Consider the following 56,441-nt stretch of genomic DNA (forward strand, 5'->3'; position numbering starts at 1 on the left):
AGGTAAAGCAGTTCCTTGAGCAGATGGCGCGGCGCCTCGTAGGCCGGGCCGATCAGCAATTGCTTGAGCTCGCGGTCGATGCGCGAGAACAGTTGCTTGCGCGACTTGCGCGGCAACAGTTGGCCATCGACGATCGACTCGATCGCCGCGGCGCCGATCCAGCACAGCCGCGAACGGGCCACCCCGCCGTGCAGGCTGTCGAGGCGCGCCAGCGCGCGGCCCATCAGCTTGAGGCTGGGATAGAGGTTCTGTTCGCGGATCAGGCCGAGCAGGCCGATCTGGTACATGTGGCGCATCCGCCGGCTTTCCTCGCCCAGTTCGGCTTCGGAAGGCAGGTGGTCGATGGCAGTGCTCGGCGGCCGCGGGATATCCAGGCGGGCGCTGAAGAAGAAGCTTTCCGGCAGCGCCGGCTGCCCTGCGGCACAGCGCACTTCGTTGATCGCCGGCAAGAGCAGCTCGGGGATCTCCTGGCGATTGGCCTCGACGTTCTCCAGGTAGCGGCGCAGCACGTACAGGGCGTTGCCCAGGGCTGCCAGCTGGCCGTCGCGCTCCTCGCTGACGCCGGTGGGAATGTCGGTCGCCAGCTGCAGGGCTTCCTGGGCCAGCAGCTCGGCGCCGGCCAGCTCGATCAGGTTGAGGGTGCCGCGGATCTGTTGCAGGCATTCGACGGCGTGCTGCAGCAGGCTGCCGTTCTGCCGCTCGGCAATGAACTGCTCAAGACCCTGTTCGGCCTGTTCCATGGTGGCGAACAACTCGTCGCGCACCAGACTGAGGGACGTGGCTCCTGTGACCATCGGTCTAGTGCGCCTCCCGCGCAAGAATATACAACGGCATCAATCAGCGAATTCCGGCTTCTGCTTGGCCATATGCGCGGCCATCGCCACCCGCAGGTCGGCGGACTGGAGCATGGCGGCGTTCCAGGTAGCGACGTACTCGAGGCCGTCGTCGACCCGGTGGTCGCGCATATAGCGGATCATTTCCTTGGTACCACGGATGGCGATCGGCGACTTCGCGGCGATCTGCCGCGCCAGTTCGAAGACCCCATCCATCAATGCGGCCTGGTCCGCGTAGGTACGATTGACCAGGCCGATGCTCCGTGCCTCTTCGCCGTCGACCATGCGCCCGGTGTAGGCCAGCTCGCGCATCATGCCATCGCCGATGATCCGCGGCAGGCGCTGCAGGGTGCCGACGTCGGCGGCCATGCCGATGTCGATCTCCTTGATCGAGAACTGCGCGTCGGCGGTCGAGTAGCGCATGTCGCAGGCCGAGACCAGGTCGATGGCGCCGCCCAGGCAGTAGCCCTGGATCGCCGCGAGCACCGGCTTGCGGCAGTTGTCGACCGCGTTGAACGAGGCCTGCAGCTCGAGAATCTTGCGACGCAGGGCGTCGGCGTTGCGGCCGACGTCCTTGCCCAGTTGGCTGCCGACCTGGGCCAGCAGCATCAGGTCGATCCCCGAGGAAAAATGCTTGCCCGCCCCGGACAGCACGACCACCCGCACTTCGTCGGTATCGTCGACCCAGCGGAAGATCTCGATGATCTCGCGCCAGAAGTCCTGGTTCATGGCATTGATCTTGTCCGGACGGTTGATCTGGACGTGGGCGATCTTGTCTGCCAGCTCCACACGGAATGCGTTGTACTCGGTCACGGCGATAGTCCTCGGCAGAGCAACTGCGCTGTCAGAACGCAGAGATTTTTGTTGTGCGGAAAATCCCGCAACTATAACAAGGGCGAGCCAAATGTCGATGCTGCACTATGTGATGCACGGCACGCCCATTGATACCGCAATCTCTTCGATGATTGCGCTAAACGCTTGATCCAACGAAAGTCCTGCTGGCATTTTCAGTCTTTTCCTTGCCGTGGAGTCCATCGTGAGCAGTCCCCTGAGCCAGGCTTTCGCACAGAACTTCCTCGGGCATTCGCCGCGCTGGTACAAGCTGACGGTGCTCGCCTTCCTCTTGCTCAACCCCCTGCTGCTATGGCTGGCCGGGCCGGTGACAAGCGCCTGGGTGCTGGTCGGCGAGTTCATCTTCACCCTGGCCATGGCGCTGAAATGCTATCCGCTACAGCCGGGTGGCCTGTTGGTGCTGGAGGCGCTGCTGCTTGGCCTGGCTACCCCCGAGGCGCTCTATGCGGAATTGCAGCACAACTTCCCGGTGCTCCTGCTGCTGATGTTCATGGTCGCCGGCATCTACTTCATGAAGGACCTGCTGCTCCTGCTGTTTTCCCGCCTGCTGCTCGGCGTGCGCTCGAAGACCCTGCTATCGCTCCTGTTCTGCCTGCTGGCCGCCCTCCTCTCGGCCTTCCTCGACGCCCTCACCGTGACCGCCGTGGTGATCAGCGTGGCGGTGGCATTCTTCGCCGTGTATCACCGGGTCGCTTCGGGGCAGCGCGCCAGCGAGGACTACGATCCCGCCACCGACCGCCAGGTCCCCGAGCTGCACCGGGCCCATCTCGAGGAATTCCGCGCCTTCCTCCGCAGCCTGCTCATGCACGCGGCGGTCGGCACCGCGCTGGGCGGCGTCTGCACCCTGGTGGGAGAGCCGCAGAACCTGCTGATCGGCCACGAGGCCGGCTGGCATTTCGTCGAGTTCTTCCGCCAGGTCGCGCCGGTATCCATGCCGGTACTGGCGGCCGGCCTGCTGACCTGCGTGCTGCTGGAGAAGAGCCGCCGCTTCGGCTATGGCGCCCAGTTGCCGGCGGCGGTGCGCCAGGTGCTCGCCGAGTACGCCGCCAGCGAAAGCCGCAAACGCGGAGCGCAGCAGAAGGCCGCGCTGCTGGTGCAGGCCCTGGCGGCGCTGGTACTGATCGTCGGGCTGGCCCTGCATGTCGCCGAGGTCGGCCTGATCGGCCTGTTGGTGATCGTGCTGATCACTGCCTTCACCGGCGTCACCGACGAACACCAGATCGGCCGCGCCTTCCAGGAGGCCCTGCCGTTCACTGCGCTGCTGGTGGTGTTCTTCGCGGTGGTCGCGGTGATCCACCAGCAGCACCTGTTCACCCCGATCATCCAGGCGGTGCTGGCGCTGCCGGCGGAACGCCAGCCGGGCATGCTGTTCATCGCCAACGGCCTGCTCTCGGCGATCAGCGACAACGTATTCGTCGCCACCATCTACATCACCGAGGTGAAACAGGCGCTGGATGCCGGCCACATGAGCCGCGAGCATTTCGATACCCTGGCGGTGGCGATCAATACCGGCACCAACCTGCCCAGCGTAGCGACGCCCAACGGCCAGGCGGCGTTCCTCTTCCTGCTGACCTCCTCCATCGCCCCGCTGGTGCGCCTGTCGTACGGCCGCATGGTCTGGATGGCGCTACCCTACACCCTGGTGATGGGCGGCCTGGGCTGGTGGGCGGTCAGTCATTGGCTTTGAGCGTCGGCACTCCGTTGACCTGGTTGCGCCATTGCCGCCAGGTGTACATTGGGATACCGGCCATCAGCACCAGGAAGCCCCAGAAGATCGCCTGCTGGCCGGTGCCATACAGCGCCCATAGCGAGTAGGCGAAGCCCAGCGAGCCGATCACCAGCAATTGCCGGCGTGAACGCGGCGAGAACTCGTCCGGTCGCACCGCCAGCAGTTGCAACAGCGCGGCGGTGCAGAACGCGTAGGGGACCACCCCGGTCATGGTGCCGAGCAGGATGATCACGTTGAACACATCGACCAGGTCGCCATGCCCGTCGACCATCACCAGCGCCGTCACCAGCAGCCCCGAGGCCAGCAGGCCGTGGGCCGGCGCGCCGTTCTTGTTGAGCTGGCCGAGCGACTCCGGGAACAGCCCGTCGCGCGCCGGAGCCACCGGGATCTGGCCCTGCAACAGGACCCAGCCATTGAGCGCGCCCAGGCAGGCGATGACCGCCCCGGCAGCCACCAGGTAGTAGCCCCAGTCGCCCATCAGGATCCGCGCCGCGTCGGCGAACGGCGAGGTGGAGCGGGCCAGCACCTCCGGCGGCATCAGGCCCTGCACCGCAGTGATCGAGAGGATGTAGAGGGCCGCCGCGGCCAGCGTGCCGAACAGGGTCGCACGGGGAATGGTGCGGCGCGGATCCTCGACGTCGTCGGCCGGCACGGTGGCCGACTCCAGGCCGATGAACGACCACAGGGTCAGCGCCGCGGTGGTGGCGATCGCCTGGGCATAGCCCATGTTCGGCAGCTCGCTGCGCGCCGGGATCGCCAGGTGCTCGGGATTGAAGTGGAACCAGCCGAGGATACCGACCAGCAACAACGGCAGCAGCTTGAGGATGGTCAGCAGGTTCTGCACCACGCTGAAGGTGCCGATGCCTCGCAGGTTGATCAGGGTGCACAGCCAGATCGCGGCGATGGCCACGCTGACCATCAGCAGCGGATCCGCCAGCGCCGGGATGAATACCCGCAGGTAGCCGACCAGGGTCACGGCGATCGCCGCGTTGCCGATCCAGGCGGCTTTCCAGTAGGTCCAGGCGCACAGGTAGCCGGCGAAGCTGCCGAAACCGTCGCGGGTATAGGCGTAGGGGCCGCCGGCGCCGGGGTTGACCCGCGCCAGGCGGGCGAAGGTCAGCGCCAGCAGCACCGCGCCGGTGCTCGACACCAGCCAGCCGAACAGGCTGAGCCCGCCGAACGCCGCCAGGCTGGAGGGAAGCAGGAAGACTCCCGAACCGACCATGTTGCCGATCACCAGCGCGCTGCAGGTCCAGAACCCCATGCCGCGCTTGCCGGCCTTCTCTCCCCCCGCCATCGACACCCCTTAGCCTGTCGGCTTCATTCCTTTATGCATTCAACGGTATAGCAGCGCCCGGACGGTCCGTCCTGATGCTGCAGGCCATGCACATCGGAGTCGAAACCAGGGAAGGCGCGCTCGAAGGTCCGCGCGAACTCGAGATAGTCGAGGATCGAGCGGGTCGCCTCGGTGAAGCGCTCACCCGGCATGATCAGCGGGATACCCGGCGGATAGGGTACCAGCATGACGGCCGCGATGCGCCCTTCCAACCGAGCGATCGGTACCGCCTCGACCTCGCCGCGCACCAGCTTGTCGTAGGCCTCGGACGGCCGCATCGCGACCTCCGGCAGCACCGTGTACATGCGCTTCATGGCCTTCGCCGTGGCGTTGTCGCGGTAGCTGGCGTGCATGGCGTCGCTGAGGTCGCGCAGGCCCACTCCGTTGTAGCGCTTGCCGCCGGCCTGGGCCACGGAGGGCAAGACGTCGAGCAGCGGCAGGTTGGCGTCGTAACAGCGCTTGAATTCGAGCAGTTCGGTGACCAGGGTGCTCCACTTGCCCTTGGTGATGCCCATCGAGAACAGCACCAGGAAGGAGTAGAGACCGGTTTTCTCCACCACCAGCCCGCGCTCCCAGAGGAAGCGGCTGACGATGGCAGCCGGAATCCCCTGCTCGCTGAGCTTGCCGCCGGCGCTCAAGCCCGGGGTGGTCAGGGTGACCTTGATCGGATCGAGCAGCACGTAGTCTTCGGCGATATCGCCGAAGCCGTGCCAGTCGGCGCTCGGCTCCAGCACCCAATCATGGGTGCCGACCTGATCGGTGCCCTCCACCTGCTCCGGCTGCCAGACGCCGAACCACCAGTCGTTCCGGTCCAGGTTCTGCCGTACGTTGGCCAGGGCCCGGCGGAAGCTGAGGGCCTCGTCGAAGGTCTCCTGGATCAGCGAACGCCCGGCGGGCCCTTCCATCATCGCCGAAGCCACGTCCAGCGAAGCGATGATGCCGTACTGCGGCGAGGTCGAGATGTGCATCATGAAGGCTTCGTTGAAGCGCGCCACGTCCAGCTTCCGGGTCCCGCCATCCTGCACGTGGATCATCGAGGCCTGGCTGAAGGCGGCGAGCATCTTGTGCGTGGAGTGGGTGGCGAACACCAGGGGTCCCTCCTCGCTGCGCGAGGTGCCCATGCCATAGCGTCCGTCGTAGAACTCGTGGAACGCGGCATAGGCGTACCAAGCCTCGTCGAAGTGCAACACCTCGACGCTGTCGCCGAGGGTCTGCTTGATCAGCTCGGCGTTGTAGCACAGGCCGTCGTAGGTGGAGTTGGTCACCACCGCCAGCTTCACCTTCGGCTCGCGGCCGCGCGCCAGTGGGCTGGCGGCGATCTTCGCGGCGATCGACTCCTTGCTGAATTCGCTCAGAGGGATCGGCCCGATGATCCCCAGTTCGTTGCGTTCCGGAGTCAGGTAGAGCGGTATCGCCCCGGTCATGATGATCGAGTGGAGGATCGACTTGTGGCAGTTGCGGTCCACCAGCACCAGGTCTTCGCGACCGACCATGGAGTGCCAGACGATCTTGTTCGCGGTGGAAGTGCCATTGATCACGAAGAAGGTATGGTCGGCGCCGAAATTGCGCGCGGCACGGTCCTCGGCCTCGGCCAGGGGGCCGGTATGGTCGAGCAGCGATCCCAGCTCGGGGACCGAGACCGACAGGTCGGAACGCAGCGTGTTCTCCCCGAAGAACTGGTGGAACGCCTGTCCCACCGGACTCTTGCGATAGGCGACACCGCCGCCGTGGCCCGGCGTATGCCAGGAATAGTTGGACTGCGCGGTGTGCTCGACCAGCGCACGGAAGAATGGCGGCAGCAGCCCGGCCAGGTAGTTGCGCGCCGCCCGGGCGACCTGGCGGGCGAGGAACGGCACGGTGTCTTCGAACAGGTAGAGGATGCCGCGCAACTGGTGCAGGTCGGCCATGGACTCGGCCGGCGCGTTCTCGATGGTCACCTGCTCGCCGAGGGCGAAGATCGGCAATTGCGGCGCCCGCACGCGGGCCACGCGGATCAGTTCGACCACATCCTGCAGCAGGCGCTGGTTTTCCCCGGCACCTTCGGCGGCGACCAGAATGCAGGCCAGGCCGTGGTGGGTGGAAGCGACGATGCGCCCCTCGGCGGAGCTGGCGGTGGAGAGAATGCTGAAGCCGTCCTGCTCCAGTTCGTGGGCGATGCCCCGCACGCGTTCGCCGGCAACGGTGTCGGCCTTGATGTCGCGATGGACGATGAGGACGGGAAATTTGAGGTCTTTATACATTGTTGATCCCGAGCAGCAGGCGGGCGAACCCCGCCGGTCGGCTCAGGGTAGAGACTTGCCGGCACGCGCGTAACCCCCGGCGGCTTGCCCTTGTAAGAAAAGGTCGCGGCAACACAAGTCGGCGCGCCGCGCTTGCCTCCTCTCCCGCCAGCGAGGAGCATGGACCTCTCTGCCCTGCTACGGAGCGACAACGATGCGCAGCGCTTATCGGATCGTCAGCGATCACTATGCGGCCTCTAGCCGTGGGGACCTCGCCGGAATGCTGGCGGACATGGACGAACGCACCGAATGGACGGAAATGGCCGGTTTCCCGCTGGCCGGCACCTATGTCGGCGCGGCCGCCATCGGCGCCGGTGTGTTCCAGGCCTTGCAGCGGGACTGGGAGGGCTTCAGGGTCGAGATCGAGCGCCTGATCGACGGCGGCGACAGCGTGGTCGCCGTCGGTCGATATGCAGCGACCCACCGTCGCAGCGGCAAGTCGTTCGAAGCGCGCGTGGCACACGTATGGACGGTGGAGGACGGCAGGATCCGCCGTTTCGAGCAGTTCTGCGACACCTTGCTGGTGGAGCGGGCGACGCGCTGAACGCGGCGCCCGTGGTGCATGGGCAGGCTATTCGCCGACCGGCGCTTCCAGTTGCGCCCAGAGCGACGGACCACCTGCCGACTTCTCGATCACCGCCAGCCGCGCCGCATGCGCAGCCAGCTCTTCGGCGTTGGCGCGCAGCACCGGGGTGGCGACCCGCGCCGGATCGAGCCGACGGATCGGGCTGACCATCGGCCGGCCGCTGCCGTCGCCTTCCGCGCCGCTGCCGGCCAGCGACAGGCTGGTCTGGCCGCCGGTCATCGCCAGGTAGACGTCGGCGAGGATCTCGGCGTCGAGCAACGCGCCGTGCAGGTCGCGGCCGGAGTTGTCCACGCCGTAGCGCTTGCACAACGCATCGAGGTTGTTGCGCTGGCCCGGATGGCGCTCGCGGGCCATCAGCAGGGTATCCAGCACCGAGCAGTACTCGGTCACGTCCGAGCGGTCCTGCTGGCCCAGCAGGGCGAACTCGTTGTTGATGAAGCCGATATCGAACGCCGCGTTGTGGATGATCAGCTGGGCGCCGCGGATGAATTCGAAGAAATCGTTGGCGACCTCGCGGAAGCGCGGCTTGTCCTTCAGGTATTCGTTGGTGATGCCGTGGACGGCGATCGCCCCTTCGTCAACCTCGCGATCGGGTTGCAGGTAGACGTGGAAGTGGCGACCGGTCAGGCGGCGCCCCTCCAGCTCGACACAGCCGATCTCGATGATCCGGTGACCATCGGTCACCGGCATGCCGGTGGTTTCGGTATCCAGTACGACGCTACGCATCTATAGAGCCTTTCTCTGTTTCGCTGCAGCCGCGGCTGCTGAACGCTTGTTTCGGTGTGGCCGCTCAGCGCGGCAATTCGGCGACGCCACGGTTGGCCAACTGGTCGGCCCGCTCGTTGCCGGGATCGCCGGTATGCCCGCGGACCCACTGCCACTCCACCTGGTGCCGGGCGACCTGCTCATCCAGGGCCTGCCAGAGGTCGGCATTCTTGACCGGCTGCTTGCTGGCGGTCTTCCAGCCGCGCTTCTTCCAGTTCGGCAACCATTCGGTGATGCCGCGCATCACGTATTCCGAGTCGGTGATCAGACGGATCGGACAGGAACGCTTGAGTGCCGCCAGCGCCTGGATCGCCGCCATCAGTTCCATGCGGTTGTTGGTGGTGTCCGGCTCGCCGCCCCAAAGCTCTCGCTCGGCGCCCTTGTAGAGGAGCAACGCCCCCCAGCCGCCGCGCCCAGGGTTGCCCTTGCAGGCGCCGTCGGTATAGATCACTACCTGTTCTTTATCTGTCATGCCTAAATTTCGGAATCTCGCCGGCTGACTTTCGCCACCGGCATGGGCACCAGCTGACCGCGCGGTTCGCGCTTGCTCTGGCGCAACGGGCGCAACCCCACGACCAGCTTGCGTGCCACCAATAGATAGAAGCCGGCGCCCGAAGACTGCCAGGCGTCGCCCCAGCGCTCCAGGCGAGCCAGGCGCGATTGCCAGGCTGCCGACGCAAGCGGCGGACGATAGCACCCGAAGCGCCGTTTCTCCAGCGCGAAGCCCAGCAGGTTGAGCCAGTCGCAGGCCCGCGACGGAGGAATGCAGCGGGCCTGGCGCAAGGCATCCCCGGCGAAATAATGACGGATGCCCCACAGGCTCCATGGGTTGATGCCGATCAGCAGCAGGTGGCCGCCCGGACGAACGGTACGCGCGGCTTCGCGCAGGAGACGGTGAGGCGACAGGCAGAAATCCAGGCCGTGTTGCAGCAGGACCACGTCCGCGGCATGTTCGCTGAGCGGCCAGGCGCCCTCTTCGCAGGCGATGTCCACGCCCGGCAGCGGCGGCCCCAGGCGCACGCCGCGCTGAATCTGTCCGGTGCTCGGCGGCAGTTCGGCATGCGGCCCGTAGTGCACCAGGTAGCCACCGAAGTAACGGGTCAGCTCGTCGCACAACAGGCGTCGCTCCTCGGCCAGCATCAGGCTGCCCAGCGGCCCCTGGAACCAGTCGCGCGCCCGGTTGATCGATGCCAGCCACTCGGCATCGGTCTGGGCGAAGGCTTGCGGTTCGTTCATGCGTACCTCCAGCGTCTTCCCCTTCGCGGCGACGGACGCCGGCACGACGGGAAAATAAGCAATACTATGCGCCAATGACTTCTGCTTAGCGACATCGACCCATGATACAGATCGACGCCCTGCCCGCCTTCAACGACAACTACATCTGGCTGTTGCAAGATGCGACAAGCCGTCGCTGCGCGGTGGTCGACCCCGGCGACGCCAAGCCGGTGGAAGCCTGGCTGGCCACCCATCCCGACTGGCGGTTGAGCGATATCCTGGTGACCCACCACCATCACGACCACGTCGGCGGCGTCGCGGCCCTGAAGGAACTGACCGGCGCGCGGGTTCTCGGCCCGGCCAACGAGAAGATCCCGGCCCGCGACCTGGCGCTGGAAGACGGCGAACGGGTCGAGGTGCTCGGCCTGGTCTTCGAGATCTTCCACGTGCCCGGCCATACCCTCGGCCATATCGCCTACTACCACCCGGCGGAGACGCCGCTGCTGTTCTGCGGCGACACCCTGTTCGCCGCCGGCTGCGGCCGTCTCTTCGAAGGCACCCCGGCGCAGATGCATCATTCCCTGGCGCGACTGGCCGCGCTGCCGGCCAACACCCGGGTCTACTGCACCCACGAGTACACGCTGAGCAACCTGCGCTTCGCGCTGGCGGTGGAGCCCGACAACGCAGCGCTGCGGGAACGCTTCGAGGAAGCGACCCGGCTGCGCGAACGGGACCGCATCACCCTGCCGTCGGAAATCTCGCTGGAATTGTCGACCAATCCATTTCTTCGCGTTTCGGAAAAATCTGTTAAGAAAAAAGCCGACCAGCGGAGCGGCCAGCAAAACCGCACCCCGGAGGAGGTTTTCGCCGTCCTGAGGGCCTGGAAGGACCAGTTCTGAAGGTTGGCGAAATCTTGACCACTCTTGAGGTCATTTCTAGAATCGGCTGAATTTTTGCCCGGAACAGCACTCAGCCGATGCCGCCACAGACACGTAAAACCCCCGATCTAGACGCCCTGGCTCGCGCCGTTCGGGTGTCCATCCTGCTCATCGCCGGTGCGCTCGTCGGCTGCCAGGGCAGCGGCCAGATCAAGGGGGAGGCCCAGGCCAAAGCAGCACGTCCCGGCGCCCGAGCCGTCGACGTCCAGTTCAACCCCTCCTGGCTGCATACCCAGCCCGGCCAGAACGCCGCCTACAACGACATCTGGGACCGCATGCGCGACGGTTTCCAGCTCCAGGATGCGATCAGCACCAACCCGCGCATCGAACGCCAGCGCCTCTGGTTCCTCAGCAACCAGTCGTTCCTCGAACAATCGAGCGCGCGCGGCAGCCTCTACATGCACTACGTGGTCGAGCGCCTGGAAGAACGCAACATGCCGCTCGAACTGGCGCTGCTGCCGGTCATCGAAAGCGCCTATAACCCCTTCGCCCTGTCGCGCAGCAACGCCGCCGGCCTCTGGCAGTTCATTCCCGCCACCGGCCAGCATTTCAACCTGCGCCAGACCAATTTCTACGACGGTCGCCGCGACATCACCGCCTCGACCAATGCCGCCCTGACCTATCTCGAGCGCCTGCACGACATGTTCAACGGCGACTGGATGCTCGCCCTGGCGGCCTACAACGCCGGCGAAGGCACTGTCAGCCGCGCCATCGAACGCAACGAGAAACTGGGCCTGCCGACCGACTACTGGAACCTGCCGCTGCCGCAGGAAACCCAGGACTACGTACCCAAGCTGCTCGCCCTCTCACAGATCGTCATGGCGCCGGATTCCTACGGCATCAGCCTGAACCCGATCAACAACGAGCCCTACTTCCAGGCCGTCCGGGTCAAGCGCGGGATCGACCTGTCCAGCGTCGCCGCGCTGGCGAACCTGGACGAGGACGAGCTGTACCAGCTGAACCCGGCCTACAAGCGCCGCGTGACCATGGACGGCCCCCAGCAACTGTTGGTGCCGATGGAGAAAGCGGCGTTCCTGACCGCCTCGCTGGACACCCTCAAGCCGAAGGAAGTCACCGCCTGGCAGCAATACCGGGTGCGTAGCGGCGACAGCCTGCACAGCATCGCCAACCGCTATCGGATCACCGTAGCGGAGCTCAAGAGCGCCAACCGCCTGTCCAGCAACCACCTGCGCAAGGGCCAGCAACTGAGCATCCCCGGGCAGATCGCCGGCGGCGCCGTCAAGCCGGTCTACCAGCAACTCGCCCGACAGGCTTCCACCCCGGCCAGGACCCGCTCCTATAAGGTCAAGAACGGCGACAGCCTGTGGCAGATCGCCCGCAACAACGGCGTCGACGTCAACGACCTGAAGCGCTGGAACGGCCTGGACAAGCACGCCCTGAAGGTCGGCCAGACCCTCAAGCTGCAAGGCGGCACCCAGGCCCTGGCGGCCCGCAAGGGAAACGCCGCCGGCAAGCGCGACAGCGCCACCTACTACAAGGTCAAGCAAGGCGACTCGATGTACCTGATCGCCAAGCGCTTCAATGTCGAAATGAAGCACCTGCAGCGCTGGAACCCGCGCAGCAAGCAGGCGCTCAAGCCCGGCCAGACCCTGACCCTGTACCTGGACACCGCGAGCCGCTGACAGCCCATTGCAGGCCGTCCCGAAACGCCACGCCCGCTCCTGCCGGCGTGGCGTTTTCGCAAGCGCGGCCAGAACCCCGGACCCTAGGCCGGACAGGCCCGCGCTCCCTCTTTTTTCCTGTGCGGGCAAGGTGTTACTGTTGTCTGACGATTCGTTGTCAAAAATAGCCAAGGACCCGGACACACGCCTGATGCGTCGCCTCTCCTTCCTGATCCTCGGCCTGGCCGTGAGCCTGCCCAGCTTCGCCGCGATTACCCAGAGCCATGGTTATGCCCAATTCGGCACGCTCAAGTATCCGGCCAATTTCCAGCACTTCGACTGGACCAATCCCGACGCCCCCAAAGGCGGCACCTTGCGCCTGATGGCCTCGGGCAGCTTCGACACGCTCAACCCCTACACCCTGAAAGGCACCAGCCCGATCGGCACCGGCGATTTCCTCCAGTACGGAGTCAACGAGCTGAACGAACCATTGATGGTGGGCACCGGCCTGTACGACCCGTCCGGCGACGAACCAGCCTCCAGCTATGGCCTGATCGCGAAGAGCGTGGAATACGCGGAAAACCGCAGCTGGGTGGTATTCAACCTGCGGCCGGAAGCGCGCTTCCACGACGGCAGGCCGATCACCGCCAGCGACGTGGCCTTTTCCTATCGCACCCTGGTCAAGCAGGGGCACCCGATGTACCGCACCTACCTGCAGGAGGTGAAGCGGGTCGATATCCTCACCCCCCACCGGGTGCGTTTCGTCCTGCGGCGCTCCGGCAACCCGCTGCTGATCCTGCGCCTGGGCGAGCTTCCGGTGCTGCCGCAGCATTACTGGAAGGATCGCGACTTCCGCGCCACCACCTTCACCGCGCCGCTGGGCAGCGGTCCCTATCGCATCGTCGAGGTCGATCCCGGGCGCCGCCTGGTGTTCGAACGCGTGAAGGGCTGGTGGGGCGAAAAACTGCCGGTGAACCGCGGCAAATACAATTTCGACCGGGTCGTGGTGGACTTCTACCGGGACAACGGCGTCGCCTTCGAAGCCTTCAAGGCCGGCGAGTTCGACTTCTACATCGAGCACCAGGCGAAGAACTGGCTGAACAACTATCGCTTCCCCGCGGTTCTGCGCGGCGATGTGATCCGCACGGAAATCCCGCACCAGATCCCCAGCCAGACCCAGGCGTTGTTCATGAACACCCGTCGCGCCGTGTTCAAGGAGCGCGCGCTACGCCAGGCGCTGGGCGAGATGTTCGACTTCGAATGGACCAATCGCGCCCTCTTCAGCAATTCCTACCTGCGCTCGCGCAGCTACTACCCGAACAGCGAATTCGCCGCCAGCGGCGTCCCGGAGGGCCAGGAATGGCTGTACCTGTCGCCGTACCGCAAGCAATTGCCGGCGCAGTTGTTCAAACAGCCGTTCAGCCTGCCGACCACCGAGGGGCGCGGCATTCCCCGTGAAACCCTCAGGCATGCGCTCGGTCTACTGGCCGATGCCGGCTGGAAGCTGTCCGGCGACCGACTGCTGAATAAAAAGGGCGAACCGCTGCGCTTCGAAATCCTGCTGGTCAATCCGAGCCTGGAGCGTATTCTCCAGCCCTATCGCGAAAACCTCGCCAGCATCGGCATCGACGCGCGCCTGCGCACCGTCGACCGCGCCCAATACAAGCAGCGCCTGGACCAGTTCGACTACGACATGATCCTCATGACCCTGCCGCAGACCCTCAGTCCCGGCCTGGAACAGTGGCAGTACTTCCACTCCAGCCAGGTGAAGGTCAAGGGCAGCAAGAATTACGCGGGCATCGCCAACCCGGTGGTCGACGCCATGCTCAACCGCCTGCTAGGCGCCCACAGCCGCGACGAACAGGTCGCCGCCGCGCGCGCCCTGGACCGGACCTTGCTCTGGCAGTACTACAGCATTCCCAACTGGTACCTCAATTCGCACCGTCTGGCGTACCGCAACCGCTTCGCCTTCGTCGCCACCCCGCCCTACACCCTGGGCCTGCGCGCGTGGTGGCAGAAAAACCTGGAGACGTCCCGATGATCCGTCCCCGCTTCACCCCTCTGCTGGCAGCCCTGCTGCTCGGCTGCTGCGGCCCGCTCCTCGCCGCCCCGAAACATGCACTGACGCTCTACGATGAGCCTCCGAAGTATCCCGCCGATTTCAAGCATTTCGACTACGTGAATCCGGATGCGCCAAAAGGCGGCATCCTCCGCCAGGCCGACTTCGGCGGCTTCGACAGCCTCAACCCGTTCATCGGCAAGGGCGTCTCGGCCCCTTCGCTGGGCCTGATCTACGACACCCTGGCCTTCCAGTCGCAGGACGAGCCGTTCACCGAATACGGCCTGCTCGCGGAGAAGATCGAGAAGGCACCGGACAACAGCTACGTGCGCTTCTACCTGCGCCCCCAGGCCCGTTTCAGCGATGGCACGCCGGTCACCGCCGAAGACGTGGTGTTCACCTTCGAGACGCTGGTGAGCAAGGGCGACCCGATGTACCGCAACTACTATGCGGACGTCGACAAGGTGGTCGCCGAGGACAAGCTTCGCGTGCGCTTCGACTTCAAGCACGCCGGCAACCGCGAACTGCCGCTGATCCTCGGGCAGATCGCGATCCTGCCGAAACACTGGTGGGCCGACCGCGACTTTTCCAAGACCGGCATGGAAATCCCGGTAGGCAGCGGTCCCTACCGCATCGCCAAGGTCGATCCGGGACGCTCCATCAGCTACGAGCGAGTCAAGGACTGGTGGGCCAAGGACCTTCCGGTCTCCCGCGGACTCTATAACTTCGACACCATCACCATCGACTCCTATCGCGACATGTCGGTCGCCCTGGAAGCCTTCAAGGCCGGCCAGTACGACGTCAACCTCGAATATTCGGCGAAGGACTGGGCCACCGGCTACGAGTCGCCGGCATTGCGCGACGGGCGCTTCATCAAGGCCAGCATCCACAACCACAACCCGGTAGGGATGCAGGGCTTCGCCTTCAATATCCGCCGCCCGGTGTTCCAGGACCGCCGGGTACGCCAGGCGATCAGCCTGCTGTTCGACTTCGAATGGTCGAACAAGCAGCTGTTCTTCAGCTCCTACAAGCGCACCAACAGCTATTTCGAGAACTCGGAGATGGCCGCCCACCAGTTGCCCAGCGAAGCCGAGCTGAAGATCCTCGAACCGCTGCGCGGCAAGATTCCCGACGAGGCCTTCGACCAGGTCTTCCAGAATCCGGTCAATGACGGCAGCGGGGTGATCCGCGAGCAGCGGCGCAAGGCCTACCAGTTGCTCACCGAGGCCGGCTACAGGATCGAGAACAACCGCATGGTAGGTCCCGACGGCCAACCACTGAGCTTCGAATTCATGCTGTTCCAGGCCAACATGGAACGGGTCATCCTGCCGTTCAAGCGCAACCTGGCCGAACTTGGCATCGACATGCAGATCCGTCGCGTCGACGTCTCGCAGTTCGTCAACCGCCTGCGCTCGCGGGATTTCGACATGACCTCGGCGACCTGGCCGCAATCCAACTCGCCAGGCAACGAACAGCGAGAGTTCTGGCATTCCAGCAGCGCCGACAAGGCCGGCAGCCGCAACTTCATCGGCCTCAAGGACCCGGCCATCGACAGCCTGGTGGAGAGCCTGATCCAGTCCGACTCGCGGCAAAGCCTGATCGACCATACCCGCGCCCTCGACCGCGTACTGTCGTGGGGCTACTACGTGGTTCCCAACTACTACGTCGATACCTGGCGGGTCGCCTACTGGAACCGTTTCGGCCGGCCGAAGGTGACGCCACTCTACGACTGGGGCCTGATGACCTGGTGGCAAACCAGCGACAAGGCGCTGCCGAGCAAGGCGCAAGCCGAAGCCGCGCAAGACGCCGAGCCGGAACGGGAGTAACGCCGCATGCTCTCCTATATCCTGCGGCGCCTGCTGCTGATCGTCCCTACCCTGTTCGGCATCCTGCTGATCAACTTCATCATCATCCAGGCCGCTCCCGGCGGTCCGGTGGAGCAGATGATCGCCAAGCTGGAAGGCTTCGACGCCGCTTCCGGCGGCGCCACCGGACGCATCTCCGGCGGCGGCGGCGAAGTCGCCGTGGCCGGCTCGCAATACCGCGGCGCGCAAGGCCTGGACCCGGAGCTAGTGAAAGAGATCGAGCGCATGTACGGCTTCGACAAGTCGGCCCCCGAGCGCTTCATGATCATGCTGAAGAACTACCTGCACCTGGACTTCGGGCAGAGTTTCTTCCGCGACGCCAAGGTCACCGACCTGATCATCGAGAAATTGCCGGTGTCGATCTCGCTCGGACTCTGGAGCACGCTGATCATGTACCTGGTGTCGATCCCGCTGGGGATCGCCAAGGCGGTCCGCCATGGCAGCGTCTTCGACATCTGGACCAGCTCGGCGATCATCGTCGGCTACGCCATTCCCGCCTTCCTCTTCGCCATCCTGCTGGTGGTGCTGTTCGCCGGCGGCAGCTACTGGGACTGGTTCCCCCTGCGCGGCCTGACCTCGAACAACTTCGACCAGCTCAGCCTCGGCGGCAAGGTACTCGACTATTTCTGGCACCTGGCCTTGCCGGTAACCGCCCTGGTGATCGGCAACTTCGCCACCATCACGCTGCTGACCAAGAACAGCTTCCTCGACGAGATCGGCAAGCAATACGTGGTCACCGCCCGCGCCAAGGGCCTGACCGAACGCAGCGTGCTCTACGGGCACGTATTCCGCAACGCCATGCTGCTGGTGATTGCCGGCCTGCCGGCTGCGCTGCTGGGGATCTTCTTCACCGGTTCGCTGTTGATCGAGGTGATCTTCTCCCTCGACGGCCTCGGCCTGCTCAGCTTCGAAGCGGCGATGAACCGCGACTACCCGGTGGTCTTCGGCACGCTGTTCATCTTCACCCTGTTCGGGCTGGTCATGAAGCTGATCAGCGATATCGTCTACACCCTGGTCGATCCGCGCATCGACTTCGAGAACCGGGAGTAATCCGATGCGCCTGTCTCCCATCAACCAGCGCCGCTGGGCCCGCTTCAAGAGCAACAAGCGTGGCTGGTGGTCGCTCTGGCTGTTCCTCATCCTGTTCGTCGGCAGCCTCGGCGCCGAACTGATCGCCAACGACAAACCGCTGGTCGTGCATTACGACGGCGGCTGGTATTTCCCGGTCTTCAAACGCTACCCGGAAACCACCTTCGGCGGCGAATTCCCCCTGGAAGCCAACTACAAGAGCCCCTACATCAGCCAACTGATCGCCGAGAAGGACGGCTGGGTGCTTTGGCCGCCGATCCCCTACAGCTACGACACCATCAACTACGAGCTGAAGGTTCCCGCCCCCGCCCCGCCGTCGGCGGAAAACTGGCTGGGCACCGACGACCAGGCCCGCGACGTGCTCGCCCGGGTGATCTACGGCTTCCGCGTGTCGATCCTCTTCGCCCTGACCCTGACCGTGCTCAGTTCTCTGATCGGCGTCACCGTCGGCGCCCTGCAAGGCTACTACGGCGGCTGGGTCGACCTGCTCGGCCAGCGTTTCCTGGAAGTCTGGTCGGGGCTGCCGGTGCTCTACCTGCTGATCATCCTGGCCAGCTTCGTCCAGCCGAACTTCTGGTGGCTGCTGGGCATCATGCTGCTGTTTTCCTGGATGAGCCTGGTGGACGTGGTCCGCGCCGAGTTCCTCCGCGGGCGCAACCTGGAATACGTCCGCGCCGCCCGGGCCCTCGGCATGCGCAACAGCGCCATCATGTTCCGTCACATCCTGCCGAACGCGATGATCTCGACCCTGACCTTCATGCCGTTCATCCTCACCGGCGCCATCGGCACCCTCACCTCCCTGGACTTCCTCGGCTTCGGCCTGCCGCCCGGCGCGCCGTCGCTGGGCGAGTTGGTCGCCCAGGGCAAGTCCAACCTCCAGGCACCCTGGCTGGGCATTTCCGCCTTCGTGGTGCTGGCGGTCATGCTGAGCCTGCTGGTGTTCATCGGCGAAGCCGCCCGCGACGCTTTCGACCCGAGGAAATGAGATGAGCGAGAACATTCTGGAAATCCGCGACCTCGCCGTCGAATTCCTCTCCGGCGAGCAACGCCAGCGGGTGGTCGAAGGCGTCAGCTTCGACATCCGCCAGGGCGAGACCCTGGCCCTGGTCGGCGAAAGCGGCTCGGGCAAGTCGGTGACCGCCCACTCGATCCTGCGCCTGCTGCCCTACTCCGTCGCCAGCCACCCAGCAGGCAGCATCCACTACCAGGGCGAGGATCTGCTCAAGCTCCCGGAACGGCGCCTGCGCGGGATCCGCGGCAACCGCATCGCCATGGTCTTCCAGGAACCCATGACCTCGCTCAATCCGCTGCATACCATCGAGAAGCAGCTCGCCGAGGTCCTCGCCCTGCACAAGGGCCTGGGTGGCGCCAAGGCCAGCGCGAGAATTCTCGAACTGCTCGAGCTGGTCGGCATCCCCGAGCCGGCCAAGCGCCTGAAAGCCTATCCACACGAACTCTCCGGCGGCCAGCGGCAGCGCGTGATGATCGCCATGGCCCTGGCCTGCGAGCCGCAACTGCTGATCGCCGACGAACCGACCACCGCGCTCGACGTCACCGTCCAGTTGAAGATCCTCGATCTGCTCAAGGACCTGCAGGCACGCCTGGGCATGTCCCTGCTGCTGATCACCCACGACCTCAACCTGGTGCGGCGCATCGCCCACCGCGTCTGCGTCATGCAACAAGGGCGGATCGTCGAGCAGGCTTCCTGCCAGGAACTCTTCGCAGCCCCGCGACACCCCTATACCCGCGAGCTGCTCAACGCCGAGCCCAACGGTGCGCCGGCGAGCAACCCGCCCGGTGAAACCCTGTTGGCGGTGGACGACCTGCGGGTCTGGTTCCCGATCCGCAAAGGCGTGTTCCGCCGCACCGTGGACCACGTCAAGGCGGTCGACGGGGTCAATTTCGAACTACCCCGCGGGCAGACGCTGGGCATCGTTGGCGAAAGCGGCTCGGGCAAGTCGACCCTTGGCCTGGCGATCCTGCGGCTGCTGGAAAGCCAGGGCGGCATCCGCTTCGAAGGCACCCGGCTGGACGGTCTCGCGCAACATGACGTGCGCCCGCTGCGCCGCGAGATGCAGGTGGTGTTCCAGGACCCGTATGGCAGCCTCAGCCCACGCATGTGTGTCGGCGAGATCGTCGGCGAAGGCCTGCGCATCCATAGGATCGGCAGCGAGGCCGAACAGGAGCAGGCGATCATCGACGCGCTGGTGGAGGTCGGGCTCGATCCGCAGACCCGCTACCGTTACCCCCACGAATTCTCCGGCGGCCAGCGCCAGCGCATCGCCATCGCCCGGGCACTGGTGCTGAAACCGGCACTGATCCTGCTCGACGAACCGACCTCGGCGCTCGACCGCACCGTACAGCGCCAGGTCGTGGAATTGCTGCGGCAACTGCAGGGCAAGTACAACCTCACCTACCTGTTCATCAGCCACGACCTGGCGGTGGTCAAGGCGCTCAGCCACCAGCTGATGGTGGTTCGACATGGCAAGGTAGTGGAACAGGGCAGCGCCGAAGCGGTTTTCGCCTCGCCGCAACATCCCTATACGCAGCAATTGCTGGAGGCTGCCTTCATGGCCCCGGCAAGCGCGGAAAACTGAGTAGCAGACAAGGAACGGACCATGGGATTTCTCACAGGAAAACGCGCCCTGATCGTCGGAGTCGCCAGCAAGCTCTCCATCGCTTCCGGCATCGCCGCCGCCATGCACCGGGAAGGCGCCGAACTGGCCTTCACCTACCAGAACGACAAGCTCAGGGGCCGGGTGGAGGAGTTCGCCAGTGGCTGGGGCTCGCGGCCGGAGCTGTGCTTCCCCTGTGACGTGGCCGACGACAGCCAGATCGAAGCGGTGTTCGCCGCCCTGGGCAAGCACTGGGACGGCCTGGACATCATCGTCCACTCCGTCGGATTCGCTCCAGGCGATCAGCTCGACGGCGACTTCACCGCGGTGACCACCCGCGAGGGCTTCCGCATCGCCCACGACATCAGCGCCTACAGCTTCATCGCCCTGGCCAAGGCCGGACGGGAAATGATGAAGGGCCGCAACGGCAGCCTGCTGACCCTCTCCTACCTGGGCGCCGAACGGACCATGCCGAACTACAACGTAATGGGCATGGCCAAGGCCAGCCTGGAGGCCGGGGTCCGCTACCTGGCCGGCAGCCTGGGCGCGGAAGGCACCCGGGTCAATGCGGTTTCCGCCGGGCCGATCCGAACGCTCGCCGCCTCCGGGATCAAGAGTTTCCGCAAGATGCTGGCCGCCAACGAGCGGCAGACGCCGCTGCGGCGCAACGTCACCATCGAGGAAGTCGGCAATGCCGGCGCCTTCCTCTGTTCAGACCTGGCCAGCGGTATCAGTGGCGAGATCCTCTACGTCGATGGCGGCTTCAACACTACCGCCATGGGCCCGCTGGACGACGACTGATCACCCCGCCCATGAAAAATGGCCGCTTCGAGCGGCCATTTTTCATGGGAGGAATAAAGAAAAGGCCGCGTAAGCGGCCTTTTCTCTGCATCTCGGTCTCAGTATTTCTCGACTTCCGCCTTGTCCTGCAACTGACGGCGGAAGGCGGCGAAGTCTGCCTGTCCGCTGCGCGAAGCCAGGAAGCGGCGGTACATGGCCTTCTCGTCGTCGGAGATAGCCTCCTCCGGCTCGCTGACGCCATTCAGGCGGATCACCACGTAATCGCCATTGGCCAGGGTCACGCCAGAGAACGAAGGCTTGTCCTTGGCCTCCGGACGCTGCATGCGGAACACCGCCTGGAGCAGTTTCGGATCGACGCCTTCGTGGCCGCGGGAGGCCGCCTCGACCACTTTCCACGACTCACCCGCTGCGGAAGAGGTACGGCCTTCACGCAGCTCTGCGATCAGGGCCTCGCCACGCTTCTGCGCCTCCTCGGCGGCCTTTTCGGCGGCCAGGCGCTCGCGGATGTTCGCCGCGACCTGCTCCAGCGGTTGCTCCTTCGGCTTGTTGTGTTCCTTGACCCGCAGCACCACCACGGTGTCCGGATCCAGCTCGATGGCGCCACTGTTGGCCGCTTCTTCCAGCACCTCGGCGCTGAACGCGGTCTGCACGATCTGGCGGTTGGCAGCGATGCCGTCGCCCCCCGAACGTCCGAACGGCTGGCTGGTCTGGACCTTCAGGCCCATTTCCTGCGCCGGCTGGCTCAGGTCGGCGGCTTCGTAGGCGGAGCTTTCCAAGTCCTTGGTAGCCTCGACGAAGCGCTGCTCGACCATCTGTTTCTTCAGTTCGTCCTCGAGCTTCGGCTTGAGGCTTTCCAGGCTCGGTACTTCCGGCGCCTGCACGCCCAGCAGCTTGATCAGGTGGTAGCCGTACGGAGTCTTCACCGGGGCGGATACCTCACCTTGCTTCAGCGCATACAGCGCCTCCTCGAACGCGGGGTCGTACACGCCGCGACCGGCGTAGCCCAGGTCACCGCCGGTGGCGGCCGAGCCGATATCCTGGGAGAACTCCTTGGCCAGCGCGGCGAAATCCTCGCCCTTGGCCAGGCGAGCCTTGATCTCGTCGATCTTCGCCTTGGCCTGCTCGTCGCCGACCTTGTCGTTCACCTCGATCAGGATGTGGGCGGCATCGCGCTGCTCGGAGAGGTTGGCGATTTCCTTCTGGTACAACGCCTCGAGGTCTTCCTGCTTCACCTTGACCTGGTCGAAGAAGGAGGACTTCTTCAGTTCCACGTATTCGACGACCACCTGCTCGGGAGTCATGAACTCGCTCTTGTGGCCTTCGTAGAAGGCCTTCACCTCGTCCTCGCTCACGCTGCTCTTGGACGCGTCGGCCTTGATCGCCAGGGTGGCGAAGTCGCGGGTCTGCTTCTCGAGGCGAGCGAAGGACTGCAATTCGTTGTCGGTGACGAAACCGGTGCCCGCCAGGCCGGCGCGAAGCTGGCCGATGAGCATTTCCTGGCCGAGCATCTGGCGGAACTGCATGCGGCTGTAGTTCATCTGGCGGATGACCTGGTCGAAGCGATCCGCGTTGAACTTGCCGTCGACCTGGAACTCGGGAGTTTGCAGGATCAACTGGTCCAGCGCCTGGTCGGAGAAGGCAAACTTGTCGTCCTTGGCGGCCTGGAGCAGCAGGGTACGCTCGATCAGCCCCTTCAGGGCCGCTTCCTTGAGCAGCTTGTCATCCAGCATGGATGGATCGAAATCCTTGCCCAGGCGTTGCAGCAGCTGGCGACGCTGCATGTCCACGGCCTGTTGGACTTCATTGAGACTGATATCGTCGCCGTTGACCTTGGCGGCCACGTTGGAGTGGTCGGTGGCCCGGATGATCGCGTCGAAGCCGGTCAGCGACAGGAGAACGATGATCACGCCAATGATGGTCTTGGCGATCCAGCCCTGGGAATTATCCCTGATGTTCTGCAGCATGCAGCCCCCAAAAACTGCCACGACCAGCCGTCTTGGGCGGCGCGGCGTGGGTAAGAGATGCGGATATAAGAAAGGCGCATCCGAGGATGCGCCTTCTCGTAACTGGCGGAGCGGACGGGACTCGAACCCGCGACCCCCGGCGTGACAGGCCGGTATTCTAACCGACTGAACTACCGCTCCGCAGCCAGGCCAGCCTTGGCCGACCTGGGTAGATCGAGTCCAAAAAGACGCTTAGTTGACAGCATCCTTCAGGGCTTTACCGGCTTTGAAGCCCGGGATCTTGGCAGCGGCGATCTTGATCGGCTTGCCAGTTTGCGGGTTGCGACCGGTGCGAGCAGCGCGCTCTTTGACAGCGAAGGTGCCGAAACCAACCAGCACGACGGAGTCACCAGCCTTCAGGGCGCCAGTGACGGACTCGATCACTGCGTCCAGTGCGCGACCGGCAACAGCTTTCGGGATATCAGCAGATGCGGCAATTGCATCGATCAGTTCCGACTTGTTCACTCTAAGTCCCCTTATTTCTGTTGAGTATGTTTCTATGTGTTAGGTGTAAGGAAATTCTGCGCTGGTAGGCCAACTGACTCAGCAAGTGCCGCTTTATAACAAGGGCCCAAAAACAGTGTCAAGAATACCTACCGACTAATGCGTGCTAATTCGCTCCTTGGAATCAGGCTCGCGTTTTTCATCCTTTGCAACCATCTCCGGAGCCGCATCGGGCAAGGGCTCCGGGGCGTATTGCAGCGCAATTTGCAGGACTTCGTCAATCCATTTAACCGGTTTAATAACCAGATCACTCTTAATATTGTCCGGAATTTCCTTCAGGTCGCGAACATTTTCCTCGGGAATGATCACCGTCTTGATCCCGCCGCGGTGCGCCGCCAAAAGTTTTTCTTTCAGCCCGCCGATCGCCAGCACCTGCCCACGCAGGGTGATCTCCCCGGTCATTGCCACGTCGGCGCGCACCGGGATCTGCGTGATCGCCGAAACCAGCGCCGTGCACATGCCGATGCCTGCGCTCGGGCCATCCTTCGGCGTAGCGCCTTCCGGAACGTGGATATGGATGTCGCGCTTCTCGTGGAAGTCCGCCGCGATTCCTAGGCTCTGGGCGCGGCTGCGCACCACGGTCAACGCCGCGGTGATCGATTCCGCCATCACGTCGCCCAGCGATCCGGTCTTGGTCAACTGGCCCTTGCCGGGTACCACGGCCGCCTCGATGGTAAGCAGCTCGCCGCCGACCTGGGTCCAGGCCAGCCCGGTCACCTGGCCGATCTGGTCCTGCTGTTCGGCGAGGCCATAACGGAACTTGCGCACGCCGAGGTAGTTCTCCAGCGTCTCGCTGGACACCACCGCCTGGATACGCTTGAGCTTGGCATGCTCCTTCACCGCCTTGCGGCAGACCTTGGCGATCTGCCGCTCGAGGCTGCGCACCCCGGCTTCGCGGGTGTAGTAGCGAATGATGTCGCGCAGGGCGCCTTCCTCGAAGGTCAGCTCGCCCTTCTTCAGGCCGTTGGCCTGGACCTGCTTCGGAATCAGGTACTTGGCGGCGATATTGACCTTCTCGTCCTCGGTGTAGCCCGGCAGGCGGATGACTTCCATCCGATCCAGCAGGGGCGCCGGGATGTTCATCGAGTTCGCGGTGCAGAGGAACATCACGTCGGACAGGTCGTAGTCGACTTCCAGGTAGTGATCGTTGAAGTTGTGGTTCTGCTCCGGGTCGAGCACCTCGAGCAGCGCCGAGGCGGGATCCCCGCGCATGTCGCTGCCCATCTTGTCGATTTCGTCGAGGAGGAACAGCGGGTTGCGCACGCCGACCTTGGTCATCTTCTGGATCAGGCGGCCCGGCATGGAGCCGATATAGGTACGACGGTGACCGCGGATCTCGGCCTCGTCACGCACGCCGCCGAGCGCCATGCGCACGAACTTGCGATTGGTGGCGCGGGCGATGGATTCGGCCAGGGAGGTCTTGCCCACGCCGGGCGGTCCCACCAGGCAAAGGACCGGGCCCTTGAGCTTCTTCACCCGCTTTTGCACGGCGAGATACTCGAGAATGCGCTCCTTGACCTCTTCCAGGCCATAATGGTCGGCATCGAGGATGTCTTCCGCCTTGGCGAGATCATGGCGCACCTTGCTCTCGGCCTTCCACGGCACGTTCAGCAGCCAGTCTATGTAGGAACGCACCACGGTGGCTTCCGCCGACATCGGCGACATCTGCTTGAGCTTGTTCAGCTCGGCAGTGGCCTTGGTGTGCGCCTCCTTGGTCAGGCCGGCGGCGTCGATGCGCTTCTTCAGCTCCTCGACTTCGTTGTGCCCTTCGTCGATATCGCCGAGTTCCTTCTGAATGGCCTTCATCTGCTCATTCAGGTAGTACTCGCGCTGGCTGCGCTCCATCTGCTTCTTGACCCGGCCGCGGATACGCTTTTCCACCTGCAGCAGGTCGATCTCGGCATCCAGCAGCGCCAGGACATGCTCGACCCGCGACGACAGGTCGGTGATCTCCAGGATGTCCTGCTTCTGCTCGATCTTCAGCGCCATGTGCGCGGCCATGGTATCGACCAGCCTGCTCGGCTCGTCGATGCTGTTCAGCGAGGAAAGCACCTCGGCGGGGACTTTCTTGCCCAACTGGACGTATTGCTCGAACTGGCTCAGCAGGCTGCGAGTGAAGACCTCGGCCTCGCGCTCGCCGACATTGGCGTCGTCGATGGCCTGGACCGCGGCACGAATGTGCCCTTCCTCCTCGATGAAGCGCTCGACCTGGCCGCGCTGCTCGCCTTCGACCAGCACCTTGACGGTGCCATCCGGCAGCTTGAGCAACTGCAGCACGGTAGCGACCGTACCCATGCGGTACAGGCCATCTTCGCCCGGATCATCGTCCGCGGGGTTTTTCTGCGCCAGCAGGAGGATTTGCTTGTCGCCGGTCATCGCTGCCTCCAAGGCCTCGATGGACTTTTCCCGACCGACGAACAACGGGATGACCATGTGCGGGTACACCACCACGTCACGTAGCGGCAGCAAGGGCAATTCGACGAGTGTTTTCATAATGTCGGCTCTACAGCGGCACTTGGCCACGAAACAGATAGGAAGACCTTTCAGCCTAAGATGGGGTTAGGCCCGGGAAAAAACAAGCGTGCCAGTCGGAAAAGAAAAGGGGCCCGAAGGCCCCTGCTCTTTCATGCCTCAGGCGCAGCCTTGGCTGGCTTTTCGCTGTTCTCGTAGATCATCAGGGGTTGCGACGAGCCATCGATGACACTCTCATCGATGACCACCTTGCTGACATCCTGCTGGGAGGGAATCTCGTACATGGTATCGAGAAGGATACCTTCGAGAATTGAACGCAAGCCACGTGCACCGGTCTTGCGTTCGAGCGCCTTGCGGGCAACCGCCTTGAGTGCATCCGGACGGAATTCGAGATCGACGCCTTCCATTTCGAACAGCTTGGCGTACTGCTTGGTGAGAGCGTTCTTCGGCTCGGTCAGGATCTGCATGAGCGCAGCCTCGTCGAGCTCATCAAGAGTCGCGATCACCGGCAAACGCCCTACAAACTCGGGAATAAGACCGAACTTGACGAGATCTTCCGGTTCGACTTCCTTGAACGCCTCGCCGACCTTCTTGCCCATCTCCTGACTGCGCACTTCGGCATTGAAACCGATGCCGCCGCGCGCGGAACGGTTCTGGATGACCCGCTCCAGACCGGCGAAAGCGCCGCCGCAGATGAACAGGATGTTGCGCGTATCGACCTGCAGGAACTCCTGCTGCGGATGCTTGCGACCGCCCTGCGGCGGTACCGAGGCAACGGTGCCCTCGATGAGCTTCAGCAGGGCCTGCTGCACACCCTCGCCGGAAACGTCGCGAGTGATGGAGGGGTTGTCCGATTTCCGGGAGATCTTGTCGATCTCGTCGATGTAGACGATGCCCATCTGGGCCTTCTCCACATCGTAATCGCACTTCTGCAAGAGCTTCTGGATGATGTTCTCGACATCCTCGCCCACGTAGCCCGCTTCCGTCAGCGTGGTCGCATCGGCGATGGTGAACGGCACGTTCAGCAGACGTGCGAGGGTCTCGGCCAGCAGGGTCTTGCCCGAGCCGGTTGGGCCGATCATCAGAATGTTGCTCTTGCCGAGCTCGATATCGTCCTTCTTGTCACGCTGGTTGAGGCGCTTGTAGTGGTTGTATACCGCTACCGCCAGAACCTTCTTGGCCCGCTCCTGCCCGATCACGTACTGATCGAGGATGGTGCGGATCTCTTTCGGCGCCGGAAGTTTGTGCCCACTACTTTCCGCCTGCGCTTCCTGCACCTCCTCGCGGATGATGTCATTGCACAGGTCGACACACTCGTCGCAGATAAAGACCGAGGGGCCGGCAATCAACTTGCGCACTTCGTGCTGGCTCTTGCCGCAGAAGGAGCAATACAGCAGCTTGCCGTTGTCCTCGCCGTTGCGGGTATCAGTCATTCGATCGATCCAATGGGTAGCTTCAAACACAAGATGAAGGCAATTGTGGGCATTTTCAAGCCCACGAGGCGGCCGAATGTCTCGACCGCCAGTATTGCGGAGCCTTAGACGGCCAGGTCGCGCTGGGTCATGACCTTGTCGATCAGGCCATACTTGACGGCTTCGTCACCGCTCATGAAGCGGTCACGATCGGTATCGCGGGCAATGACGTCCAGGGGCTGGCCGGTGTGGTGCGCCAGGATCTGGTTCAGACGCTCCTTGATGAAGAGGATTTCCTTGGCATGGATCTCGATATCCGAGGCCTGGCCCTGGAAACCGCCCAGCGGCTGGTGGATCATCATCCGCGAATGCGGCAGGCAGTAGCGCTTGCCGGCGGCACCGCCCGCAAGCAGCAGGGCACCCATGCTGCACGCCTGGCCGATACAGGTGGTCGAGACGTTGGGCTTGATGAACTGCATGGTGTCGTAGATGGACATCCCGGCAGTCACCGAACCACCCGGCGAGTTGATGTAGAGATGAATGTCCTTCTCGGGATTTTCAGCCTCCAGGAACAGCAACTGGGCAACCACCAGGTTGGCCATGTAGTCCTCGACCTGGCCGACCAGGAAGATGATCCGCTCCTTCAGCAGGCGCGAATAGATGTCGTAGGCGCGCTCGCCGCGGGCGGACTGCTCCACCACCATGGGCACCAGGCCACCGGCGGCCTGGATATCGGGAACGTGCGGAATAAAAGAGTTGCGAGACATGTCTTGCGATCACTCCCTAACAGATAGTGAAGCCTCAAAGACGCACAAGCCAGCACTAAGGCTGGCTTGTGGGATTCGAACGAGAGGAACGAATCAGGCCGCTTGCGGAGCTTCGGCCGGCTTGACCGCTTCTTCGTAGGATACCTGCTTATCGGTCACAGTGGCCTTTTGCAGGACAGTATCTACGACTTGTTCTTCCAGTACAACAGAACGGACTTCGTTCAGCTGGGGCTCGTTCTTGAAGTACCAGGCGACGACCTGCTCGGGCTCCTGGTAGGCCGAGGCCATTTCCTCGATCATTTCGCGAACGCGACCTTCGTCGGCCTTCAGCTCGTGCTGCTTGACCACTTCGGCGACGATCAGGCCCAGCACCACACGGCGCTTGGCCTGCTCTTCGAACAGCTCGGCCGGCAGTTGGTCAGGCTTGATGTTGCCGCCGAACTGCTGGACGGCCTGCACGCGCAGACGGTTCACTTCGTTGCCGATCAGGGCCTTGGGCACTTCGATCGGGTTGGCCTGCAGCAGACCTTCCATGACCTGGTTCTTGACCTTGGACTTGATCGCCTGGCGCAGCTCGCGCTCCATGTTCTTCTGCACTTCGGCGCGGAAGCCATCGAGACCGGTTTCCTTCACGCCGAACAGAGCGAAGAACTCTTCGTTCAGTTCCGGCAGCTTGGGCTCGGCTACGCTATTGACGGTAACGGTGAACTCGGCAGCCTTGTTGGCCAGGTCCAGGTTCTGGTAGTCCTCGGGGAAGGTCAGGTTGAGCACACGCTCTTCACCGGCCTTCGCCCCCACCAGCCCTTCTTCGAAGCCGGCGATCATGCGACCGGAGCCCAGTACCAGCAGGGTGCCCTTGGCGGAACCGCCGGCGAAGGCTTCGCCGTCGATCTTGCCGACGAAGTCGATGTTCAACTGGTCATCGTTCTGGGCGGCACGCTCGACCACTTCGAAACGGGTGTTCTGCTTGCGCAGGACATCGAGCATGTTGTCGACATCAGCATCGGAAACTTCGGCCTGCAGGCGCTCGACCTTGATGTCTTCCAGGCCGGAAACGGTAAATTCCGGGAAGACTTCGAAGGTTGCGATGTATTCCAGGTCCTTGCCTTTCTCGAAGGACTTGGGCTCTACCGACGGCGAACCGGCCGGATTCAGCTTCTGCTCGACCACGGCTTCGTAGAAGGTTTCCTGGATCAGATCGCCCATGGCTTCCTGGCGCGCGGAAGCTTCGTAGCGCTGACGAATGACACTCATCGGCACCTTGCCGGGGCGGAAACCTGGAATCTTGGCACGACGGGCGGTCTGCTGCAGACGCTTGTTGACTTCGGTCTCGATACGCTCGGCAGGCACACCAACGGTCATGCGGCGCTCAAGAGCGGAAGTGCTTTCAACAGAAACTTGCATGGATATTCCTCGTTGCACAGACGTAAGCCGGTCCTTCCGGCTCCCAGAATGTCGGGTAGAGATGGGCCATTACTGGCCCACCTCCCCCTAAGAACCGTACGTGCGAGTTTCCCCGCATACGGCTCGGGCCTAATCAAAACCCCCGGTAAGGGGAGCCGGTTTGTTCACTGTCAATCCGCGAGCGTGTAGCCGCTGGTGACAAAGGGGGTGCAATAGTACCCGGTTATTTAGGGAGTCTCCACCGCCTTTTGTGCGGTACAGAATGTGGTGATCATGCCACCCCGTCTCCTTCGTAATCGGTAACTTACATATTGGACACAATCCTTTCTGACTCTGGAAAAGGCTCAAGATTTGCTTACGGTACGCCAGCCTTTTGAGCATCTGTTCCATACGCCTTTTCTCACCCATTTCCTCCATAGAAGGATCGAAGGGGTTGTACTCCCCACTCACCTTCTTGTGTCGTTCGATCGGAGTGCTCGCTAGCGAGTACAACTCGATCGTTCGCATCTCTCCCTTGTCATTCATCGTCGCGGTAGCAAACACCCCTTTCCGCCCCTTCATGGGTTTAAAGTATTTCGCTCCGATCCACTGGAGTGTTTTCTTAGGGTGTCGCCGTTTTGCCCAACGCCATAGAGCCAGAAAGATCATGTAATCCATGCGGCTATACGCTTTCTTGGCTACCACAGGCTGGTGATAGAACGCCCAGCCACGCAGTATCGGATTCAGCTGTCGGATCAGATCCTCCTGCCTTACCGTTTTGCTGGTACTGATGACCTCCCTTACCTTGCTATAGAACGCTTTCACGTTTTTCTTGCTTGGCTTGATCAGAAGCTTCCCATCGTACTTGCGGAAATTCCAACCTAGAAAGTCAAAGCCTTCCTTTATATGGACGACACGCGTCTTCTCGAGTGACAACTGCAGCCCCCGCACTGCTAGGAACTGCTCTACCCAAGGTCTGACTTCAGTTTCCAGCACCTCTCGCGAGGTTCCGGTTATCACAAAGTCATCCGCATAACGCACCACATTGATTTTCAGCTTCTTGGCCTTGGTCACACCCAGATGTTGCTTAAGTTGTGACTCCAGCCCATCCAGCACCAGATTCGCCAAGCTGGGCGAGACAATCCCGCCCTGTGGCGTACCGGCATCCGTTGCCTGTAGCTGGCCTTTATGAATCACGCCAGCTTTCAACCATTTTCGGAGAACCACCTTATCCGTTGGGACGTTGGTGATAAGCCAGTCATGATTGATATGGTCAAAGCAGCCTTTGATGTCCGCCTCCAAAACCCATTGGGCCGAAACCTTCTTGGATAGGCATACGAACAACTGCCCCATTGCATCCGCCGTAGATCGCTCGATCCTAAAGCCGTAGCTGTTTGGATCGCCGGTGGTTTCTGCAATGGGTGCCAGAGCAAGCAAATACAACGCCTGCATTGCCCTGTCCGTCATGGTCGGAATGCCCAGAGGGCGCTCTTTTCCATTTGACTTCGGAATAAACACACGCCGTAAAGGCCGTGGTTTATAACCGTGGCGCTTCAACCCATTTGCCGCCTTCCATTTGGCATCGGGTGTATCCCAGAGCACGCGGTCGACTCCCGCCGTGCGCTTACCCTGGTTTTCAGTGACTCGCCGTACGGCCAAGTATCTGGCCGAGCGTGAGCGGGTCAGCATCCGCTGCAAGGCTTTCACCCTGCGCCAGTTGCCTTCCCGACAAGCCTTCGCAATCCGTATCTGCATCGCCCGGACATTCCGCTGAACACGCCACCAATCGATGTCATGCCATTGTTGCGGAGCGCCGGAAGGCGCAGACACGGCCAATTGGCTATGTTCTAACATGCTGCCTTCCTCTCAAGTTGCCCCAAGCGAAAGACGCACACACCCCCTGACGGGAATGGACGCTCCCGCCAGGGTTGGATTAATAGAAGATCCGTTACAGCTGGATCTCTAGGTTTATTGAGACAGGTTCACTCAGAGTTCATGCGACGAAAGACCACGCAGAAGTCTGCCCGGTTTCCCGTGGAGCGATGTTCCAGCCCCTATCCGGGCCATTACAGCCCGGCTTTCGCTTTCTCTGCGATCCCATACCCGCACAGCCAACGGATCACCTTGCGGTTCACCTGCCCGAAGGCAGCCATACGGGCTTACCACGTTCCCTGCCTGTCACACGACTGGGTTAGAGTCTGCCTATTCGCCGGCGACCTTATGTGACGACGTGTTCCGACCCTTGACCAGAACAACCGGTCGCATCACCTTTTTGGTTAATGCCTATCAGCAGATTAGGCACCGTAATGCTGACGACGTTTATTAGCAGTTCACTTGTGTTACCCATACCAGCCAGCCTAGCGCCTCAACCCGGTACTGCTCCGAGCATCTGCGCTCCGCCTCACGGCGAAGACGCACCCATACGGGGGCTACATTGTTGGAAGAGCTTCACACCCCACCGTTACCAGTGACGCATGTCTTCCTAGGCTATCGTTGGTCGCACAACGAGTCCGCTGCCACTCCGAACAGGCAATGGTTGGACAATGACAGACAGAGCTTTCGCTCATGTCTCCGGTTTGATGTGAACAGGGACTGCCGAGGCAGCATGCTCAAAGAATTGTTACCTCCTGTTTCAAAAGCAGGAGGGAACCCCAGCGGGGATTCTCTCCCGCATGGGTTTAGCCCTGAATAGGGCTGATGTGTAGTAGGCACTCCAATACCGGAAATCCAGTACTGCGGTCGAGCCACCGAGCGCTAATCGACCTTGAGTTTGCCACCGCCGCTGCGGCAAGTCCTTGAAGGCATTGGACTTCTGGGAGGGTTTTGTTTCTTGGGATTGGGCACCCAAGCTCTCGGCTCTCTTTCGAAAACCCTTCAAGATGACTCTACACCTCGAAGTTTAGGAGACACGCCACGCGTGTCGCACCAAGGGCATGCATTCTAGTAGAGGGAAAAGCAGAAGTCACCCCGCCAGGGTGCAGGCGGATCCCCGGGGTGTTTCCGGCCGCTTCCGCCGATCGCAGCCCGATCTCGAACGAGTCGCTGGAGCTTCGCCGGAAGCGGGCGCATATAATGCCAGCCGATTCCGCTCCGACCGATGAAACCCTATGGACTGCCCTACCCTCAGCAAGGTATTGCTCGTCGAAGACGACCAGAAGCTCGCCCGCCTGATCGCCAGTTTCCTTTCCCAGCATGGTTTCGAAGTGCGCCAGGTGCATCGCGGTGATGCCGCGTTCGCCGCCTTCCTCGACTTCAAGCCGCAAGTGGTGGTTCTCGACCTCATGCTCCCCGGACAGAATGGTCTGCAGGTGTGCCGGGAGATCCGCCGGGTCGCGAACCTGCCGATCCTCATACTCACCGCCCAGGAGGACGATCTCGATCACATCCTCGGCCTGGAGTCCGGCGCCGACGACTACGTGATCAAGCCGATCGAGCCACCGGTGCTGCTCGCCCGCCTGCGCGCCCTGATGCGCCGGCACGCGCCCCTTCCCGCCTCCCCGGAAAGCCTGACATTCGGCAAGCTGAACATCGACCGACGGCGGCGCGAAGCGGAACTCGAAGGCCTCGGCATCGAACTGACCACGATGGAGTTCGAGCTGCTCTGGCTGCTGGCCAGCCAGGCAGGGGAAATACTTTCCCGCGACGAGATCCTCAACCAGATCCGCGGCATCGGTTTCGACGGCCTGAACCGCAGCGTCGACGTCTGCATCAGCAAGCTGCGCAATAAACTGAAGGACAATCCGCGCGAACCGGTCCGGATCAAGACCGTCTGGGGCAAGGGCTACCTGTTCAACCCGCTGGGCTGGGAGCTCTGAATGCTGCGCCTGTTCCTGCGCCTCTACCTGCTGCTGGCCCTGGGGTTCGCCGCCGCGATCTTCGTGGTCGACCATGTCATCGACGCGTTCTACGACAGCATCGTCGAGAACTATCACCGCGACGCCGTTCGCGGCCAGGCCTATTCGCTGGTGGAAAAGCTGGCCCCGCTGGACCAGGCCGGACGCCAGCGACAGCTCGAAGACTGGCGTCCCCACTACGGGCTCGAGCTGAGCCTGACGGATGCCAGGCAGGCGAAGCTGACGCAGGAAGAGCAGGCCCTCCTCGACAAGAACCTGCTGGTGGTACGCGAGGACTTCACGGAATTCATCAGCCGCATCGACGCGGGCCCGCAACTGCTCGACATCAAGCTGCCGCCGGAACCCTCGCTGACCCCACTATTCACCGTGCTGGCCTACATCCTGCTCGGCGTGCTGGTCGGCATCGCCCTGCTGGTATGGGTCCGCCCGCACTGGCGCGACCTCGAGACCCTGCGCCTGGCCGCGCAACGCTTCGGCGACGGCGACCTGTCATCGCGCACGCGCATTTTCCGACGCTCCGACATCCGCACCCTGGCCCAGCACTTCAACCAGATGGCCGACCGCATCGAAAGCCTGATCAGCAACCAGCGTGAACTGACCAACGCGGTATCCCACGAATTGCGCACGCCGATCTCCCGCCTGTCCTTCGAACTCGAGCAATTGAACAAGCAGGTCGACGCCGAAGTACGCCACGACCTGATAGAGGACATGCGCGCCGATCTCGGCGAACTGGAGGAAATGGTCTCCGAACTGCTGAGCTACGCCCGCCTGGAGCACGGCAACGTCGGGAGCCACCGGGAAATCGTCGACGCCGCGAGCTGGCTGGATAGCGTCGTCGCCGACGTCGCCCTGGAAGCCGAAGCCGCCGGAGTCACCTGCGAGATCAGCGCCTGCCAGGTCGAACAGATCCGCATAGAGCCTCGCTTCATGGCGCGCGCAGTGATCAACCTGTTGCGCAACGCCATTCGCCACGCACACTCGCGCGTCGAAATCGCCCTCCTCGATCAAGGCGACAGCTGTCAGATACGGGTCAACGACGACGGCCCCGGGATACCGGCGGACGCCCGGCAGAAGATCTTCGAACCCTTTTCGCGCCTGGACGACAGCCGCGATCGCAGCACCGGCGGCTTCGGCCTGGGCCTGGCGATCGTCCGCCGGGTCGCGCAATGGCACGGCGGCTATGCGGAAGCGCTGGAAACGCCGCAAGGAGGCGCCTCCTTCCGCCTGACCTGGGAGCGACCCCGTTGACAGCGGAGGCTTAACAATCTTTCACAGATTGCTGACAAAGCCGTAAGGACTGCCAGCCAGGCCCGCCCTAGCATGGGACACCTCGCCTTTCCGCCAGGTGTTCCATGTTTCGTGCAATGCATCTTTCCCTTCTCGGCTGCCTGCTCGGCACCAGCGGCTGCCACGGACTGCCGCCCGCCCCGCCAGCGCCGAGCGCCGCCGTGGGCAACTACGGCGAGGTCATCGACTATCTGCAACGCCACATCCGCCGGGAAATGGAAAGGCAGGACGTGCCCGGCCTGGCCCTGGCATTGGTCGACGACCAGCAACTGGTCTGGGCCCGCGGTTTCGGCTATGCCGACCGACAGCACAGGATCAACGCCAGCGAGCACACCGCATTCCACGCCGGCGACCTGTCCAAGCTACTGATCGCCAGCGCGACCCTGCAACTGGCCGAACGCGGCCAACTCTCTCTCGACGCCCCGCTCCAGGACACCTTGCGCGAGTTCTACGTACGCTCACGCTTCCATGCCGACCAGAGCGAGGCGGATCGCGCGATCACTTTCCGCCGGCTGCTCAGCCACCAGTCCGGCCTTCCTGGCGAACACCTGCCGCCCCTGTTCGGCGAACGCCCGAGCTCACTCGGCCAACTGCCGGCGAAAGTATCCGGCGTCTGGCTGAGCAATCCGCCGGGAACCCAGGTCGCCTATTCCAACCTTGGCTACGAGCTGGTCGGCGCGGCTATCGAGCGCAACACCGGAAAGCACTTCGAGCAGCACATGCGGGAGCACCTGCTGGACCCTTTGCAGATGACTCGCTCCAGCTTCGCCAGGAACGCCCTGCCCCAGGCGCAACGCGCCCACGGCTACAGCGGCGGCGGCGGCGGCGGCGGTCGCCCCGGCTCCGCCGCCGCCAGCGACCTCCCGGTCAACGACCTGTGGAGCAGCCCGGTCGACCTCAGCCGCTTCGTCCGCATGCTGTTCGCCAACGGGCGCCACAAGGAGCGCCAGCTTCTCCGGAAACACTCCGTCGAGGAGATGTTCCGCCAGCAGAACGCCGGCAATGCCCTGGACTTCGACTGCCAGGTGGGCCTGGCCTGGTTCCTCAGCCCGTGCGGCTCCGCGCCGCTGGAAGGAGGCATCCGTCACTATGAGTACGCCAGCGCCACCCGAGGATTCAGCGCCCATCTGATTCTGCTGCCGGAACAGCGCCTCGCCGCCATTGTCATGAGCAACGCCGATGACAGCGGGTCGCTTACTGCCTCCCTGGCCCGGCAAGCGGCGTCGCTCATGCTGCAGGTCAAACAGGGCGCTCGTCGCCCCGCCGTACAGCCCACCCCCGCGCGCGCCCCCGCACTGAAGGTGCCGAGCCCGGAGGACCGGCGACAGCTATACGGTCGCTACGCAACCCGCCAAGGCCAGATTCGCCTGTACGAGCGCAGGGGTCGCCTGTACGCGGATTTCGGCGAACAACGCGTGGAACTGTTACGCGACACCTCGGGCTGGCTGCAGATGAGAAAAAGACTGCTGGGGTTCTGGCCTGTCGGCGTGGACAGCGCCGGACAGTTGCAACTGGACGTGGTCAGCTACGGCCAACGCCGAATCCTGGTGTCCCGCCGCCACGACCAGACCGCCTACCTCGGCGAGCGCATCGAGCCGACATCCCTGCCCCAGGCCTGGACCGAAGCCGTCGGCACCTACCGCGTCGCCAGCACGGGCCGGCACAGCTACCTGAACGGCCTGAGCATCAGGATCGAAGACGGCTTCCTGCTGGTGCGCGGGCAAGCCGGAGGAACCCGCTCCGGCGAGTTCATCCTGCAACCCATCGACAGCGCACACGCCGTCCTGGCCGGCAGCGGCCAGGGCCTGGGAGACACCTTCAGTCGCGACTTCGACGGTCTGAACGCGCTCGGCTACCGCTTCGCCCAGCAAGGCACCAAGGCACGTCCCTGGCTGCAACGGAAGGAGTCCCCATGAGAAGCCCCTCCCTGTGCCTCGCCGGCACGCTCGCCAGCCTCTGCTCCGCCGCTGTCGCCGAAGAGTGGCATGACAGCATCGGCCCGAGCGCCCTGGTGGAATACCGTTTCTGAAACGCACCGAGAGAGAATACGAACATGTTCACCGCCTTCGCCTTCCGCGGCCGCCAACCTTATACCGTTCGCCGGAACACAGCCCAGGGCGCGACCTTGCGCCCGAAACTGGCGAACCGGCCGGATGCGCCGGTTTCAGCCGGGAAGTCCTGAACTGCGGAGCGTCTACGGCCTCATTGGCAACGGATCACGCCGCTGGCGATTTCGTCGTCGATGGAGCGCAGCGCATCGGCATCCTGGTGCATCTGCTCGATCACCTCGAGCAGGCGCTGCGCCAGCTTCGGATCGTTCGCCCGCTCGACGGCGCGCATGACCTCGACCGCAGCCGATTCATGATTGTTCGCCATCTGCTTGAGAGCCTTGCGCAAGCGCTGCTCGGTCCATTTCATCGACATGTCGCTTCACCCAGACTGCATATACGGACCCGCCAGGAACGACGGGCTCGCTTAAGAGCGCCGGAGCTGGAACAAGTTCAACCTGCCGTCGCCCCATGAGGGCGGGCTGGGTGCCGGAAAGGCAAGCGGAGAAGAGATCGTGAAGCGCAAACGAAAACGCCAGGCACAAGGCCTGGCGCTTCGAAATATGGGGTGGACGATGGGAATCGAACCCACGACACCAGGAGCCACAATCCTGTGCTCTACCAACTGAGCTACGCCCACCATATCGTGAATCGTGCCGAACGATCCGGCTTCAACCGCAGCGGCCGGACAAGCCGAGCCTGAAGATGGTGCGGACGGAGAGACTCGAACTCTCACGCCTTGCGGCGCTGGAACCTAAATCCTGTCTCGCACCTCAGAAGCGCTTATATTACAACAGTTTACGCCGACCGCAATCACTTAAACTGTGCCAATCGTGAAATTCCTTTTCACGTTTTCCATTTCCGTGCTTCACGTTTCCGTCACGGCCAGCATTCAGCGGTCCGACTCGTAGGCCGCAACGCCGCTACCGACAGGCCGCCACTCATCCTGCGGCATGCGCGAATCACAGATGAATACCTCGACCTCCCCGCCTTCTTTCGGCTCCGCAGGTCGAATAGCAGCATGCCGGAGAATCGTCTGCATGTCCGGCACGTAGCTGCTCTCCGAGCCGTGGAACGACCAGATGCCGAACTTCCCAGCGCTGCCCACCTGGTGGTCGAGTTTCACCGACCAGCCCTTGAATCGAATCACCAGCATCACCGAGCTCCGTAGGAAAAGGCCGTAGTCTACTCCTACTGGCATGCTCTGTTGGCAGCCAGCAGTTGGGCTTCATACCCGATCCGCTGCCGCCGCTCGGCCAGCAGCGCACGGACCTTGGTCTGGAGATCGTCGCTCTTCTTCAGCCCAGCCGCTGCCCAGGCCGGCACCTCCACCGCCGGCACCCGGCACGGCACCGCCACCGGCACTTCTACGCGCACCGTGCGCGGCTCAGGCTCGACCTGGCCGGCGCATCCCGCCAGCGCGAACACCAACCCCAGCACCTGCACCACCTGCGCCTTTCGGCTGCACCTGCCGAAAATCGCTGCACCTGCAGTCTTTCGCCACGCCTGCAGTTTCATAGGCCCAACTCCTGATCAACGACCGCCTCGGCGGCCGCACACTGCTCACCGGCGGTTCGCTCACGTACCAGGCGCTGGGCTTCGGCATACTGCTCCGCGGCCTGCTGCCGTCCCCGATCCACAGCCTGCGCGGCATCCCGGGCGCGCTGTTCGCCGGCCACGCGCAGCGCGGCAACCTGCCGGACCTGCTCCGCCACTGCGGATTCCAACTCTCCCCGGGCGGCACGGCAGGCGACCAGATCTGCCAATGCGGCATCGAGCTGTGGCCGGTAGTGCCGCGCGCCGAGCCAGACACCGCCGGCGGCGCCGAGGCCGACCAGTAGCAGGCAGCCCAGCGCGACCGAGACAACACGGGACGAGATCACGACAGCACCGCCTTTGCGCGCTCCCACAACGCCAGGCGCTCCGCCTGGCCGTTGAGACCACCGTTGATGCGCCGAGTGATGGCGGCGAACTCGCCGCGGTCGGCCAGGTCGTTCAAGCCGTGACTGGCCCACCACCAGGCCGCCGAGATCGCCGCCCACTCCGGTTGCTCGAGAAGCTCGGGTTCCTGCTCCAACGGCTGGCCCAGCCCGGCGCCGGCGGCGCGGTAGTTCGCCCGGCCGGTGATCTGCAGCAGCCCGCGCCCGCGGTAGCACCAGCCATCGCCGGACGCCTCGTCGCCATTGCCGTTGCGCGAGGCGTAGGCGTTGTTGGCGACGGCTCGGGGGTTGCGCGCCAGGCGCTGCGCCAGGGCGTTGGGCTGGCCGTCGGCGCCGAGGTACCGGCTCGGCCAGGTCGCCGCCAAGCCGCGCGCGCTGTAGTTGAGGTTCTCCACCAGGCGGGTCAACTGGCCGCTTTCGTGGCCAACTTGGGCGAGGAATGCCGCCGCGCGCACCGGCGACGTGATACCGAACCGCGTCATCCCGCGGTTCAGCGCACCAACAAAAACGCCGGCTCGAGGGCCGGCGTTCGGGAGGATATGCAGCAACTGCTGCTCGGTGATGGGCATACGCTCTCCTGAAATAAAAAAGCCCGCTTCTTAGGCGGGCTTCTATTTATCTGAAAACTTACTTCGTCATATAGCTAAAGTTTATAGCCAATGAGCATCCTTTAGACCATTTAAATGGATACTCAGATGAAACGTCCTTCCCATTTACTTGAATATTAAGCATTTTAGTTTCTGGATCTATAAATGCAAAGGCGGTGAAATCTTTTTCTGAATTGCTGTCATACAGACTAACTAAGAATCCTCCTTGGCGTATTTCAGGCACATCACTAACAGGGAGGATAAATCTCCAAGGTAAAGAGTCAAGGAACTCTGTTCTATCTCCTGCCTCAAAGAACATTTGAACATGGCATACGCCATTATCCAATGAATATTTTCCTTCAATCACCCCGTCTCTCACAGAAACGCCCCAGTCGCTAGGAGTGAAGGAAAATGACTCAGCAAGTCCGCTCATAATTCACCATAAGGTAAGTTGATGGAAGGCTGCATCATACCAACCATGCGCGCAGAAACGCGAACTCAAGCGAAGCGAAACGGATTGCGGTCGATATTCCATGACCGCCTGATCTGTCGGAACTGGCAGGCTAGGCGCAAGAGCCAGGATTACCTGATCCAGACCACTCCATCTTCCGGCTTGCTAAGGATACGGCATTGACGTACGCTTAAGGGATGCGAACAGTCATCGAAACTGAGATTTTCAAGCGCTATGCAGACGACATCTGGAGCGACCCCGAACGGGAGGAGTTCATAACCTGGATTGCAGCCAACCCCTTGGTCGGAGATGTGATCCCAGGATCGGGCGGGCTTCGCAAGGTTCGCTGGTCTCGCCCCGGCATGGGCAAGCGCGGCGGCGCGCGCGTGATCTACTACAACGCCGAAGAATCGCAAGTCATCTGGCTACTGATAGCCTACACAAAGTCGAAGTTCGACAACCTACCAGCATCCACCTTGAGCAAATTGAAAGAGGCTATGAATGGATAAGGAACTTGAAACCTTCGAGGCCGACCTCCTCGCCTCGATTGATGAAATGAAGAATGGGAAGGCCGCCCGTTCGACACAGATTGAACTTTCTCCGGTTGCAGAGGTCCGCGCAAAAGTAGGAATGGCGCAATCTGAATTCGCACACCTCCTAGGTGTTAGCGTTCGTACGCTACAGGAATGGGAGCAGGGCCGCAGATCTCCTTCTGGAGCAGCAAAAACCTTAATTAAGGTTGCAAGCAAGCATCCCGAGACGCTTCGCGAGCTGCGCTAGCTTGGTTATGCCAAAAACATCAATAGGACAATTAGCATGAAAGACAGTCCAACAAAAACCGAAGACGAGTATACGAATGCCATGTTCAATATCCGTACCAATGAAACAGAAAAGACATCAACAGAGATAATCAATCTGCTCATCGGCACGGCTTTTATTATAGCCATTGCAATGGCATCCGAATATTTTAGCGAGCCTAGTAAATCACACCATCAACAAACGGTCGTTCCCCACGTGCAACGCTAACAACAAACCGATGAGTGCTTTTCGTGTTTGATGAATTTGGGGTTATTGTTATCCCTGCCTGAGAGATATTTACAACTCCCGAACTTGCCCCATTTGTCTCAAGCTCCATCTGTCCAGTTACTGGAAGGTCAACGAACACGCCAGAGTCAGATGAGTATGCTCCAGAGAACGCAACAGCGGACGTACCAGAGACGCCAGAGACATAAAACCGAAACAGGACATTCGCGCCATTGTTTCGAGTTGCAGTTATTACCCTGCTCGGAGGAATCGAACCAAAGTCCGCATTTTTTATTGTCGTGCTTGTGATTGATATCGGCATCCACCAATCATGGTAGTCGAGAGCTTGTTTTTTCGAGCTAACTGAAAGGCCGAGTTTCTTAGCAATAGTCTCCGCAATATACTTATGACCATGAACGTTTGGATGGGAACCATCAGAAAAGAGCTTAAGAGTATTTACAAGATAATTCGCATCTGCTGGCTGCGATCCTTTTCTAAAGAAATCGGCAAACGGTATATATAGCCCCTGAGTCTCGTCAGCAAGTCGCTTTAGCTGCTTCCTTGTGTTGTTTGTATCTGGGTAACTCCACAAAAAATCAGGCACCACTACAGGTACGCTATTTTGATTTGAATAGCTTATCAGCCAATCAATTCTTTTTACGAATTCATCATAGTACGCCGTATCAGACTCATTGTCTGACGCGTCATTGGTACCTAGTGCCATGATGAATAGAGAGGTTCCTGCCATCATCGAACTGATGACAGACTCATCCACCCAGCGAAGCCTGCGGCCAGAGTTTGAAAAATTATGCAGAGCCGACTGACTATAGGCGTTCGCATATGAAAAACCAGAAAATTCAACAGTTGCGGAAGATGTAGTAACAACCTCGATTACACATTTCCCAAACCCATTATCTTTCAGGGTTACAGCTTGGCCTTGCAAAGCGTTTAAAACTGAGGCCTGGGTATTCACACTAGCTACTACCGATCCGTTAACTTTTATGTCAAACGTCCCCCCTCCCGGCCTTGCGACGTAGTAAACCGTACATGCATCCTGAAATGTTGGGATTGTCGACCTTATAATATTGCCAACCTCATTTGACACCCACGACAACCCTTGAGGAACATATGATCCGCTTTCATTCGATCTATAAACCCAAGAGTGGGTTCCTGACGTTTTTGCGAAATCGATAGAGTGAATTTCATTAGAGGAATTCCCAGCACCGTCTACGAGAGACATCAACGGTGTGAACCCATAAGTTAGAGTGCCGATCTCGTTGTAGAGCATTCTTCGCAGAAGATTCACCCAGCCATTCCGGTATATTCTGCCGGCAAAAGCTCCATGGGAAATAGAGTCGCCAAGCACATACATAGTGGGAGCACCTGAGATTCGCGCTCTTACTCTGGTTAGCATCTGCGCGTTACCAAATGCGCCAGTCGTCGCTAAGTTAGATGCTTCCTCAGCCTTTCCATCAATCTCTTTTATTGCGTACCCAACCGTATCCGATGGGTACGTTTCCGCCGGATCGTAACCGATCATTCCGGCGCCACCCGGAGCTCTCAACTGCTGACGCAGAGCCTGGTCGGACCGAACAGTCAGTAGAAGCTCATCGGCTGCCCAGTTGCCGCTCAGGGTGACAGGGAAGTTCGCAGGCAGCCGGACGCTGTAGAGATTCCCGTCGCGCTGGATCAACTTGCTCGGACTGGGCACAACCAGCTCAGAGCCGTCGACGTAGATCAGCGGAACAGGCTCGAATGCCGTGCCGATCAGGAAGTCGTTGACCTGCTGTTCGACTCCAAACCAGGTTTTTCTGGAAACGCCGAAACGATCATTCCACGTGGTGTTTACCCGGTCGTTCATCGCCGCGTCGAAGTTCTCGGCGTTGTCGTACAAGTCGCGCGGGTCTTTGGAGCCCAGCGGGTTACCGGTGGCGTAGGTAGTCATGCAAATTCTCCGGGCATGAAAAAGCCCGCTCTATGGCGGGCTCTGGATTTGTGTGTGCGGTCAGTTGGGGGCGCTGGCGTTGTCGTAGGTGTAGACCCTGGGGTCGTAGTTCACCGCACGAACAGATGCCGCGGTATTTCCGTTGGGATCAATGGAACTGATCAGGGCCGGGTATGGATTTCCCAGCAACAAGTGCGGCGGCTCGATCTCCCAGGAAACATCGGGGACGAAATCGATGCTGGGAATGCTCAGCCGGTAGTCGTCGATCCGAGATGCTGGGTAGCCACCGGAAACCGTTCCGTCTGGCCGGCGCAGGTACAGCGCTGGAGAGCTCAGCAGCGACCAATCGAGCGGCTCGCTGGACTCGATCAGCACCGAGTTTCCCGAGATCACGAACGATTTCAGATATGCGCTCTGCGCCAGCCCAGGGCCTGGAACATCGCCGGCGAGAGCCACGTAATCCCAGAACTCGCTGTTCAGCGCGTCGAGGCCGGTATCGAACGAATACTCTGTTCGCCGGTATCGCTGTGCCATCCTGCGGCGCATCCCGTAGCGCCAGGCTCGGTCGCGGTTTGTGACGCCGACAGCCGTGATTTTCTCGACCTTCCGACCGACATCGCCGGGCAGGCGGCACTGGACGGTATCTTCGATCCAGCCGTTGGCATTGACGAACTCCACATCGACTCCGTCGTAGTCGTCCTCCGACGGAGCGCTGATGCTGATCCTCAGTGGACCATCCATGTTCTGCGGCGAGTACATGTGCCCGAACGTTGTCCTGGGCTCGTCTCTGGCCGCAGAGATCACGCCGCGTTTGATGGTCTTCTCCGCATATCCGGCTGCAAGCACGTCATCCATTATCTGCGCGACCGTGACCTTGCCGTCCTCGTAGATCATGTCGAACGTGTCGCCACGGGCCTTCCAGATGGCGTCCAGCCGGTCGAGTTCTTCGAGATCGAGATCCGCATCGGTGTAGCCGCGCTCCTTCGCGATGTAGCAGAGGAACGGGACGATGTCTCGCGTAGCGATCTCGGGTGTCCATGCACCGCTCTGCCGAGTCGGTAGCATGCGAGTGGCCTCTACCGAGACGCGGCTTTCGGTCTGCGCCGCGATGCGGTCAGACGACCGATACCGAACAGCCATTACCGTGACGCCGGCGTAGGACGATGGAGCCTGGAGGCGCGCGCGCATCCCGTACCACTGGGTGCGGTCTCGGTACTCGGATGTTGAGTTGCCGCCCTGGTTGACGAACACTTTTCTGATGCGAAACTCGGGCCGCATCATGTACGGCAGCGGGATGCCGTCCGTAAAACCCTGCTGGTCGAGAGAACTGCCAGCATGGTTCTTGCTGACCGTCGTCCATGCGCCGCCGACGGCCATGTCTCGCCACTGGATGTCGTAATAGGTGCGGATCTGGTAGATCTGCCCTTCCCTGCCTACGCCGCACAGGCCTTCCGGGCAAAACACGTCGATCTCGACGAAGTTGGTCTTCTCCGATACAGGGCATGCAGGGAATGGCCCGCGCCAGCCCCCTTCTAGGCTGGTCGGATCGATGGTGACTCGGGACGTAGACGAGTTGAGAGCGGTGAATCCTGGCCAGTCAACATCGACACCACCCGCACTGGTCAGCCGCTCGACGGTGAGTTGCTGCGCGCTGTACGCCGTGATCCGATAGCGCAGCCCACGCGGGCCAATTGCTGCATTGCCGGAGCCGGTCTGCAACGCATTGGCCGGTGAACCGTTGCTGTAGTTGAGCGTCATCGACGTTGAGGTGATGTCGTTCACCAGGTAGAGGCCGCCGTTGGTGCCAACCACCTCGATCTCGTCGCCAACATCCAGCCCGAGCTGAGCGATATCCCCCGTCACGACGTCGCGATTCGTCCCGCCGCCATCGTTCACCGAATAGGGGTACATCGCCTCAACCCGCAGGATCGTCCCCGCAACCCAGTCAGAGGGGAACGACCCGGCTCCGGCAGAAATAATGATGTTCGTTCCGGAAAACGTGAACGTAGTTGCCGACGGGTTCGGGGTGAGATTGGAGCTCTCGGTCAGGTCCAGGCCGGCATTACCAGTTGAGCTCGCACCAACTTCCTCAACCAGGTGCCACCAGACCGATGCCGGGTGCCCGCTGACGTTCTGCCCTGGTTCGAAAATCTGGAACGAGGCATCGGCGCCAAGCGCCAGGAACGACGTGTCACCGATTTTCGCTGCCCCTTCGGCGATCTGGAACCGACCACGGCCAATACACAGGAGCATTTCGGTCCACTGCTCACGCGGACCGGCGAAATACTTCCGGGGCGGCAGGATGTAGTCGGGATAAATCAGGCGACGGCCAGCGACTTCGCGTATCGCATCGCCGAGCTTGACCTTGTTTCCACGCGCACTGGTTTCAGACAGCGACGCGCCTTGCCCTGGGTTCGTTGGCATGCCAGGCAATTGCGGCATGAGCATCCGAAAAACGGATTGCGCACCTTTGAACAGCGCTGCCGTGATCGTGAACGGATCGGTCCCGCGCGGCAGCTTGTAGATCCGGACGATATCGCCGCGGTCGATGATGCGCTCGGCCCACTCGCCAGGGTGGACGAATTCCTCATGCGCCTTTTTCTGCTTGTCGGTCAGGTCCCCGCAGAGCGCAACCTCGGCGGGGACAAAACCGATGGAGAACGGGTGGACATCGTGACAGCGGTACCCAGGAGAATTCGCGGTCAGCCAGGCATGAATCGTCATCCTGCGGCCGATCGGATGCCGCTCCAGCGGTTCTCCGTCAAGGAGCGATGGGTAGATTTCGATCACGGTAGAAGACCACCTTGGAATATTTGTCGGAGAACTTCTGGAGCGGGGTGAGCGACACCCCGCTTCCCGGGTTGATTTCGAGAATCCGCAGGCGACCATCCACCTCGACCAGCAGACCTACGTGATCGAGCAGACGCCCTCTATAGGCCGCGGCGATGACCCCAGGTCCTGGCTCGCATTGCTCGAGCGCGCGCTGGATCTCCATATCGCACGCCCGCTGCATCGAAACCGGGGTGAGTCGCGTGACACCACCGAAGTCGGTCAGCATCGGCAGTCCGAACAGCTCAACCCGCGCTATGAGCGTCAGGCCCCAGCAGTCCAGGCACGGCAGGGCCCGCCCGCCCTCGGTATAGATGGCGGTGAGGTATCTGTTCGGCATGGGATCAAGGCCAGTATTTGAGTCCGGGGAACTCGCTGACGTTGTAGATGTGGCGCAGCGCGGCGGTGTTGATGAGGTCGTAGTAACCGGCCTCGACCTGAACAGTGAGACCCTCGAAACCCGGCGTCTTGACCATCATGCGGTATGGCCGCTCAGCGGGCGCTGTGAGATCGCTCTCCAGGTACATCCGCAGGATCAGGGTCACATACTCGCCAGCCTCCAGGGCTTCGTTGATACGCTGCTGGGCGAATCCGGTCACGTTGTCGATTGCGAATCCGACGTTCTGGTTTCCGCTGTTGTCTCGCTTCGGAATCGATACGTCGATAGCGCCAGCGATGAACGTAAGTAGCCGCCCGTCTTCGGTCATGCAGGTGATGTCGTCATAGCCCTGGCAGATGAGGATAGGCTCCGGCCACGCCGGGCATGACAACTCGACCGTGGCGAGCTTCAGGTCTTCACCGCCGGAGGCATAGAAGCGCTCAAGAGCCGTCGCCATGTCGAGGCCACTCCCTGTTCATCGCGATGTCGAAGATGTCAGCGAGGAGGATGTACTCGGGCAGAATCTCGGCCCACCCTGGATCGATGATCGAGCGCTCTCGCATCACGACGGTTGCGTTGAAGCGCCAGTAGTCACGCCCGACGAGATAGCCACCGTCGTAGATCCCCTCGAAGTGCAGGTTGCACGGAACGATTCCTTCCTCCGTACGCAAATCGCACTCGAACCACTTGACGCCATCTTTCAGGACGTCTCGGTACCACCCTTTGAACAGCCGAGCCTGCTCAGCAGTGAACAGCCAGGAAACCTCCAGCGCGACCGGCACATTGCTGAAGTTCCGCCTGTAGCGTGCCCGGCCGCTCTGGAGGGACGTCCTGGCCATAGGCTCTACCGTCTTGAAGCCGTAACCCTCCCTGAGCGGGAAGGGAAGGCCATCAGGCCATTTGATCATCGCCCTGCCCTCTTGAATCCATATGCGCCTTCGATTGCTTTCGGGTAAAGCCCCTGGCCGGACGAAACCTTGTTGGCAAAGTCCTGTTCGACCGCATCGAGAGTTACCCGCAGGTTGTTCCCGTCCATGGTGGCGGTGGCGGAAACCGGAGGACCGTTGTTGATGATCTGCAGGCTGATCTGCGGCGAGCCCTGCGCGGTGGCGTCGCCGTTGCTGATCACCTCGCCTCGCGTGTTCGGCAGCATGTACTGCCGGCCATTCGCAGCCTGGAATACCTCTGGCGCGCCGTTCTCGTTGATCCGGTACATGCCACCAGCCCCTACGGGGCCGCCGTACTGTCGGCCGCCAGCGAACATGCCGAGCATCGCCGGGATAGCGGCCGCCATTGCGGTAAGGCCAGCCGTTGCCGCCCCGCCGAATGACGCTACCGAGGCGGCAGCGGCGGCTGGCGCGTAGGCGGAAGCCATAGCCGCACCTGTCGCCGCGGCTGTCGTCGCCGCAGCCGCCTGCTGGGCCTGCCCCATGATGAAGTTCTTCGCCTGTTCGATGCCGACCTTGACGAGGGCGCCCACGACCTGGTTCAGCATGGCGCCGGCCAGTTGCCGCATGGCGTCAGCACCGTTGTTCGCCCCGGTTATCAGCCCTGTCAGAGCGTTCGTGCCGGCCTGCTGCACCTGATCCAGCGTTGCCATGATCATCTCGTTGCCGGCAGCCTGGCGGCGGAATCGCTCCTCCTCCAGTTGCTTCATCGTGGCATCGTGCTGTTGCTCTGCCTGCGCCTTGAGTTCCAGGTAGCGCTGGTCCTCGAGCAACTTGGCCTCGTTCAGCTTTTTCAGATTCTCCAGTTCGGTCTGGTAGCGCTGGTCTTCGCCGGCGATCGGGTCCATCTGCCCCAGCAACTGCTTGTTGGCTTCGACCTGTTGCGCTTCGTACAGAGCTGCGGCGAGCGCGCGGACCTGGGCGACCTGCTCCGGCGTGGCGAATGGATTAAGGCGAGATTGCGCCCCAGCTTCTGCCAGTTCCTTTCCCTTCATTCCAGCCTGTGCCAGTTGCTGGGAAAGGTCTCCGATAGTCTTCTCATTGTCCAGGGCAGCGCGACGCTGCTCCTCCATCGACTTTTTGACCGTAGAGGCGGTATCAGAGGCTGACTTCTTCTCTTGCTTCCGTGCTTCGCTGTTGCGGAATATTTGGACAGCGAGACGCTCCGCCTCCGCGATCTCCTCTTTTGTGGCATCAGCACTGAGCTTTTTGCGCGCGGCAAGCTTCGCCCGTTCTTCACCCGCGAGAGCAGATAGTTCAGCCTCGTCGCGAAGATTCTGGAGAGCCTTTGTATCCTCCGGGTTTGCCTGGCGATCCGGGCCATTGCCGGATGGGGATGAACTCTTTTTATCCAGGGCAGCGTCGACGTCTGAACGCTTTTTCTGTAACTGGTCAAGTTCCTGCGTAAGCTCCTCGACCGCGCCCTGGATACGCACGGCATCTTCAGCATATCGATTGGCCCTTCGACCGGAGCCTTGGGCTTCTTTTGCTGCGAACGCATAGTTTTCCCCAAGCAGTTTGAGCTTATCGCTCACTGCCTGGATTCGCTTGTCGATGTCCAGTCGTGCAACCTTCAGCTGTGCCTGTCCAAGCTTTTCAACGGACAGAGTTAGAAGGTCCGTAGGCTCTTTCGCCTCCCGTGCATTCGTTGCAAATGTTGCGATCGCGGTTGCGGCCAGCAGAACAACCCCAAGCGGTCCGCCGAGGAACGCCATTGCCGCTCGAAGGCCTCCCATTACCACTGTCCCGGTGGTTGCTACACCATTCAGCGTTGTTTGAGCAGCCGTTAGTGCCCTTGTGGCGGCCAAGTCGCGCTCTTTAGCGGCGAGCAGCGCGTTTAGAGCTGTTGCGTGGGCATTCGAACCCCTAGCGGCATTCAAGTCCGCCTGAGCCAGAGCGACAGCCGCGGCGGCCGCCGCCTTCTCTGCCTCTGCCCGGCGCAGTGCACCTATAGCAGCATTCCGATCAGCTGCTATCTGCTCAAGCGTTGCCCGCAATCTTTGCACTTGGGCCGCACCTGCTGCATACAGGGAGGTAACTAGACGCCCAGCCACAACAGAGGCCAGAGAAGCTGCTGCGACTGTTGCAGTGTCGAGAAATGCTGCCATTTTTTCCGAGTCAAGCCCGAACTCAAGAAGCGCATCAGCAGCCGAAATAAGACCATTGGTGAAGGTTTGAAGGGCACCAGTCTGGTCTTCCAGCGAAACAAGGACTTGAGTAAATGCAGTGCGAATCCTGACCCCTGCATCGGTCAGGTTATTGGACATGCCGGCGGCTGCCTTTGAGTTCTCTTCCAAGGACTTACGTAGACCCTCGGTGAGCATTTGCGCCGTTAATTGCCCCTGCGCACCAAGACTCCTGACTTCCGCCCCCGTCTTACCTGCTGCGGCGCCGATATCCTCAATAACAGACGGGACTGCGCTGGAGATTGTTTCCCATTGGTCGGCAGAAACCTTGCCGGTGTTGATTGCCTTGGAGAACTGGCTGATCGCTGCCTCTGCTGCGTCCGCCTTGGTCGCATTGGTCACGAATGCATACGACAGCGAATCCATCACATCCAGTGCAGACGTTGTGTCGTATCCGAGAGCTTTCAGGCCCGCAGAAGTGCGAATGTAGAGTTCCTGCGCCTCTGATAGCGCTCGGTATGTCCCGTTGGCGGTACGGAGCAGTCTAGCCTGTACGTTTTCATACTCTTCCTGGCTTGCAGACGCCAGACGAACCCTGTCAGCCATCTCCTGATAGGACTGGACCATGCTGGCCATCTCGCGGAGCGCTGACGCCGCGATGATCGCCTTAATAGCCGACGAAAGCTTGGTGACAGTCGTGTTGAGACGTGCCGCCTCGCTATCAGCGCGCCGCATGGTTGCTTGCATCTGATCCAATGAACGGTCAGCAGCATTCGTGCCGTTTACGAGGCCAGAGGTATCCGCCTCGACGGTGTAGTAGATGCTGCCGACATTCTCAGCCATCAGGGTGCTCCTTTCGCCCGCGCCTTGCGCTTGGCCTCGATCTTGTCGAACCACTCCATCGTCGCGTCATGCTCTGCCGCGGTCGGGGCTCTGGCGCCCGGAGCGTTCGATTCGGTTGGGGGGTATTTCGCGCGCAGGGCGCCGATCAGGCCGGTCATGGTCATGGACCAGGCTTCGCGCTCGCTCAGCCCCAGGTGCGCTATCGCCGTCGCGACGTACTCCCGCGCAACGAATTCCCCCGAGTAGTTCGGCTCTTCGTCGTGGCGCCGGGGGAGCGGCGGAAGCGCCCCAGTGACGCCGTGCTTCAGCAGGCAGCGCGCGAGAGGCACAAGGTGCTCGACATCCGCAGTTCCTGGCCGGTAGACCAGGTCCTGGTCGTAGTAGCCAAACACGTCGGACAGGTCCTGCTCACTACAGGCCACCACCACGGCCAGGGCGTCCGCGAACTGGTCCGCCTGATGCTTCTCGGTGATCGGGTCGCTCATGACGCGCGCGAAGACGTCGACAATCTCGGCCGGCGTACCGAGCTGGGTCATGGCGTACAGGGACGGCCGCAGGAGAAAGCACTCCCCTGAGGCCGTGTGTACGCCTATCTCACCGATCTCGGTGAGGATCACGGTGCAGTAACGGTTACCGGAACGGTCACGCTCACCGACGGCCGCGCCGCACTGGTGATTTTCACCGTGGTGGTACCGACATCAACACCGGTCACCAGGCCGGTCGAGCTCACGGTGGCAATCGCCGGCGCCGCGCTTTCGTAGACCAGGCCAGGAGCCGCACCGGTCGGGGATACAGCGGCGGTCAGTTGCTGGGTGGCGCCTTCGGCGATCGAGACGGAGGTCGGCGAGACAGTGATGCCCTGCACCAGCGGGACAACCGTGACAGTTGCGGTATCGGTGACGCCCGGGGCGACGCTGGAAGCGGCGGTGATCGTGGCGGTACCGGCCGACAGAGCGCTCACCTCGCCGGTAACCGCGTTCACCGCGGCCACGGTCGGCGCACTGGAAGTCCAGCGCAGGCCTTGCGGAGCGCCAACAGGCAGCACGACGCCCTCGAAGTTGAAGCCTTCGCCAACGGTAAGCGAGAGGGTCTCCGGCACGACCTGAATGCTGGTCGGGTCCGGCGCATCCGCGTCGGGGGTATCCTCGACGATCAGGCCGAAGTCGGAAGCGGTCGCCGAAGCCTCGAAGCTGTAGGTGGTGACATCGTCGTACGGCGCGGAGCGACTGAGGTTGCTGATGAGCATGAATGCGGTGAAGGTCAGGTCCGGGAAGGTCATGCGCGTCCAGACAACAGGCTGTCCGCCGGTCGCGTCCGGCTTCACGACATGCTTCGTCAGGTCGATCAGGTTCTGCGCGCCGGCACCGGAGGCCTTCACGGTACCGTCACCGGAAATGGTCAGCGTCTGGAAACTGGCCAGGTTCTCCCGCAGTGCGCCAACCGAGTCGGAATCAGTCGCGTCGATGGTGTCCCACTCGACGGTGAATTCCTTCGTGCGGAGCGACCCAAAACGGCGCCAGTCATTCTCCGCCGGCAGCGCATCGCCGCACCCGATGTAATACTCGAGCACGACGTCGCGGCCCGGAAATTTGAGCTTCTTGCAAGCCATGTCTGGCCTCCTGATTAATAGAGAACTTCAAGGTCCAGGCTGTACCAGGCCCGGTTTTCGGTGGTGTATCCAGGCCCGATCGGCTCGCCGATTGCCCGAACAGATGCGGCGCCACAGGGGACGCTGTCACCAAGCGCTACCTGCGCCAGGGTCTCGATTGAGTTGCCGACGTCGACAACGTGTTTCCGGACGCCCTTCGGGCCGAGGAGGATCACCTTGAACCGCAGGCGACGAATGTCGACCTGAGTCGGGGGGCCGCCGGTTTGCTGGATCGCTGCGATGAATGCCGAGTCGAGCGAGGGGTGGTCGACCCACATCCCGCGGCTGTACTGGTAGCCCTCGCCCAGGATCGAAGCCAGCCAATCCTGGAAGGCGTCGTAGGGTGTCATACGCGGTAGGTCCTGCGGAGGATGGCCGGGATTGCTGGAATGATCTGGTCAAAGCCCTTCGTGAGAAATTCAGGCTCCGCATTCGGGTCCCAGTAGTCCCCCCGGCTAGGGTCGTTCTCGTCCCGCGGCTGGCCGGCGAGAGTGCCTGGCGCATCGTGGACTGCTGCTGCGTAGGCAGCGGTGTAACCGACGCTGCCCTCGACCCCGTTTGGGCCAACAGTGATCTGGGGGGCCGTTTGGCTGTTGACCAGAGTCGATGTGTCGATCGGTGTCATGGTCTGCGCCATTGCCGCTCCCTGGCTCAGCACCTCATAAACAGCGCGCTCGGAAACGCCGCCGGCAATGTTTTCGACAGCCACACGAAGATTCCGCCGGACGCGGTCGATGCCTTGGATTGCCATGTCAGGTCACCAGTAGAAAGTCCGGCTGCTCGCCGAAGAAGGACATGTCCCAGTTCGTCACCGAGCGAATCTCTTCCCAGCCGTTGGATCCGTCGAACTGGATCAGGTCCAGGTACTTCGGCCGGCGGTCCTCGGTGTAGATCTGGTGGCGCGACACGAACTCGGCGCCGTTGTTATCGCGGACCTGCTCACCTTTCGCTACCCAGGTGCAGGCGATCTCGTACTCGGGGCCGTAAACGGCCTCCTGGGTCGAAAGGTCGAAGTGCAGGAATGGCCGAACCGTCGCAGTGTTGGTGTAACTCCAATTCGCTGTCGTGCTCATGAGTCACCACACATGCAGCCACCGCGCGCGATCCAAAGACCGCCGTGTGCGGTCTGGGTTGGGTTCGGGGGAATCAGCCCCGTCGCACATCCGTACTTGTCCAGGGCGTTCAGCAAGGCCAACTGCGCCTTCCAGCGATCAGCAAAGGCCTGGTAGCGGAACGATCGAGAAGCGCCGGATGGTGCCGTCTGGCTGCTGATGTACTTGTCGGCCTGGGCCAAGGCGAATAGCGCCAGCAGGTAGGCCTGAATCAGCAGCGCGGTCGATGCCGGGTAATGGGCATCCATGCAGTCCTGGATCTGCTGCAATTGCTCGATCCACGCCGCAAGGATGAAATCGGGCACGTTGTCGATGCCCTGGCTCTGCAGGTACTGCCGGGCCTGTTCAACTGTGATCATGTCCGATTCCTGGAAGAAGAAGGCCCCATTTCTGGGGCCAGAAACGACGAAGCCGCCCGCAGGCGGCCTCTCGTCACGCACCGGTCACTCGGTTTTCGGCGGTCGCCCTCGGCGTTTCTGCTCGACATCCGAACTTGCAGCCGGCGTAGCTGCTTCGAGGACAGAATCACCGCCGAGGGGGCGCACGTTGGGTTTCAGCGACGGGTGAAGGTGCTCCAGTTCCACCACGTCGCCCACGCTTACGCCATGCCAGGCGCGGGTCACTTCGTAGCGCACGTCGCCCCCTTACGCCAGGTTGGCGCCGTAGATCACGCCGGACAGACCTTCGTCGTCCTTCTTCACCTGGATGCCCATGGCGCTCATGATCTGGAAGTTGTAGTTGACCTGCGGCAGCGGGCGCGGCAGCGGGATAACACCGGTAGCCATGCCGACCAGCGGGGTAACCACGTCACGACGTCGCTGATAACCCAGGAACTCGTTGCCCGACAGGGCGAACGACTGGCGAATGGCGCGAGCCGGGATGAACGGGGTGATCAACTGCAAAACAGTGCCGCCGCTCAGGATCGTGCTGCCACCGATTGCCACGGTTGCCGGGCGGTTCATGTTGCCCCAGATTTCCGGGGACACCCACAGCACATCGTAGGCATCGACCTTGTTGTTGCGGGCGGCCTGGCCGAAAGCGCCGGTGGTGAAGAACGCAGCCAGTTGCTCCTGGGTGGCAGTGGTCAGGTCGATGTTCGCGCCGCCGGCGCCGGAGCCCAGGTTGACCTTGATGGTGTTGCGGTGATTGCGCAGCCCCTGAGCCGGGTAGTTCTCGACCTGGATGTTGGTGGCACCGTCCAGGGTGTAGGCAACGATCCGCTTGTTGAACTTGCGGAGCTTCGCAGCCTGCGAGTCCAGAACCAGGTCGATGCCGACGGTGTTCATGCCGGCGGCATGGCGCCAGTTGACACCGTAGCCGGCGGTGAATACCGGGATCGGGTCGCCGTCGGAGTTGTACTCGGTGTGATCGAAGGAGTACGGGGCCTGGCCATCGATGCTCACCGACACATCATCGGCGATGTCGCCGACCACGTTGTAGAGCTTGGCGGTCTTGCCGATCGGAAGCACGGTCTGCACCTGCAGGAGATCGTTGACGATCTCCATGCCGGTTTCCTGGTTGCGGTACTGGATGATCTGGGCGTCGACCTCGGCCCAGAACTCACGCCCCAGGCCGGCGAGCGCGTTGCAGGCCAGCATTTCGGGGGTCATGGCGCCGCGGTGGTGGGTGATCATCGCGGCGTTCTGGTTGTTCCAGATGTTGCGGTTGGCCTGCAACTCCTGGAAATGGCCCATCAGGCGGGGATGGGCGGCGATTGCTTGCTGGGTGAGGAACATGTGTCCGTACTCCTATTAGGGCGCCGGGGCGGCGACACTGCCGACACGGAAGCGGATGCGGATGAAGTCCGTTTGGCCGGAGGCGATGACTGCATCGTCCTGGCTGTAACCGAGGACCGTGTCGGTATCGCTCGACGCGATGGCACCCTGGCCACTGGTTCCGAGCTTGATCGGCGTGTCCTTCTTGTAGGTACCGGCCGGGCACAGCACGGCGAGTTCGCGACCCTCTTCGACGTAGTTGCCCACGGCCGAATGGCCGACGGGAACCGCATCGCGGATGTTGAGGCCTTCGTGGTGAGCGCAGTCGATGACGTAGAGTCGGCCAACGCTTGCGCTTGCCTGGGCGAACAGGTCGCTGCCATTGATCACGGCGAACGTGCCGGGCAGGAGTGCCGCGGCGGTCTTGCGGGTTTCGGTCTTGAACAGCGACTTGCCGTCGATGTTCACGCGACGATAGCGAGACATGGCTTACTCCTTCGGCAGGTTGTTGATATCGGCGGTGAGACCGCCTTTGTCGGTGGCGGCATTGGCGCCCAGCGGGGCGGACTCGCCGCACTGCTTGAACATTTCCTTGAGCGCGTCGCCGGCCAGGCTGTTGGCGATGACCTCGCCGAACTTGGCCTTGACCGCTTCACGCATGCTGTCTTCCTCGGCGCGCTGGTTGGCGGTCAGCGTGTCGGCCAGGGCCTTGTGGTTGGCGACCAGGCCGTCGACCTTGTCGGCCAGGGGCTTGATGATGGTGTCCGCCAGTTCCTTGATGGCGTTGGAGGTGTTGGTGCCGATTTCCTTCACGATTTCGGCCTTTTCTTCGGGGGTCAGGGGCATGTCGCCCTCCTTCTCAGGTTGATCAGGCCGAGCCTGACGATGGGTGAAAATGTTCTTGATGCTGTTGGCCACCATGGCGACCCAGGACTCTTGCCGGACAACGGGCTGGCCGGACTCGTCGAAGACGATCTTCCCTGCCTCGACCTTGTAGCCGTACACCTCGGTCACACCGCCGTTGAGGCTGATCACGGCCTGGGAATCAGTGAAATCGGCAACCCATGCGTACTGATCGGGCCCGGAGGCGAATCGCTCCTTTGCGGCTCGGTCCAGGCGCTGCTCACGCTCCCGGTAGGACTCGCCAACCAAGGCGCCGGAGTTCGGCTGAAGCGGCACAGCCTGGTCCGCGTTCACCATGAGGCCGACGCCCTGCTCAGGAGTGGCCGCCCCTACTTCGTGCAGCAGGATCGCGTCGTGGTCCATGCTCTGGATGTCGGCGACCCACTCCGCGCCCTGGGCGCGCTGGCTTTCGTTCGGCTCGATGCGGTTGAGGAATGCTGCAACGCTGGTATGGATCGGGGGAACGTCCTCCCCCTTCTCCAGCGCCTCGACGCGCTGCAACAGTTCACGACCGCCTTCCGTGGACTTGGCGAACTCGACGTCGACCCACTTCTCCATGTAGACCCGGTTGCCGGACTTCTTCACGTTTCGGTTCCAGGCGCCGATATGGCCGACGTTGATCCCTTCAGGGGAGAACGCCGAAACGAACTTCCCATCGACCATCGGGTGGCCGAGCGGCGCGAGCGTTCCCTCCAGCCCTGGGTAGTGCTTGTCGATCTGCTCGGCGGTGTAGAGACCACCGTTCATGACCACCCCGGCCGGCAGGGTGTAGCTCGGCAGAACCAGGTGTTCGCGCCCGTTGTAGGTCTCACGTCGAATACTGGCGCTGTTGACCTGGGTGGTGATGTTGACCTGCATGGGCATGGCTCAATCCTCTTTCGCCCAGGGCCCGCGCCCTTTGGCTTTCATGACTTGGTAGTTGCGGCGCGCGCGCTCGACGATGGCCGGGACAACCGGGTTCCCTTCGTCATCGACCAGTACCTCGACCTGGCTGCACTTGCAGTTGATCGAGTTTCCGTCTCGGCTGTACCAGTCCCTCAGCTCGTCCGAGGTGTAGAGCCTGGCGTGCCTGGCCGCATGGGTTGCCCTGGTACTGGGGGACAGGGCCGACATGTGCATCAGCTTCGACTGGACGCCGTAATCGGCCTCAGCAGCGTCTTTCTCGTCCCAGCGGGCCCTTCGGAGTGCGGTAGTGACCTCGGTGCGGGCGATGCGATGGCCTCGACGCGCCTCGATGCCGCTCTGGGCGGTCAGGTCCCGTGCAATCTCCCGGGGATTCTTCCCGCGCCCCATGCCTTCGGCGAGGATGCGCGCCATGTCGGCCTTGACCTGGCCCGACAGCCCCTTCATTTCCTCGAACTCCCGAGCGCGAAGCAGCGCCATGCGCGCGCGGTAGGCGTCGGATCGGAGGAGCACATCCAGCGACTCCCGGCCAGCGCGATACGCCGGCGACTGCTGCGCCAGGTTGGCGTGGGTCTGCGCAGTCCCGCGGATGTAGGCAACCCCGACGTAGGACTCGAAGAACCAGAGGTCACGCTCTCCGCCTTCTTGCAGGATCTCGTCGACCATCAGGTTGGTGTCGGCGAAGATCGCGGAGAGAAGAGCCTGGTCGAGACGGTAGGTGTACTGCTCGTTCACCACCGGCTGGGCCGGGATTCGATCCAGGGCGGCCACGTAGC

General features: G+C 62.3%; 51 protein-coding genes and 3 tRNA genes (2 of these 54 cut by a window edge). 15 read left to right on the forward strand and 39 right to left on the reverse strand.

What is annotated here, in order from left to right:
- A protein-coding gene (fimL, locus tag ACTJJX_RS21270; protein ID WP_003098159.1) for a type IV pilus/biofilm regulator FimL crosses the window boundary here: on the reverse strand, positions 1–794 show its 5' portion. It extends 895 nt beyond the left edge of the window; the window shows 794 of its 1,689 coding nt (coding positions 1–794); the start codon lies at positions 792–794; its stop codon lies beyond the left edge, outside the window.
- A 39-nt stretch (positions 795–833) separates the two neighbouring features.
- Positions 834–1,646: a crotonase/enoyl-CoA hydratase family protein gene (locus tag ACTJJX_RS21275; RefSeq protein ID WP_003087972.1), complete on the reverse strand. Its 813-nt coding sequence runs from the start codon at positions 1,644–1,646 to the stop codon at positions 834–836.
- Positions 1,647–1,869: 223 nt separating this feature from the next.
- Between ACTJJX_RS21275 and nhaB the strand changes: the two genes are divergently transcribed.
- A complete protein-coding gene (nhaB, locus tag ACTJJX_RS21280; RefSeq protein ID WP_003113594.1) occupies positions 1,870–3,372 on the forward strand; it encodes a sodium/proton antiporter NhaB in 1,503 nt (500 codons plus the stop codon).
- Here the strand turns inward: nhaB and ACTJJX_RS21285 are convergent.
- Complete coding sequence (locus tag ACTJJX_RS21285; protein WP_003117687.1) at positions 3,356–4,711, reverse strand: amino acid permease; 1,356 nt, start codon at positions 4,709–4,711, stop codon at positions 3,356–3,358. The genes nhaB and ACTJJX_RS21285 overlap by 17 nt on opposite strands.
- Before the next feature lie 23 nt (positions 4,712–4,734).
- Positions 4,735–6,990: a lysine-specific pyridoxal 5'-phosphate-dependent carboxylase LdcA gene (gene ldcA, locus ACTJJX_RS21290; protein WP_003087961.1), complete on the reverse strand. Its 2,256-nt coding sequence runs from the start codon at positions 6,988–6,990 to the stop codon at positions 4,735–4,737.
- 193 nt (positions 6,991–7,183) lie between these two features.
- Here ldcA and ACTJJX_RS21295 point away from each other — a divergent pair, with 193 nt between their 5' ends.
- Positions 7,184–7,573 (forward strand): nuclear transport factor 2 family protein, encoded by a 390-nt coding sequence (locus ACTJJX_RS21295; protein ID WP_003132809.1) that lies wholly within the window; start codon positions 7,184–7,186, stop codon positions 7,571–7,573.
- A 27-nt stretch (positions 7,574–7,600) separates the two neighbouring features.
- Here the strand turns inward: ACTJJX_RS21295 and dnaQ are convergent, their stop codons facing one another.
- The 3 genes from dnaQ to ACTJJX_RS21310 all read right to left on the reverse strand — a co-directional run bounded on the left by dnaQ (position 7,601) and on the right by ACTJJX_RS21310 (position 9,616).
- Positions 7,601–8,341, reverse strand: a complete 741-nt coding sequence (gene dnaQ / locus ACTJJX_RS21300) for a DNA polymerase III subunit epsilon (RefSeq protein ID WP_003087958.1) — start codon at positions 8,339–8,341, stop codon at positions 7,601–7,603.
- Positions 8,342–8,405: 64 nt separating this feature from the next.
- Positions 8,406–8,852: a ribonuclease HI gene (rnhA, locus tag ACTJJX_RS21305; RefSeq protein WP_003087954.1), complete on the reverse strand. Its 447-nt coding sequence runs from the start codon at positions 8,850–8,852 to the stop codon at positions 8,406–8,408.
- A gap of 2 nt (positions 8,853–8,854) precedes the next feature.
- The gene (locus ACTJJX_RS21310) at positions 8,855–9,616 is read right to left on the reverse strand and encodes a methyltransferase domain-containing protein (RefSeq protein ID WP_003087952.1); all 762 of its coding nucleotides are present in this window, start codon (positions 9,614–9,616) and stop codon (positions 8,855–8,857) included.
- Between the two features lie 101 nt (positions 9,617–9,717).
- Between ACTJJX_RS21310 and gloB the strand changes: the two genes are divergently transcribed.
- The 8 genes from gloB (at position 9,718) to fabI (ending at position 20,584) form a co-directional block, all read left to right on the forward strand.
- The gene (gloB, locus tag ACTJJX_RS21315; RefSeq protein WP_004343011.1) at positions 9,718–10,494 is read left to right on the forward strand and encodes a hydroxyacylglutathione hydrolase; all 777 of its coding nucleotides are present in this window, start codon (positions 9,718–9,720) and stop codon (positions 10,492–10,494) included.
- A 77-nt stretch (positions 10,495–10,571) separates the two neighbouring features.
- Positions 10,572–12,176 (forward strand): lytic transglycosylase domain-containing protein, encoded by a 1,605-nt coding sequence (locus tag ACTJJX_RS21320; protein ID WP_016851748.1) that lies wholly within the window; start codon positions 10,572–10,574, stop codon positions 12,174–12,176.
- A gap of 190 nt (positions 12,177–12,366) precedes the next feature.
- The gene (locus ACTJJX_RS21325) at positions 12,367–14,196 is read left to right on the forward strand and encodes an extracellular solute-binding protein (protein ID WP_003113590.1); all 1,830 of its coding nucleotides are present in this window, start codon (positions 12,367–12,369) and stop codon (positions 14,194–14,196) included.
- Entirely contained in the window at positions 14,193–16,040 is a 1,848-nt protein-coding gene (locus ACTJJX_RS21330; RefSeq protein WP_003087944.1) for an extracellular solute-binding protein, read from the forward strand. Before ACTJJX_RS21325 ends, ACTJJX_RS21330 begins: the two co-directional genes overlap by 4 nt.
- Positions 16,041–16,046: 6 nt before the next feature.
- Entirely contained in the window at positions 16,047–17,129 is a 1,083-nt protein-coding gene (locus ACTJJX_RS21335; protein ID WP_016851749.1) for a microcin C ABC transporter permease YejB, read from the forward strand.
- A 4-nt stretch (positions 17,130–17,133) separates the two neighbouring features.
- The gene (locus ACTJJX_RS21340; RefSeq protein WP_003087942.1) at positions 17,134–18,153 is read left to right on the forward strand and encodes an ABC transporter permease; all 1,020 of its coding nucleotides are present in this window, start codon (positions 17,134–17,136) and stop codon (positions 18,151–18,153) included.
- 1 nt (position 18,154) lies between these two features.
- Positions 18,155–19,765, forward strand: a complete 1,611-nt coding sequence (locus ACTJJX_RS21345; protein WP_003117689.1) for an ABC transporter ATP-binding protein — start codon at positions 18,155–18,157, stop codon at positions 19,763–19,765.
- A 21-nt stretch (positions 19,766–19,786) separates the two neighbouring features.
- Positions 19,787–20,584: an enoyl-ACP reductase FabI gene (gene fabI, locus ACTJJX_RS21350; RefSeq protein ID WP_003087936.1), complete on the forward strand. Its 798-nt coding sequence runs from the start codon at positions 19,787–19,789 to the stop codon at positions 20,582–20,584.
- A 98-nt stretch (positions 20,585–20,682) separates the two neighbouring features.
- Here the strand turns inward: fabI and ACTJJX_RS21355 are convergent, their stop codons facing one another.
- The 8 genes from ACTJJX_RS21355 to ltrA all read right to left on the reverse strand — a co-directional run bounded on the left by ACTJJX_RS21355 (position 20,683) and on the right by ltrA (position 30,979).
- Entirely contained in the window at positions 20,683–22,548 is a 1,866-nt protein-coding gene (locus ACTJJX_RS21355; protein WP_012614282.1) for a SurA N-terminal domain-containing protein, read from the reverse strand.
- Between the two features lie 103 nt (positions 22,549–22,651).
- Positions 22,652–22,728 (reverse strand) — tRNA-Asp (locus ACTJJX_RS21360).
- Positions 22,729–22,779: 51 nt separating this feature from the next.
- Positions 22,780–23,052 carry a nucleoid-associated protein HU-beta gene (gene hupB, locus ACTJJX_RS21365; protein ID WP_003087931.1) on the reverse strand — a complete coding sequence of 91 codons (273 nt, stop codon included), beginning with the start codon at positions 23,050–23,052 and terminating at the stop codon, positions 22,780–22,782.
- Positions 23,053–23,187: 135 nt separating this feature from the next.
- The gene (lon, locus tag ACTJJX_RS21370; RefSeq protein WP_003087926.1) at positions 23,188–25,584 is read right to left on the reverse strand and encodes an endopeptidase La; all 2,397 of its coding nucleotides are present in this window, start codon (positions 25,582–25,584) and stop codon (positions 23,188–23,190) included.
- A gap of 131 nt (positions 25,585–25,715) precedes the next feature.
- Positions 25,716–26,996 (reverse strand): ATP-dependent Clp protease ATP-binding subunit ClpX, encoded by a 1,281-nt coding sequence (clpX, locus tag ACTJJX_RS21375; protein ID WP_003087924.1) that lies wholly within the window; start codon positions 26,994–26,996, stop codon positions 25,716–25,718.
- 104 nt (positions 26,997–27,100) lie between these two features.
- Entirely contained in the window at positions 27,101–27,742 is a 642-nt protein-coding gene (gene clpP / locus ACTJJX_RS21380; RefSeq protein ID WP_003098129.1) for an ATP-dependent Clp endopeptidase proteolytic subunit ClpP, read from the reverse strand.
- Between the two features lie 93 nt (positions 27,743–27,835).
- Positions 27,836–29,146 (reverse strand): trigger factor, encoded by a 1,311-nt coding sequence (tig, locus tag ACTJJX_RS21385; protein ID WP_003087920.1) that lies wholly within the window; start codon positions 29,144–29,146, stop codon positions 27,836–27,838.
- A 129-nt stretch (positions 29,147–29,275) separates the two neighbouring features.
- Positions 29,276–30,979, reverse strand: a complete 1,704-nt coding sequence (gene ltrA / locus ACTJJX_RS21390) for a group II intron reverse transcriptase/maturase (RefSeq protein WP_031694129.1) — start codon at positions 30,977–30,979, stop codon at positions 29,276–29,278.
- Positions 30,980–32,232: 1,253 nt separating this feature from the next.
- Between ltrA and parR the strand changes: the two genes are divergently transcribed.
- The 3 genes from parR to ACTJJX_RS21405 all read left to right on the forward strand — a co-directional run bounded on the left by parR (position 32,233) and on the right by ACTJJX_RS21405 (position 36,182).
- Positions 32,233–32,940: a response regulator transcription factor ParR gene (gene parR, locus ACTJJX_RS21395; protein ID WP_003098126.1), complete on the forward strand. Its 708-nt coding sequence runs from the start codon at positions 32,233–32,235 to the stop codon at positions 32,938–32,940.
- Entirely contained in the window at positions 32,941–34,227 is a 1,287-nt protein-coding gene (gene parS / locus ACTJJX_RS21400; RefSeq protein WP_023082492.1) for a sensor histidine kinase ParS, read from the forward strand.
- Positions 34,228–34,331: 104 nt separating this feature from the next.
- Positions 34,332–36,182 carry a serine hydrolase domain-containing protein gene (locus tag ACTJJX_RS21405; RefSeq protein WP_016851752.1) on the forward strand — a complete coding sequence of 617 codons (1,851 nt, stop codon included), beginning with the start codon at positions 34,332–34,334 and terminating at the stop codon, positions 36,180–36,182.
- Between the two features lie 286 nt (positions 36,183–36,468).
- On the opposite strand, the gene ACTJJX_RS21410 is transcribed toward ACTJJX_RS21405, so the two are convergent.
- The 8 genes from ACTJJX_RS21410 to ACTJJX_RS21445 form a co-directional block, all read right to left on the reverse strand.
- Positions 36,469–36,690: a hypothetical protein gene (locus ACTJJX_RS21410; RefSeq protein ID WP_003087901.1), complete on the reverse strand. Its 222-nt coding sequence runs from the start codon at positions 36,688–36,690 to the stop codon at positions 36,469–36,471.
- Between the two features lie 188 nt (positions 36,691–36,878).
- Positions 36,879–36,954: transfer RNA gene (locus ACTJJX_RS21415), tRNA-His, on the reverse strand.
- 66 nt (positions 36,955–37,020) lie between these two features.
- Positions 37,021–37,125 (reverse strand) — tRNA-OTHER (locus ACTJJX_RS21420).
- Between the two features lie 81 nt (positions 37,126–37,206).
- Positions 37,207–37,470 carry a hypothetical protein gene (locus ACTJJX_RS21425; protein WP_004349481.1) on the reverse strand — a complete coding sequence of 88 codons (264 nt, stop codon included), beginning with the start codon at positions 37,468–37,470 and terminating at the stop codon, positions 37,207–37,209.
- Positions 37,471–37,505: 35 nt separating this feature from the next.
- On the reverse strand, positions 37,506–37,832 hold the full coding sequence (locus ACTJJX_RS21430) for a hypothetical protein (RefSeq protein ID WP_023082493.1): 327 nt from the start codon (positions 37,830–37,832) through the stop codon (positions 37,506–37,508).
- Entirely contained in the window at positions 37,829–38,197 is a 369-nt protein-coding gene (locus tag ACTJJX_RS21435) for a hypothetical protein (RefSeq protein ID WP_023082494.1), read from the reverse strand. The genes ACTJJX_RS21430 and ACTJJX_RS21435 overlap by 4 nt, the downstream gene beginning before the upstream one ends.
- Entirely contained in the window at positions 38,194–38,823 is a 630-nt protein-coding gene (locus tag ACTJJX_RS21440) for a glycoside hydrolase family 19 protein (protein WP_023082495.1), read from the reverse strand. The genes ACTJJX_RS21435 and ACTJJX_RS21440 overlap by 4 nt, the downstream gene beginning before the upstream one ends.
- 58 nt (positions 38,824–38,881) lie before the next feature.
- Entirely contained in the window at positions 38,882–39,274 is a 393-nt protein-coding gene (locus ACTJJX_RS21445) for a hypothetical protein (RefSeq protein ID WP_153549548.1), read from the reverse strand.
- 215 nt (positions 39,275–39,489) lie between these two features.
- On the opposite strand from ACTJJX_RS21445, the gene ACTJJX_RS21450 reads away from it, so the two are divergent.
- Both ACTJJX_RS21450 and ACTJJX_RS21455 read left to right on the forward strand, forming a co-directional pair.
- Positions 39,490–39,801 (forward strand): hypothetical protein, encoded by a 312-nt coding sequence (locus ACTJJX_RS21450; RefSeq protein WP_023082496.1) that lies wholly within the window; start codon positions 39,490–39,492, stop codon positions 39,799–39,801.
- On the forward strand, positions 39,794–40,072 hold the full coding sequence (locus ACTJJX_RS21455; RefSeq protein ID WP_023082497.1) for a helix-turn-helix domain-containing protein: 279 nt from the start codon (positions 39,794–39,796) through the stop codon (positions 40,070–40,072). Before ACTJJX_RS21450 ends, ACTJJX_RS21455 begins: the two co-directional genes overlap by 8 nt.
- A gap of 196 nt (positions 40,073–40,268) precedes the next feature.
- On the opposite strand, the gene ACTJJX_RS21460 is transcribed toward ACTJJX_RS21455, so the two are convergent.
- The 16 genes from ACTJJX_RS21460 to ACTJJX_RS21535 all read right to left on the reverse strand — a co-directional run.
- A complete protein-coding gene (locus ACTJJX_RS21460) occupies positions 40,269–42,260 on the reverse strand; it encodes an SGNH/GDSL hydrolase family protein (RefSeq protein WP_023082499.1) in 1,992 nt (663 codons plus the stop codon).
- 60 nt (positions 42,261–42,320) lie between these two features.
- Complete coding sequence (locus ACTJJX_RS21465) at positions 42,321–45,050, reverse strand: host specificity factor TipJ family phage tail protein (protein ID WP_023082500.1); 2,730 nt, start codon at positions 45,048–45,050, stop codon at positions 42,321–42,323.
- Positions 45,022–45,429: a hypothetical protein gene (locus tag ACTJJX_RS21470; protein ID WP_023082501.1), complete on the reverse strand. Its 408-nt coding sequence runs from the start codon at positions 45,427–45,429 to the stop codon at positions 45,022–45,024. The genes ACTJJX_RS21465 and ACTJJX_RS21470 overlap by 29 nt, the downstream gene beginning before the upstream one ends.
- A gap of 4 nt (positions 45,430–45,433) precedes the next feature.
- The gene (locus ACTJJX_RS21475; RefSeq protein WP_023082502.1) at positions 45,434–45,925 is read right to left on the reverse strand and encodes a DUF1833 family protein; all 492 of its coding nucleotides are present in this window, start codon (positions 45,923–45,925) and stop codon (positions 45,434–45,436) included.
- Positions 45,909–46,376 (reverse strand): hypothetical protein, encoded by a 468-nt coding sequence (locus tag ACTJJX_RS21480; protein WP_023082503.1) that lies wholly within the window; start codon positions 46,374–46,376, stop codon positions 45,909–45,911. The genes ACTJJX_RS21475 and ACTJJX_RS21480 overlap by 17 nt, the downstream gene beginning before the upstream one ends.
- Complete coding sequence (locus tag ACTJJX_RS21485; RefSeq protein WP_031668854.1) at positions 46,373–49,384, reverse strand: tape measure protein; 3,012 nt, start codon at positions 49,382–49,384, stop codon at positions 46,373–46,375. The genes ACTJJX_RS21480 and ACTJJX_RS21485 overlap by 4 nt, the downstream gene beginning before the upstream one ends.
- Positions 49,384–50,001 (reverse strand): DUF6246 family protein, encoded by a 618-nt coding sequence (locus tag ACTJJX_RS21490; protein WP_016852772.1) that lies wholly within the window; start codon positions 49,999–50,001, stop codon positions 49,384–49,386. Before ACTJJX_RS21490 ends, ACTJJX_RS21485 begins: the two co-directional genes overlap by 1 nt.
- Positions 49,998–50,993 (reverse strand): phage tail tube protein, encoded by a 996-nt coding sequence (locus ACTJJX_RS21495; protein WP_023082505.1) that lies wholly within the window; start codon positions 50,991–50,993, stop codon positions 49,998–50,000. Before ACTJJX_RS21495 ends, ACTJJX_RS21490 begins: the two co-directional genes overlap by 4 nt.
- Positions 50,994–51,007: 14 nt before the next feature.
- Complete coding sequence (locus ACTJJX_RS21500; RefSeq protein WP_003127992.1) at positions 51,008–51,382, reverse strand: phage tail termination protein; 375 nt, start codon at positions 51,380–51,382, stop codon at positions 51,008–51,010.
- The gene (locus ACTJJX_RS21505) at positions 51,379–51,783 is read right to left on the reverse strand and encodes a hypothetical protein (RefSeq protein WP_023083735.1); all 405 of its coding nucleotides are present in this window, start codon (positions 51,781–51,783) and stop codon (positions 51,379–51,381) included. The genes ACTJJX_RS21500 and ACTJJX_RS21505 overlap by 4 nt, the downstream gene beginning before the upstream one ends.
- A gap of 1 nt (position 51,784) precedes the next feature.
- Positions 51,785–52,105 (reverse strand): hypothetical protein, encoded by a 321-nt coding sequence (locus ACTJJX_RS21510; RefSeq protein WP_023082507.1) that lies wholly within the window; start codon positions 52,103–52,105, stop codon positions 51,785–51,787.
- Positions 52,102–52,503, reverse strand: coding sequence for a DUF7370 family protein (locus ACTJJX_RS21515; protein ID WP_023082508.1), 402 nt, complete (start codon positions 52,501–52,503; stop codon positions 52,102–52,104). The genes ACTJJX_RS21510 and ACTJJX_RS21515 overlap by 4 nt, the downstream gene beginning before the upstream one ends.
- Positions 52,504–52,788: 285 nt before the next feature.
- Entirely contained in the window at positions 52,789–53,880 is a 1,092-nt protein-coding gene (locus tag ACTJJX_RS21520) for a major capsid protein (protein ID WP_023082509.1), read from the reverse strand.
- 15 nt (positions 53,881–53,895) lie between these two features.
- Complete coding sequence (locus ACTJJX_RS21525) at positions 53,896–54,345, reverse strand: hypothetical protein (protein ID WP_023082510.1); 450 nt, start codon at positions 54,343–54,345, stop codon at positions 53,896–53,898.
- A 3-nt stretch (positions 54,346–54,348) separates the two neighbouring features.
- Complete coding sequence (locus ACTJJX_RS21530) at positions 54,349–55,626, reverse strand: hypothetical protein (protein WP_023082511.1); 1,278 nt, start codon at positions 55,624–55,626, stop codon at positions 54,349–54,351.
- Positions 55,627–55,629: 3 nt separating this feature from the next.
- Positions 55,630–56,441: the 3' portion of a phage minor head protein gene (locus tag ACTJJX_RS21535; protein WP_199861421.1), read on the reverse strand. 40 nt of this gene lie beyond the right edge of the window; the window shows 812 of its 852 coding nt (coding positions 41–852); its start codon lies off the right edge, out of view; its stop codon occupies positions 55,630–55,632.

The sequence above is a fragment of the Pseudomonas sp. 22490 genome (assembly GCF_052044465.1).
GTDB classification, from domain to species: domain Bacteria; phylum Pseudomonadota; class Gammaproteobacteria; order Pseudomonadales; family Pseudomonadaceae; genus Pseudomonas; species Pseudomonas aeruginosa.

What these genes read in the sequence shown, in the direction of transcription:
- ACTJJX_RS21285 (WP_003117687.1), bottom strand. Translation starts at nt 4,711, where the DNA reads ATGGCGGGGGGAGAGAAGGCCGGCAAGCGCGGCATGGGGTTCTGGACC.
- ldcA (WP_003087961.1), bottom strand. Translation starts at nt 6,990, where the DNA reads ATGTATAAAGACCTCAAATTTCCCGTCCTCATCGTCCATCGCGACATC.
- ACTJJX_RS21295 (WP_003132809.1), top strand. Translation starts at nt 7,184, where the DNA reads ATGCGCAGCGCTTATCGGATCGTCAGCGATCACTATGCGGCCTCTAGC.
- dnaQ (WP_003087958.1), bottom strand. Translation starts at nt 8,341, where the DNA reads ATGCGTAGCGTCGTACTGGATACCGAAACCACCGGCATGCCGGTGACC.
- rnhA (WP_003087954.1), bottom strand. Translation starts at nt 8,852, where the DNA reads ATGACAGATAAAGAACAGGTAGTGATCTATACCGACGGCGCCTGCAAG.
- ACTJJX_RS21310 (WP_003087952.1), bottom strand. Translation starts at nt 9,616, where the DNA reads ATGAACGAACCGCAAGCCTTCGCCCAGACCGATGCCGAGTGGCTGGCA.
- gloB (WP_004343011.1), top strand. Translation starts at nt 9,718, where the DNA reads ATGATACAGATCGACGCCCTGCCCGCCTTCAACGACAACTACATCTGG.
- ACTJJX_RS21320 (WP_016851748.1), top strand. Translation starts at nt 10,572, where the DNA reads ATGCCGCCACAGACACGTAAAACCCCCGATCTAGACGCCCTGGCTCGC.
- ACTJJX_RS21325 (WP_003113590.1), top strand. Translation starts at nt 12,367, where the DNA reads ATGCGTCGCCTCTCCTTCCTGATCCTCGGCCTGGCCGTGAGCCTGCCC.
- ACTJJX_RS21330 (WP_003087944.1), top strand. Translation starts at nt 14,193, where the DNA reads ATGATCCGTCCCCGCTTCACCCCTCTGCTGGCAGCCCTGCTGCTCGGC.
- ACTJJX_RS21335 (WP_016851749.1), top strand. Translation starts at nt 16,047, where the DNA reads ATGCTCTCCTATATCCTGCGGCGCCTGCTGCTGATCGTCCCTACCCTG.
- ACTJJX_RS21340 (WP_003087942.1), top strand. Translation starts at nt 17,134, where the DNA reads ATGCGCCTGTCTCCCATCAACCAGCGCCGCTGGGCCCGCTTCAAGAGC.
- ACTJJX_RS21345 (WP_003117689.1), top strand. Translation starts at nt 18,155, where the DNA reads ATGAGCGAGAACATTCTGGAAATCCGCGACCTCGCCGTCGAATTCCTC.
- fabI (WP_003087936.1), top strand. Translation starts at nt 19,787, where the DNA reads ATGGGATTTCTCACAGGAAAACGCGCCCTGATCGTCGGAGTCGCCAGC.
- ACTJJX_RS21355 (WP_012614282.1), bottom strand. Translation starts at nt 22,548, where the DNA reads ATGCTGCAGAACATCAGGGATAATTCCCAGGGCTGGATCGCCAAGACC.
- lon (WP_003087926.1), bottom strand. Translation starts at nt 25,584, where the DNA reads ATGAAAACACTCGTCGAATTGCCCTTGCTGCCGCTACGTGACGTGGTG.
- clpX (WP_003087924.1), bottom strand. Translation starts at nt 26,996, where the DNA reads ATGACTGATACCCGCAACGGCGAGGACAACGGCAAGCTGCTGTATTGC.
- clpP (WP_003098129.1), bottom strand. Translation starts at nt 27,742, where the DNA reads ATGTCTCGCAACTCTTTTATTCCGCACGTTCCCGATATCCAGGCCGCC.
- tig (WP_003087920.1), bottom strand. Translation starts at nt 29,146, where the DNA reads ATGCAAGTTTCTGTTGAAAGCACTTCCGCTCTTGAGCGCCGCATGACC.
- ltrA (WP_031694129.1), bottom strand. Translation starts at nt 30,979, where the DNA reads ATGTTAGAACATAGCCAATTGGCCGTGTCTGCGCCTTCCGGCGCTCCG.
- parR (WP_003098126.1), top strand. Translation starts at nt 32,233, where the DNA reads ATGGACTGCCCTACCCTCAGCAAGGTATTGCTCGTCGAAGACGACCAG.
- parS (WP_023082492.1), top strand. Translation starts at nt 32,941, where the DNA reads ATGCTGCGCCTGTTCCTGCGCCTCTACCTGCTGCTGGCCCTGGGGTTC.
- ACTJJX_RS21405 (WP_016851752.1), top strand. Translation starts at nt 34,332, where the DNA reads ATGTTTCGTGCAATGCATCTTTCCCTTCTCGGCTGCCTGCTCGGCACC.
- ACTJJX_RS21410 (WP_003087901.1), bottom strand. Translation starts at nt 36,690, where the DNA reads ATGTCGATGAAATGGACCGAGCAGCGCTTGCGCAAGGCTCTCAAGCAG.
- ACTJJX_RS21425 (WP_004349481.1), bottom strand. Translation starts at nt 37,470, where the DNA reads ATGCTGGTGATTCGATTCAAGGGCTGGTCGGTGAAACTCGACCACCAG.
- ACTJJX_RS21430 (WP_023082493.1), bottom strand. Translation starts at nt 37,832, where the DNA reads ATGAAACTGCAGGCGTGGCGAAAGACTGCAGGTGCAGCGATTTTCGGC.
- ACTJJX_RS21440 (WP_023082495.1), bottom strand. Translation starts at nt 38,823, where the DNA reads ATGCCCATCACCGAGCAGCAGTTGCTGCATATCCTCCCGAACGCCGGC.
- ACTJJX_RS21445 (WP_153549548.1), bottom strand. Translation starts at nt 39,274, where the DNA reads ATGAGCGGACTTGCTGAGTCATTTTCCTTCACTCCTAGCGACTGGGGC.
- ACTJJX_RS21450 (WP_023082496.1), top strand. Translation starts at nt 39,490, where the DNA reads ATGCGAACAGTCATCGAAACTGAGATTTTCAAGCGCTATGCAGACGAC.
- ACTJJX_RS21455 (WP_023082497.1), top strand. Translation starts at nt 39,794, where the DNA reads ATGGATAAGGAACTTGAAACCTTCGAGGCCGACCTCCTCGCCTCGATT.
- ACTJJX_RS21460 (WP_023082499.1), bottom strand. Translation starts at nt 42,260, where the DNA reads ATGACTACCTACGCCACCGGTAACCCGCTGGGCTCCAAAGACCCGCGC.
- ACTJJX_RS21470 (WP_023082501.1), bottom strand. Translation starts at nt 45,429, where the DNA reads ATGCCGAACAGATACCTCACCGCCATCTATACCGAGGGCGGGCGGGCC.
- ACTJJX_RS21475 (WP_023082502.1), bottom strand. Translation starts at nt 45,925, where the DNA reads ATGGCGACGGCTCTTGAGCGCTTCTATGCCTCCGGCGGTGAAGACCTG.
- ACTJJX_RS21480 (WP_023082503.1), bottom strand. Translation starts at nt 46,376, where the DNA reads ATGATCAAATGGCCTGATGGCCTTCCCTTCCCGCTCAGGGAGGGTTAC.
- ACTJJX_RS21485 (WP_031668854.1), bottom strand. Translation starts at nt 49,384, where the DNA reads ATGGCTGAGAATGTCGGCAGCATCTACTACACCGTCGAGGCGGATACC.
- ACTJJX_RS21495 (WP_023082505.1), bottom strand. Translation starts at nt 50,993, where the DNA reads ATGGCTTGCAAGAAGCTCAAATTTCCGGGCCGCGACGTCGTGCTCGAG.
- ACTJJX_RS21500 (WP_003127992.1), bottom strand. Translation starts at nt 51,382, where the DNA reads ATGACACCCTACGACGCCTTCCAGGATTGGCTGGCTTCGATCCTGGGC.
- ACTJJX_RS21505 (WP_023083735.1), bottom strand. Translation starts at nt 51,783, where the DNA reads ATGGCAATCCAAGGCATCGACCGCGTCCGGCGGAATCTTCGTGTGGCT.
- ACTJJX_RS21510 (WP_023082507.1), bottom strand. Translation starts at nt 52,105, where the DNA reads ATGAGCACGACAGCGAATTGGAGTTACACCAACACTGCGACGGTTCGG.
- ACTJJX_RS21515 (WP_023082508.1), bottom strand. Translation starts at nt 52,503, where the DNA reads ATGATCACAGTTGAACAGGCCCGGCAGTACCTGCAGAGCCAGGGCATC.
- ACTJJX_RS21520 (WP_023082509.1), bottom strand. Translation starts at nt 53,880, where the DNA reads ATGTTCCTCACCCAGCAAGCAATCGCCGCCCATCCCCGCCTGATGGGC.
- ACTJJX_RS21525 (WP_023082510.1), bottom strand. Translation starts at nt 54,345, where the DNA reads ATGTCTCGCTATCGTCGCGTGAACATCGACGGCAAGTCGCTGTTCAAG.
- ACTJJX_RS21530 (WP_023082511.1), bottom strand. Translation starts at nt 55,626, where the DNA reads ATGCCCATGCAGGTCAACATCACCACCCAGGTCAACAGCGCCAGTATT.